52 protein-coding genes and 1 pseudogene (1 of these 53 only partly in view) are annotated in these 57,294 nt (G+C 67.1%); 21 read left to right on the top strand and 32 right to left on the bottom strand.

The window, feature by feature from the left end:
* The 12 genes from ASF52_RS13760 to ASF52_RS13710 all read right to left on the bottom strand — a co-directional run.
* A protein-coding gene (locus ASF52_RS13760; protein ID WP_156630148.1) for an ATP-binding protein crosses the window boundary here: on the bottom strand, positions 1-973 show its 5' portion. The gene continues 107 nt to the left of window position 1, outside the view; 973 of the gene's 1,080 nt are visible here — the first part of the coding sequence; its start codon is at positions 971-973; its stop codon lies beyond the left edge, outside the window.
* Between the two features lie 8 nt (positions 974-981).
* Positions 982-3,087, bottom strand: coding sequence for a DDE-type integrase/transposase/recombinase (locus tag ASF52_RS13755; RefSeq protein WP_082483815.1), 2,106 nt, complete (start codon positions 3,085-3,087; stop codon positions 982-984).
* The gene (locus ASF52_RS22675; protein WP_156630146.1) at positions 3,084-3,458 is read right to left on the bottom strand and encodes a hypothetical protein; all 375 of its coding nucleotides are present in this window, start codon (positions 3,456-3,458) and stop codon (positions 3,084-3,086) included. The genes ASF52_RS13755 and ASF52_RS22675 overlap by 4 nt, the downstream gene beginning before the upstream one ends.
* Positions 3,459-4,388: 930 nt before the next feature.
* The gene (locus ASF52_RS13750; RefSeq protein WP_244473812.1) at positions 4,389-5,216 is read right to left on the bottom strand and encodes a 3'-5' exonuclease; all 828 of its coding nucleotides are present in this window, start codon (positions 5,214-5,216) and stop codon (positions 4,389-4,391) included.
* A 246-nt stretch (positions 5,217-5,462) separates the two neighbouring features.
* Positions 5,463-7,571 (bottom strand): AAA family ATPase, encoded by a 2,109-nt coding sequence (locus tag ASF52_RS13745; RefSeq protein ID WP_162241029.1) that lies wholly within the window; start codon positions 7,569-7,571, stop codon positions 5,463-5,465.
* A gap of 62 nt (positions 7,572-7,633) precedes the next feature.
* Positions 7,634-8,056: a hypothetical protein gene (locus ASF52_RS13740; RefSeq protein ID WP_056172917.1), complete on the bottom strand. Its 423-nt coding sequence runs from the start codon at positions 8,054-8,056 to the stop codon at positions 7,634-7,636.
* Between the two features lie 164 nt (positions 8,057-8,220).
* Positions 8,221-9,078 (bottom strand): hypothetical protein, encoded by an 858-nt coding sequence (locus ASF52_RS13735; protein ID WP_056172914.1) that lies wholly within the window; start codon positions 9,076-9,078, stop codon positions 8,221-8,223.
* A gap of 176 nt (positions 9,079-9,254) precedes the next feature.
* Complete coding sequence (locus ASF52_RS13730) at positions 9,255-10,661, bottom strand: AAA family ATPase (RefSeq protein ID WP_244473811.1); 1,407 nt, start codon at positions 10,659-10,661, stop codon at positions 9,255-9,257.
* A gap of 463 nt (positions 10,662-11,124) precedes the next feature.
* Complete coding sequence (locus tag ASF52_RS13725) at positions 11,125-11,907, bottom strand: metallophosphoesterase (RefSeq protein WP_056172911.1); 783 nt, start codon at positions 11,905-11,907, stop codon at positions 11,125-11,127.
* A gap of 338 nt (positions 11,908-12,245) precedes the next feature.
* Positions 12,246-13,301 carry a hypothetical protein gene (locus tag ASF52_RS13720; protein WP_056172908.1) on the bottom strand — a complete coding sequence of 352 codons (1,056 nt, stop codon included), beginning with the start codon at positions 13,299-13,301 and terminating at the stop codon, positions 12,246-12,248.
* A gap of 310 nt (positions 13,302-13,611) precedes the next feature.
* A complete protein-coding gene (locus ASF52_RS13715) occupies positions 13,612-13,791 on the bottom strand; it encodes a hypothetical protein (protein ID WP_156630143.1) in 180 nt (59 codons plus the stop codon).
* A 151-nt stretch (positions 13,792-13,942) separates the two neighbouring features.
* Positions 13,943-14,743, bottom strand: a complete 801-nt coding sequence (locus tag ASF52_RS13710; protein WP_056172902.1) for a hypothetical protein — start codon at positions 14,741-14,743, stop codon at positions 13,943-13,945.
* 452 nt (positions 14,744-15,195) lie between these two features.
* Here ASF52_RS13710 and ASF52_RS13705 point away from each other — a divergent pair, with 452 nt between their 5' ends.
* Together ASF52_RS13705 and ASF52_RS13700 are read left to right on the top strand one after the other, a co-directional pair.
* Positions 15,196-15,996, top strand: coding sequence for a pentapeptide repeat-containing protein (locus tag ASF52_RS13705; protein WP_056172900.1), 801 nt, complete (start codon positions 15,196-15,198; stop codon positions 15,994-15,996).
* Between the two features lie 112 nt (positions 15,997-16,108).
* Positions 16,109-16,912 (top strand): TIGR02391 family protein, encoded by an 804-nt coding sequence (locus ASF52_RS13700; protein WP_056172897.1) that lies wholly within the window; start codon positions 16,109-16,111, stop codon positions 16,910-16,912.
* 35 nt (positions 16,913-16,947) lie between these two features.
* Here ASF52_RS13700 and ASF52_RS13695 read toward each other — a convergent pair whose 3' ends face one another.
* Positions 16,948-17,370: a MerR family transcriptional regulator gene (locus ASF52_RS13695; protein ID WP_056172894.1), complete on the bottom strand. Its 423-nt coding sequence runs from the start codon at positions 17,368-17,370 to the stop codon at positions 16,948-16,950.
* 239 nt (positions 17,371-17,609) lie between these two features.
* Between ASF52_RS13695 and ASF52_RS13690 the strand changes: the two genes are divergently transcribed.
* The 3 genes from ASF52_RS13690 (at position 17,610) to ASF52_RS13680 (ending at position 22,751) form a co-directional block, all read left to right on the top strand.
* Entirely contained in the window at positions 17,610-17,972 is a 363-nt protein-coding gene (locus ASF52_RS13690; RefSeq protein ID WP_244473810.1) for a hypothetical protein, read from the top strand.
* Positions 17,973-18,114: 142 nt separating this feature from the next.
* Positions 18,115-19,494 (top strand): efflux RND transporter periplasmic adaptor subunit, encoded by a 1,380-nt coding sequence (locus tag ASF52_RS13685; protein WP_056172891.1) that lies wholly within the window; start codon positions 18,115-18,117, stop codon positions 19,492-19,494.
* A gap of 11 nt (positions 19,495-19,505) precedes the next feature.
* Entirely contained in the window at positions 19,506-22,751 is a 3,246-nt protein-coding gene (locus tag ASF52_RS13680) for an efflux RND transporter permease subunit (RefSeq protein WP_056172889.1), read from the top strand.
* A gap of 222 nt (positions 22,752-22,973) precedes the next feature.
* Here ASF52_RS13680 and ASF52_RS13675 read toward each other — a convergent pair whose 3' ends face one another.
* On the bottom strand, positions 22,974-23,375 hold the full coding sequence (locus ASF52_RS13675) for a MerR family transcriptional regulator (protein WP_056172886.1): 402 nt from the start codon (positions 23,373-23,375) through the stop codon (positions 22,974-22,976).
* Positions 23,376-23,474: 99 nt separating this feature from the next.
* Here ASF52_RS13675 and ASF52_RS13670 point away from each other — a divergent pair, with 99 nt between their 5' ends.
* Together ASF52_RS13670 and lspA are read left to right on the top strand one after the other, a co-directional pair.
* Entirely contained in the window at positions 23,475-25,658 is a 2,184-nt protein-coding gene (locus ASF52_RS13670) for a heavy metal translocating P-type ATPase (RefSeq protein WP_056172884.1), read from the top strand.
* A gap of 4 nt (positions 25,659-25,662) precedes the next feature.
* Positions 25,663-26,190, top strand: a complete 528-nt coding sequence (gene lspA / locus ASF52_RS13665; protein ID WP_018044290.1) for a signal peptidase II — start codon at positions 25,663-25,665, stop codon at positions 26,188-26,190.
* A 147-nt stretch (positions 26,191-26,337) separates the two neighbouring features.
* Here lspA and ASF52_RS13660 read toward each other — a convergent pair whose 3' ends face one another.
* On the bottom strand, positions 26,338-27,084 hold the full coding sequence (locus tag ASF52_RS13660; protein ID WP_018044291.1) for a phosphatase PAP2 family protein: 747 nt from the start codon (positions 27,082-27,084) through the stop codon (positions 26,338-26,340).
* Between the two features lie 538 nt (positions 27,085-27,622).
* On the opposite strand from ASF52_RS13660, the gene ASF52_RS13655 reads away from it, so the two are divergent.
* Genes ASF52_RS13655 through ASF52_RS13635 form a run of 5 tightly spaced genes read left to right on the top strand, consistent with a single transcriptional unit; the run spans position 27,623 to position 30,590 of the window.
* Positions 27,623-28,006 (top strand): COG4315 family predicted lipoprotein, encoded by a 384-nt coding sequence (locus ASF52_RS13655; RefSeq protein WP_018044292.1) that lies wholly within the window; start codon positions 27,623-27,625, stop codon positions 28,004-28,006.
* Positions 28,007-28,019: 13 nt separating this feature from the next.
* Positions 28,020-28,529, top strand: a complete 510-nt coding sequence (locus tag ASF52_RS13650; protein ID WP_018044293.1) for an RNA polymerase sigma factor — start codon at positions 28,020-28,022, stop codon at positions 28,527-28,529.
* Positions 28,526-29,335: an anti-sigma factor family protein gene (locus tag ASF52_RS13645; RefSeq protein WP_018044294.1), complete on the top strand. Its 810-nt coding sequence runs from the start codon at positions 28,526-28,528 to the stop codon at positions 29,333-29,335. Before ASF52_RS13650 ends, ASF52_RS13645 begins: the two co-directional genes overlap by 4 nt.
* On the top strand, positions 29,332-30,222 hold the full coding sequence (locus ASF52_RS13640) for a LysR family transcriptional regulator (protein ID WP_018044295.1): 891 nt from the start codon (positions 29,332-29,334) through the stop codon (positions 30,220-30,222). Before ASF52_RS13645 ends, ASF52_RS13640 begins: the two co-directional genes overlap by 4 nt.
* Positions 30,219-30,590, top strand: a complete 372-nt coding sequence (locus ASF52_RS13635) for a YidH family protein (RefSeq protein ID WP_018044296.1) — start codon at positions 30,219-30,221, stop codon at positions 30,588-30,590. The genes ASF52_RS13640 and ASF52_RS13635 overlap by 4 nt, the downstream gene beginning before the upstream one ends.
* Positions 30,591-30,593: 3 nt before the next feature.
* Here the strand turns inward: ASF52_RS13635 and ASF52_RS13630 are convergent, their stop codons facing one another.
* The 6 genes from ASF52_RS13630 to ASF52_RS13610 all read right to left on the bottom strand — a co-directional run bounded on the left by ASF52_RS13630 (position 30,594) and on the right by ASF52_RS13610 (position 35,226).
* The gene (locus ASF52_RS13630; protein WP_018044297.1) at positions 30,594-31,679 is read right to left on the bottom strand and encodes a sulfite oxidase; all 1,086 of its coding nucleotides are present in this window, start codon (positions 31,677-31,679) and stop codon (positions 30,594-30,596) included.
* 79 nt (positions 31,680-31,758) lie between these two features.
* Complete coding sequence (locus ASF52_RS13625; protein WP_018044298.1) at positions 31,759-32,742, bottom strand: beta-propeller fold lactonase family protein; 984 nt, start codon at positions 32,740-32,742, stop codon at positions 31,759-31,761.
* 185 nt (positions 32,743-32,927) lie between these two features.
* Positions 32,928-33,266, bottom strand: a complete 339-nt coding sequence (locus tag ASF52_RS13620) for a c-type cytochrome (protein WP_018044299.1) — start codon at positions 33,264-33,266, stop codon at positions 32,928-32,930.
* 11 nt (positions 33,267-33,277) lie between these two features.
* A complete protein-coding gene (locus ASF52_RS13615) occupies positions 33,278-34,501 on the bottom strand; it encodes a molybdopterin-dependent oxidoreductase (protein ID WP_018044300.1) in 1,224 nt (407 codons plus the stop codon).
* 278 nt (positions 34,502-34,779) lie between these two features.
* The gene (locus ASF52_RS23515) at positions 34,780-34,914 is read right to left on the bottom strand and encodes a hypothetical protein (protein WP_018044301.1); all 135 of its coding nucleotides are present in this window, start codon (positions 34,912-34,914) and stop codon (positions 34,780-34,782) included.
* Between the two features lie 78 nt (positions 34,915-34,992).
* Positions 34,993-35,226 (bottom strand): hypothetical protein, encoded by a 234-nt coding sequence (locus ASF52_RS13610; RefSeq protein ID WP_018044302.1) that lies wholly within the window; start codon positions 35,224-35,226, stop codon positions 34,993-34,995.
* Positions 35,227-35,440: 214 nt separating this feature from the next.
* Between ASF52_RS13610 and ASF52_RS13605 the strand changes: the two genes are divergently transcribed.
* Positions 35,441-36,592 (top strand): TDT family transporter, encoded by a 1,152-nt coding sequence (locus ASF52_RS13605; RefSeq protein ID WP_018044303.1) that lies wholly within the window; start codon positions 35,441-35,443, stop codon positions 36,590-36,592.
* Between the two features lie 26 nt (positions 36,593-36,618).
* On the opposite strand, the gene ASF52_RS13600 is transcribed toward ASF52_RS13605, so the two are convergent.
* Positions 36,619-37,680: a YeiH family protein gene (locus ASF52_RS13600; RefSeq protein ID WP_018044304.1), complete on the bottom strand. Its 1,062-nt coding sequence runs from the start codon at positions 37,678-37,680 to the stop codon at positions 36,619-36,621.
* 183 nt (positions 37,681-37,863) lie between these two features.
* A complete protein-coding gene (locus tag ASF52_RS13595) occupies positions 37,864-38,502 on the bottom strand; it encodes a 2,3-bisphosphoglycerate-dependent phosphoglycerate mutase (protein WP_018044305.1) in 639 nt (212 codons plus the stop codon).
* Between the two features lie 339 nt (positions 38,503-38,841).
* Between ASF52_RS13595 and ASF52_RS13590 the strand changes: the two genes are divergently transcribed.
* The gene (locus ASF52_RS13590) at positions 38,842-39,252 is read left to right on the top strand and encodes a response regulator (protein WP_051074325.1); all 411 of its coding nucleotides are present in this window, start codon (positions 38,842-38,844) and stop codon (positions 39,250-39,252) included.
* A gap of 171 nt (positions 39,253-39,423) precedes the next feature.
* Here ASF52_RS13590 and ASF52_RS13585 read toward each other — a convergent pair whose 3' ends face one another.
* The 8 genes from ASF52_RS13585 to ASF52_RS13550 all read right to left on the bottom strand — a co-directional run bounded on the left by ASF52_RS13585 (position 39,424) and on the right by ASF52_RS13550 (position 48,277).
* Complete coding sequence (locus ASF52_RS13585; protein ID WP_018044307.1) at positions 39,424-42,591, bottom strand: efflux RND transporter permease subunit; 3,168 nt, start codon at positions 42,589-42,591, stop codon at positions 39,424-39,426.
* Positions 42,588-44,090, bottom strand: a complete 1,503-nt coding sequence (locus tag ASF52_RS13580) for an efflux RND transporter periplasmic adaptor subunit (RefSeq protein WP_018044308.1) — start codon at positions 44,088-44,090, stop codon at positions 42,588-42,590. The genes ASF52_RS13585 and ASF52_RS13580 overlap by 4 nt, the downstream gene beginning before the upstream one ends.
* Positions 44,087-44,482, bottom strand: a complete 396-nt coding sequence (locus ASF52_RS13575) for a FixH family protein (protein WP_018044309.1) — start codon at positions 44,480-44,482, stop codon at positions 44,087-44,089. Before ASF52_RS13575 ends, ASF52_RS13580 begins: the two co-directional genes overlap by 4 nt.
* 82 nt (positions 44,483-44,564) lie before the next feature.
* Positions 44,565-44,960, bottom strand: a complete 396-nt coding sequence (locus tag ASF52_RS13570; protein WP_018044310.1) for a hypothetical protein — start codon at positions 44,958-44,960, stop codon at positions 44,565-44,567.
* A gap of 44 nt (positions 44,961-45,004) precedes the next feature.
* Positions 45,005-46,168 carry an MFS transporter gene (locus ASF52_RS13565; RefSeq protein ID WP_056172881.1) on the bottom strand — a complete coding sequence of 388 codons (1,164 nt, stop codon included), beginning with the start codon at positions 46,166-46,168 and terminating at the stop codon, positions 45,005-45,007.
* A gap of 7 nt (positions 46,169-46,175) precedes the next feature.
* Positions 46,176-47,471, bottom strand: a complete 1,296-nt coding sequence (locus ASF52_RS13560; RefSeq protein WP_056172876.1) for an arsenic transporter — start codon at positions 47,469-47,471, stop codon at positions 46,176-46,178.
* Positions 47,472-47,504: 33 nt separating this feature from the next.
* Positions 47,505-47,930: an arsenate reductase (glutaredoxin) gene (gene arsC / locus ASF52_RS13555; RefSeq protein ID WP_056172874.1), complete on the bottom strand. Its 426-nt coding sequence runs from the start codon at positions 47,928-47,930 to the stop codon at positions 47,505-47,507.
* Positions 47,930-48,277, bottom strand: coding sequence for an ArsR/SmtB family transcription factor (locus ASF52_RS13550; RefSeq protein ID WP_056172871.1), 348 nt, complete (start codon positions 48,275-48,277; stop codon positions 47,930-47,932). Before ASF52_RS13550 ends, arsC begins: the two co-directional genes overlap by 1 nt.
* A 47-nt stretch (positions 48,278-48,324) precedes the next feature.
* Between ASF52_RS13550 and arsH the strand changes: the two genes are divergently transcribed.
* The gene (arsH, locus tag ASF52_RS13545; protein WP_056172868.1) at positions 48,325-49,077 is read left to right on the top strand and encodes an arsenical resistance protein ArsH; all 753 of its coding nucleotides are present in this window, start codon (positions 48,325-48,327) and stop codon (positions 49,075-49,077) included.
* Between the two features lie 380 nt (positions 49,078-49,457).
* On the top strand, positions 49,458-49,862 hold the full coding sequence (locus ASF52_RS22670; RefSeq protein ID WP_156630141.1) for a hypothetical protein: 405 nt from the start codon (positions 49,458-49,460) through the stop codon (positions 49,860-49,862).
* Between the two features lie 93 nt (positions 49,863-49,955).
* Here ASF52_RS22670 and ASF52_RS22100 read toward each other — a convergent pair whose 3' ends face one another.
* Entirely contained in the window at positions 49,956-51,416 is a 1,461-nt protein-coding gene (locus ASF52_RS22100) for a TniQ family protein (RefSeq protein WP_244473818.1), read from the bottom strand.
* A gap of 255 nt (positions 51,417-51,671) precedes the next feature.
* Between ASF52_RS22100 and ASF52_RS13535 the strand changes: the two are divergent.
* From ASF52_RS13535 to ASF52_RS13515, 5 genes and pseudogenes are all read left to right on the top strand, one after another.
* Positions 51,672-52,496 (top strand): annotated as a pseudogene (locus ASF52_RS13535) (phage terminase large subunit family protein); the annotation flags it as partial.
* Positions 52,497-52,523: 27 nt separating this feature from the next.
* Positions 52,524-53,675 carry a phage portal protein gene (locus tag ASF52_RS13530; RefSeq protein WP_056172863.1) on the top strand — a complete coding sequence of 384 codons (1,152 nt, stop codon included), beginning with the start codon at positions 52,524-52,526 and terminating at the stop codon, positions 53,673-53,675.
* Between the two features lie 299 nt (positions 53,676-53,974).
* Complete coding sequence (locus ASF52_RS13525) at positions 53,975-54,526, top strand: HK97 family phage prohead protease (RefSeq protein ID WP_056172860.1); 552 nt, start codon at positions 53,975-53,977, stop codon at positions 54,524-54,526.
* Positions 54,523-55,794, top strand: a complete 1,272-nt coding sequence (locus ASF52_RS13520) for a phage major capsid protein (RefSeq protein ID WP_056172857.1) — start codon at positions 54,523-54,525, stop codon at positions 55,792-55,794. Before ASF52_RS13525 ends, ASF52_RS13520 begins: the two co-directional genes overlap by 4 nt.
* A 201-nt stretch (positions 55,795-55,995) precedes the next feature.
* Positions 55,996-57,219 (top strand): cupin domain-containing protein, encoded by a 1,224-nt coding sequence (locus ASF52_RS13515; protein WP_056172855.1) that lies wholly within the window; start codon positions 55,996-55,998, stop codon positions 57,217-57,219.
* Positions 57,220-57,294 lie beyond the last annotated feature (75 nt).

The following is a 57,294-nucleotide window of genomic DNA, read 5'->3' as shown; positions in this document are numbered from 1 at the left end:
GCAAGGATGTAGGAGGTGTACAAAGCCTGCTCGCCACCTCGGGCATCTTCATCAAGAACGGATTTTCTCTATCGCCGAGACGCTTCCAGCGCTCGTAGGTTACCGATAGTGCCTCACTGATGTCGGGGTCGCCGGCCATGAATGCCATCTCAGCCGCGTCCTTCAGGAGACGACGGACCATCTGACCGTAGAAGCCGCCTGTCGCCAGTTGGAAACGTGGAGCCATTTCGGCCAGTCCGCTTTTCCGGCCAAAATGGATACCCGACAGCTCCTCGTCGTATTTATCTAGGAACGCTGCGAGTTCGTCCTTATCCGTGGGCCATGCGAACGGCTGCATTGCAAGTTTCCGCCCGCGGCCTTCGAATTGCTCCCAACGGTGGAAGAAACTCATTACTGAAGGTTCGCCGGCGATGATCCATTGGAAAGGCGCCTTGTTAATTTGTGTCTTAATATTCTCCGACGCGATTTTCTCTTTGTCCTCGTTCCGGCTTTGGTTTACCCTGACGAAGCTGTTCACAACATGCTGGAACTCGTCAATTTTGATGACCTTCAGCCCCCTCGCAATCCCGATCTTCGTGAAGCGATCAAGCAGCATGGGCTCCGAATCCCGTGCCGGGACGGCATAGCCGAGCACCTTTTCGAGCAGCCTGGCAGCAAGCGCCTTTGTGTGGCCTGGCGATGGTGCATCGATTGAGATCACCGGAAGCGGGTCAACGAGCGGCCCATAATCCTGTGTGAACTCCGATGCGAGGAGGTTACGCTCAAGCAGCCAGCTCTTGCCGGATCCGGACCGTCCCCCCACTACAAGACACGACCCCTCCCCCCGCCGGGCACGCCGCCGAAGCCATTCTAGTTCCCTCACGCCTTGATCAAAGTTCGTGGTGGGAACGTGGATGTGTCCAACCGCAACCATGAAAGCATCGAGCTCGGCTGCCTTACCGGCTTCGTTCCAGTCGATTTTCTGATCCGTCATGGAGCCCCTCACGCATACTTTGTCGAGCGCACGGCCACCGAAGCCGTGGCGATGGGCGAAGATTGAAGGACCGCCGTCGGCTTCTTAGGCGCCATCGTCGCTGCCGGCGGGACACCGGCTTGTTCCTCCGCAAGCCTGGCCGCCTTTCGGACCTGGGCCTCCTCCTTAGCCGCCCGCTCGGCGAACTTAGCCTCACCCTTAGTGAGCTTCTCGCCGGCGAGGTCGTTTTCTCGTGCGACCCGCATCAGCTCCTTACGAGCCTCGAACATAGTCTCGCGCCGCAGGCGCTCGCCCTCCGGAGTGCGTTCACGGCCGCGATTGCGGACACGCTCCCACATGTCGAGGTCAATGCCTTGAACGAGATCCTTGTCGTCGATCTCCGCCACGTGACGGATAACCTTCGTCTCTGTCTCCGTCTCCGTCTCTTCGATCACCTCCACCGTAAGCAGGTTCAGGGGGTCAATCATGACAGGGAACTTCCTCCCAGTTCCATATTTACGATGTAACCCGGCAAGCTCATCTGAATGCCAGAACAACCCGAGGTACTCGATGCCACTATCCTTGACTGGCTTGTGGAGGACCTTCCTTGTTAAAACCTCGATATCCTTCACGTCGGGTGGTATGCCGACGCCGAATTGAGCGAGCTCGTCCCAGACCTCGGCCGGCGTCCGCCAAAAGAGGCCCCTGTGGGGGCGGTGGTGATGGATGCCAGCCACCCACTTGTCGAACATGTTCTCGATCACAGGGAATGTAAGCGTGGCGTTACCCTCGGAGTCGTAGTCACCTCTATCGACGGTACTTGAAAAGGTTCTTCCCGGCTGCGCCGCGAAGTCCTGTTGTACTTCGCGGAAGAATCGCTCAACTCGTCCGCGCTCCCACGGGCGGTGGCGTCCCATATGCCTCACTTCAAAATTCAACGAGGCGGCGGCAACCTTCAGACTCAGACTGTGGAAGTCTTTGCCGTTGTCGACATGCACAACCTTGGGAAGGCCGAAGCATGGGTTGGCGACCGTAAGCTCTCCCAATTGCACGTCCGCCTTCTGTGACAGCATATTGCGGAGACAGCGCATCACTGAGACATAAGACGGTGGATCGAGTGAGAGAGACCGACCTACCACGCAGCGGGAGGCCTGGCATATTGCGACCGTGACCCAGACACGTCCGGCAATCCCCTTCTTCAGCTCGGGAGCATCATCCTCCGACTCAAGCGGGATGCCGGTCCGCTCCCGAACAGCGATGATGTCGAGGAGGGCATGGTCAATCTCCACGATTTCCATCAACTTCTTAGGCGACTTTCGCCTACGCTTCGGCGAAAACCTCTCTCGCGCGACTTTGGCGCCCTCTCGCAGATAGCATTTCTCAGCTTCATCGAATTCCTGGTCGATGATGCGGTAAAGCTGGGCCACAGTCGGCGCTACGTCGTTCGTGCCGAACTTTTTATTGTGCGCATCGATTAGGTCGAGCACGTGAGTATGAAGAGTGGGCACGCTGCAGGTGCTGTCCCGGACTAAGTAAAAGTCTCGCACGCAATCAAAAACGATCTTCATGACGGCAGGGACGTGCCTAGTCGGCTTACGACCTTTTAGATGGTCGAGTCGGACGAGCGCCGAGGGCTTCTTGCCAGACCTTTCCCAGCGTCGGAACCAGTCACGTAGGGTGGACCCTCCTGGGTTGTGCTCATCTCTGACACCCCAGCGACGGAGCACCATAGCGACGATCCGGGCGGCTTGGTCGTATTTTCTATCGGACCTTCCGAAGAGCCGTCGGCCCTTACGGTTGCCGGCCTTGAGCCTCAAGTCGGCAAGGCGGTCGAGAGCCCTGCAATACTGCCATCGACGGATCGCTTCGTCCTGCTGAGGATCAGGGAGTTCGTTTAGGTCATAGCGGATCCGCTCACGGACACCTTTCGGAAGGCCCGGATGGATCTGAGGCGGTATCTTAAAAGCGCGCTTGAAGAAGGCGTTTTGCAGTTCAGCCGCGCCGACCGTCCTAGTTTCGCCATCCACTGAGCTGCGAAATACGTAGCCCGCATCCTCGCGTGCCATGAACACGTAAGAGACGCCGTAGAGTTCGACGCGAACGTTCAGTTGCAAGTTTGGGAAGGGTATTTTCATGGACGAACCTCCCTACATTCGGATCGGGTGCCGCGTCGCGCGGCGGCCAGGAGCATGGCAATGGCGCGATGTGGCCGAGCTACGTGCCGTTCGGTCCAGACGACGAAGGGTATGCCGCGTGCCGCTAAATTCGCTTTGATGAGACGGTGACGTGTTCTGATCTTCGGCCGGCGGGCAATGTCGGCCGGCTTTATTTCAAGCAACACCCTTCCGTAGACGGTAATAACGCTGAAGTCGGCCGTGTACCGACGTATCCGCTCTCCATCGAACCATCGCTCGGCAGGCGGCTGCTCTAGGTAGGCTAGTATCTCACGCCTTTCTTCGAGTAACGCGGCGGCGTTCCGTTCGCCCAGCGACTCGAACTCGATCATTCGCCCGTTCTTTGAGGAAGGGAAAAGGCCGCGAACACCAACTCCCGACGGCGTCACCAACCTGCGTCCGCGGCGGGGACCGAGCAAAGACGCGATAGAGATGCGTCGCCTCGGGCTTTCCGGCTTATCAGTGCTGCTGAGATGCGGGTGTTCCATTGATTAACCCGCCTGCTGATAGCAATGAGGGCAAGAGTGGGAAGCACTCGGAGCCTGGGATATGACCGTAGGCTCACGCTGCTGGACAGCGAATGGGGTGCTGACGAGCAGCCTTCGCATATTGTAGGCAGCGAGCGTCTCTTCGTGGGATAGCCGAAGCATGGCCGGCGCGACATCATGGGATCTGAGAACCAAACCGGCCGCATCGAAGCTCACAACCGAGTAATCCTTCTCATCGAACCGAAGCGTTGCGTTCACGGGAATTAGTACAATTGGATGCATCGGCCATTCGGTCCTGACGGTAGAGTAAAGGGGCCCAACCCGCTCACCACCACGGCGATGGCAGGACAATCGAACGTGTACCGAGGATTAATCCAAAAGAGTTTAGATCTGGTGCGCTAAGCCGCTCGATAAGGGCATCAGGCGCTTACCCCCGGCGCTGGTTGGGCTCAGTGCTAACAAATAGCTTCCTTAAAAAGCAGCTCTCCTAAACATATGGTGCGGTCAAGGCAGGAAATCGCCGCTCAGACTTCATGATTTGGATTTCCTGAGAGAATTTGATTAAGTATTTAAATCTACTATCCCTTACAATATACAACCGGCAGCACGACAGGTATCTATGTAGCCTCAAGGACATCGACATCCTCGCTAGACTTTTCCGGAGACTGATTATTGAGACGCGGTATGCGTGAATGATATTTTTTCAGTTTATAAATTACGGAATTTCTAGTCTATCGGCCATTGGAATTGCAATCCAGGACTCTTTCAGTTGTCTTAATCGCAGGTAGCGTCCGTTCCGCTTTTGAGCATGCCGATAGTGTCGGCCATACACCTTCGCCGAGCAGTACTTCCAACGAAGGCAGGGCAATCCTTGGACGCGAGGGTCCAGGCGTCGAGGAACCGAGCAAAATGAGGTCGAACTAGCCCCTCCTTTGCTAAGTAGGATATCAGGTCGGAGACGGCGCGGTCATGGGCCTCTGCGCTAATACGGCCGGTGAGATAGCTCCAGCGGAAGTACAGTACGACCAGGTTCAGGGTGTCGGTTTCACAATAGTTGCGGACACGCCCAATTTCGCCGGCCTCCACCAACTCGGCCACGCGGGAACCGTGCTCACCGAGTTTTCCTGGCAGCCCGATAACGGCCGCCCCTTCGTCCAGCGTGAGCTTGGACGACGCGCCGAAGTCGGCCATGGACTGCATAACGTCGGCATGCCAATCGACGGCGTACCGATAACCGTAGCCGGCCCAGCGAGTGCCCCTACGGTACCAGGCGGGCGTGGCGATGCCGTGGCGCATGGAACGCAGGAGGAGCGTCGGGATGTCGAATCCCTGGCCGTTCCACGTCACGACCCTGAAACGACCAGCCTCGAAATGTTTCCAGAATGCGCGGAGCAAGCGCTCCTCGCTCCAGCCCGCCTCACCACCGCTGCGGCAGGAGCGAATATGGAATTCCTCGGTGCCATTAGATGGATCCCGATGGATACCGGCTTCGACAACGCTGATCGCCACGATCTTGTGCCACGCGGTCTTGGGGAATTTCTCTCCCCAATCGGCGGGCAGCAGCTCGGTGTCGACGACGGTTTCGATGTCGAGCGCCAGCAAGGCGTCATGCGGGGCGGCGTTGTCGCCGGGACGAGACTTAGGGCCGCAATCGCCGTTGTACCGCGGCTGCCCCCTCCGCTCGGGTACCCCCTGGTCGAACAACGTGGGACCGTCGGCGGAAAGTCGTAGGGACATCCCCTGCCTACTTCCCCCGGGGCTCCTGCCAACGCTCGCGATGCCTGCTGATGTCATGTGACGGCCTCCCGACGATACAGCTGATGCTTGTGACTTCGTTCCCGGGACGGTTCATCGCTCCGGCGGCAGGTGCTCCGTCCTTCGGCGGAGGGACACCTTGGAGGAGGCCGGCGCACCGTGGACGTCCCGGCTGGGCGGCCCGGCGAAGAGGGACCTGACCTGCGCGTTCTCAAGGTGGCCGTCGCGGAAGAGGGCCCTTGCGATGCGCTCCAGGGCGTTCCGCTCCGTCCGCATGAGGTCGAGCGCGCGTTCGTAGGCGGCGTTCAGCCGGTCCTGCACCGGGCGCAGCAGCCACGGCATGCGGCCGAGATCGATCTCGCCGTCGGATCCGAGGCTCACGAGGGGAAACTCGGCGGAAAAGCCGAGGCGAGCTTCCATCTGCACGGCGCAACGCGTCGCTTCGGCCAGGTCGCTAACCGCGCCGGCGGATACCTCGCCGAGCATCACTTCCTCGGCGGCCCTTCCCGCGAGGGCGATGACCAGGTAGCCGAGGAAATCGGCCTCGGTCTGGCTGAACGATGCCGCGTCGAGGCTGATCGTCGACAGCCCACCGGTGGCCTGGACGGATAGGATGATCTCGTCCTGCGCACCGCGCGCGATGGCCGCGACGGCATGCCCTCCCTCGTGGATAGACGCGCGCAGGCGCATCGCCTCGCCGAGGATGGGCGTGGCATCGGCAGCGGCGAGATCCGCTGCGGTCAGCGCCGAGCCCGGACGTCGCCGGGCGAGCCCACGGGCCCGCCGGACGAGCGCCTCGACATCGGCACCAGTCGATCCCCTGAGCCGAGCAGCGAAAGGACGAAGGTCGAAATCTTTCAGGTCCCCGCCGAGGTAGTGACGGAGGATGCCCTGAAGGTCCTCGGTGCCCGGCAGGTCGATCCGAATATGCCGGTCCAGCCGGCCGGCGCGCAGGATCGCGGGGTCGATGCGGCCCGGGTGGTTCGTGGCGCCGATGACGACGACCCCCTCCCGTGAGGCGGCCCCATCCAGGTGCTCAAGCAGCGCATTGACGACCTGGCTGCTGTAATCCCGATGATGTTCCGCGAAAGAATTCCTATCGCCGAAACTGTCGATCTCGTCGATAAGGGCGATGCAGGGAGTCCGGCGCGCCTTTTCGAAGTAGGCGCGCATCGCACCCAAGGTATGCCCGAGATGACCGTCCCGCTCCGCCTGCCACTGCCCCAGCGACCCGGCGAGCAAGGGCAGTCCGGTGCTCCTTGCAAGCGCCAGTGCGAATTGCGTTTTGCCGCATCCCGGCGGCCCGATGAGTAGCACGGCCGTCTCGCAGTCCTTGAACCTGATCTTATGATTTCTCCACAGCCGCAGGTCCTCGACAAGGGCTAGGCCGAACGCTTTGGCTTCGCCGAGCCCATGCATGTCCTCCAACCGCTGGCCCTCGCCGACGTTCGAGCGCCCGGAGCGTACCAGGGCCTCCAGCCGGTCCATCGCGCCGCCGGCCCCGCGGTTCGCGTGAACGGACAGGCGCAGGTCCGTCAGGTCGCAGGACGACGCCAGTACGCCGTCGAAGGTCCTGTCCGGGACCTGTCCGGTCACGGTCTCGACGACGAGGGCGAGGGCGGAAGGGTCGAGGGGACGGATGGCGATCCGATACTCCGTCGCGCGCACGAGGTCCCTCGGCAGGGTCCGCGCCGGATCCGTCGCGATGCCAATGACCGCCTGGCCGGACTGGATGGCCTCCCCGACGCCCTCGTTGCCCTTGTCAGGCCGATGAGCGCTCGCGGAACCGTCGCGCGCGAAGACGAGCGCCTCGCGGCGCTCCGGCCCGCCGTAGTCGGATCGCGACGTATCGCCGTTGCGGACCGAGCACGCCGCCCCGAGGGCGCAGATCCTGACGGCCTGCTCGATGGGCATGGTCCAGTCGCCGGAGGGGACGGCGATGGTGACGACCGGAGCGCTGCGCCGGAGCGCGCGCAGCAGCCCGTCCTCTGCATCAATGGCGCGCGCCAGCATCACGGCGGCGGCGACGAGGTCCGCATGGGGAGATTGTGGCGCAAAGGCCTCCTGGCGGCTCGGCACACCCAGCGTCTCGTCGAGATCGTCCTCGATGGGCATGGGCATGATTTCCCGCCCGTGGGTGGCGTCCCTCCGAAGCAGGTCGATGAAGGTGCGGGCGAGGCCGTCTGTCATGGTGCCGCTCACTGTGACCTCCTGCATGCGAGCCCCGTTCGGCGGGGCGCCGTGTCGTCACGTCTCCGCGCCTCTCAGTCGACGCGGGCCCCAGACGAGCCGGACCCGTGCATGGCGGCGTGGAACGCGGGGGCCGCTCTCCACCGCCGAGCGAGTTGGGTCGGGGCCGGGTCGGACGGGTCGAGCCGGCCGAGGGTTTCCAGCGCGTGGGCGATGATGACGCCCGCGGTCGCGTCGCCCCCGAATGCCCGCACGACGAGGTTCCCCAGGATCACGTCCGTCAGCCGGGTCCGCGAGGCGCGGCCGTGGAGATGGTCTATGGCGACGGCAGCGGCCGCGGCTGCGTCCCCGGTTCGCGCCGCCTTCCAGCGCCGCTCGTGGAGGATCTCGATGGTGGCGACCAGCTTGGCCAGACGCAGGACCTCGGCGGGCGAGATCCGCGCGGGGTCCTGGGTGCGCCAGAGCGTCAGGGGACAGGTGGTCTTCCGCCTCCGCACACGTGGTGAGCCGTGGCCTTGGCGGCAGATGGTCCCGTGGGGATCAACCGTGGTTTCAGGGGTTTTCATGGGGCCTCGCTCAGGTTGAAGGGGCCCGGCACTGGACCGAGCCGGGACGGGGATGCGCTTCGGGAAGGGTGCGCCGAGCTTCGACGGCTGGCTGCTTAGGCGACGATGACCCAAGCCGGATCGAAGTCCGACCCTCGGGGGTCGCCGCGGGGGTTGGCCACGACGCGCGTGCGCCCGAGCCTGTAGTCGGCCCGGGACGGTGCGTTCCCATGGACCCACAGGCACGGTGCGCCCCATTCCTGCATCACCGCTTCGAGATCGGAAGCGAGCGAGGCCGCTACCCAGCTATCGCAGAGCCAACCGGACCAGTCCTCGGGCAGCGAGCGGCGGGAGGGGGCATGGCAGGTTAGCACCACTGCCCTGTCGCCCGGCCTCACCCCTTCGACGAGGGCCTTCGGCGGCGCTGGATATCCCAAGGCCTGATAGGCAATGGTCGAAAGGGCATCCTCGACGTAGGCGCGCGAGCGTGCGTGGACGGCGAGTGCGTCGAGCGGCGACCAGGGTCGGCCTTGTCGCAGGAGGATGCGGTCGCAGTCGGGGGCGGCATGCTTCGCGCCGACGCGGGCGAGCCGACCGTGGAACGCGCCTTCCAGGGACCAGTTCGTCCACAGGGTTGCGCCGATCACGTGCACGCCGCGTCCGTCCGGACCCTCCAGCCGGATGGTCTCATCGGAGAGCAGCCGGATACCCAGCTCCCGGGCACGGTGACGTCCCCTTGCGAGGGCCTCGACTAGCGGCGTCCCCGACCAGTATTCGAGGTTTCCGGGCACCATGACGACGGGGCGGTTCCCTTGCCGCCCGCCGAGGGCCGCCGCTAGCCAGTGCAGCGACGCGTCCAGGCCGGCGGCGATGCCGCCGGGCACGAGGAGCGCATCGAACTCTGGCAGTGGGTCAGGCAGGACGAACCCGGGATCCAGGTCGATCCTAATGTCCGACAGGACCCACAACCTCATGCCGAGAGGATGCTCGACCTTGCCGGTCGCGTCGGGGAAGGCCGCAGCCTCGTGCGACCTTGATCCCGCGCTACCCCAGGATCTGGGAAGGCGTCGGGACGGGGAAGGGCTCCGCCTCTGCGACGGCACGCCCCGTGCGGGCGCGGGGACGTCTTGGTCAAGTTTGCCCAAGCGGTTCATTGAGGACGCCCCTCCAGTTCACGGTCCCTGACGCGGACGACGGCTTCGACGGCACGGCGGAGGCGGCGGACCGACCCACCCCGCCAACGGTGGCGGAGGGCCCGCAATTCTGTGGCATCGGGCGGCGGCAGGAACGCGGGGTCGAGGCCGCGTTCCCGCGCGATGTCGCCGAGCAAGGCGACGGACAGCGCCTCAACGTGCTCCGGACCGGGCGCGGGAAACGCCACGATGCGAAGCCGGTCTAGCAAGGGGCCCGGGAGTTTTCCCGTTTCGTTGGCCGTGCAGATGACCGAGGTCCAGGAGAGGTCGAGGTCGGTCTGCAGACATGGGTCGGGGAAGCGGCGGGCGTTCTCGGGTTCGAGTGTCTGGAGCATCGAATCCCAGATGCGGCCGTACTCGGCCCGGGTCGGGGCCTTGTCGATCTCATCGACCAGCACGAGGGGGTTTGCTTGAGAGTAGCGGGCGCACGCCATGAAGGCCCGGCACGGCTCCGCGCTCCACCATCGGCGTTCGGTGCCCCCGAAGGATGCCCCGCCATCGTTGGAGGCGTCCACGCGGTAGACCCCGACCCCGAGCTCCTCGCCGAGCCGACGGACGAAGCGCGACTTCCCCGACCCGGGCGGGCCTTCCAGGACCAGCGGAGGGATGCGGACGAATTCCTTCCCGACAAGTTCGCCGAGGATCGCGTCGACCGCCCGCGTGGCATGGCAGAACTCGCTGAGCAGGCGCTCGCGAACCTCGGGCAGGAACGGCGTCGGAACGAGGCGAAGGGCCTTGCCGATGGCATGCTCGAAGCCGCGCACGACCTCTCGGCCCTTACCAGCCCCCGTGGCGGGGCTCGCTGGACAGACGAGGACATGGCCGGGACAAACGGCGACATCGCCACCCTCGGTCTCCTTGGGAACGTCGGCGACGGGTCTCGGTGGCTGCGGCAGCTTCTTGCGGGCGGCGCCCTTGCCGGCCTTGTCCGCGGCATGCCGCTCCAATGGTTGGACCGCCTGCTGGCCCACGGCCCGCGCATGGGCAGCCAGGGTGTCGTCGGCCATGAAGTCGAGGGTCTGGCCCACGCTGATGGCCGACAAGCCGACCGCCAGCGTCCGCGCTTCGGCCTTGAGGTTCTGGAACGCCTGGCCGAGCGCAGCCCGCCACGCGGCCACGGCCGTGTCCACGACTTGCGGCCCCATCTCGGCGGGGGGGAATGGATCCGGCAGCCCGAGGTCGGTGAAGGTAACCCTATGGTCGTCCTGCGCGGTCGCCGTGACCAACGCCAGCTGGTGCAGCGCGGCGGCGACCTCCTCCAATCGCTCCAGGTCATTCCACACGGCCGCCGCCGACCGCGATGCGAGCGGCTGGACGAGGGCCGATCCGCCGAGCAAGAGGGATGCACCGACGATGTCGCGCATGTCAGGGTCGTTTGTCCTCGCGCAATACGTGTCCAGGGCCGCCAGGCCGCCCGAGAGAACCTTCCCCGGCTCGGTGGAGCCCGTCCCGAGGCGGGAGCGCCGAACGATGTCCCCGCACCGGGACAGCAGCCTGGAGCTGCGCGGCGCGGCGTCATGGATGAAGGAGACGGTGTAAGGGTTGGCGAGCCATGTCGCGACAAGGGCACCGAGCTCGGCATCGATGGCCCTCGCATCGGTAGCGAGCTCCCGCGGCAAGGCCCCGTACCGGACCGCCGGGTCGAGGCCTGCTCGGAGGACGCGGGGCAACCGCCTGAGAATGACCGCCCGTGCGGTCGGAGCCGGGATGTTCGACATCTGCCTCCAGGGGATCGGGATTGGTGCCGGGCGGCCGATATCGGACGCGTGTTCCAGCAGTGCCGCGCAGGCCGCAGGGTCGCGCGGCCAAGGCATCTCGCGGGCTTGTTCAGACCTCGACGACGAGGCCGGGGTCGAACGCTGCGTTCTCGCCGGGATACCCCTTCGGATTGCACAGCACGCGCGTCCCGCCGATCCGGAAATCCATGGACGTGTGGGTATGGCCGTGGACCCAGAGTGCCGGCTGAAACCTCTCGATGAGGGGGTCGAGCCGGGACGAGAAGCTGGGGTTCAGCGAGGCGCCGCGATATCGCGGCGCAATGCATCGGGCGCTCGGCGCGTGGTGGGTGACCACGACGCTAGGACAGGACCTGCCGTCGACGCCCACGGAACGTGCGAGCTCCCGTTCGAGATAGCGGCGGGAGCCGAGGTGGACGCCCAGCGCATCCTCGGGCCGGAACGGCCGCGGCTCGCCGCTCGTGGCGGTCGAGATCAGGCGGTGGTCGTTCATGCCCCGTCGTGCATCATCCATCGAAGCCGCGCGCCGATTGGGTCCGTCGAGTTCGTAATCGGTCCACAAGGTGCAGCCGGTGAAGGCCACACCTTCAACGACGGCAGTATCGTTCTCCAGGAAGTGGATGCCCGAATTTCTTGCGGCCCTGCGCCCCGAGGCGAGTTCCGCCTCAAAGCGGCGCCGGTAGAACTCATGGTTTCCTGCCACGAGGACGGCTTCCATGTGAGGACGGATCGCATCGCCGATCCAGGCGATGCTCTCGACGAGCCCTTCGCCGACGTCCCCGGCGATGACCGCGACGTTGGCGTCCGGGATCGCCGGGGGTAACCAGGGGCGGCCCACGTTGCGGTGAAGGTCGGAAAGGATCCAGATTCGCATGGTCGGGTGCCCTCGATCCGTGAGAAAGGGTTTCGGTACCCGCCGGGTCACGGGGCATGGCCCAGGCGCCCTTGGGGGGCAGCCGCTCGGGACCATTCCCAGAACGATCCGGGCGGCGACGCCGCTGCGATGACGAATGGGTGTGTGGAAGTCCCTGTGAGGGAACCATGATCCTGGGCCGCCGGCGCCTGAACCGCTGGGTTCCCTGGCTACGCTTCGACGGCGAAGGACATGGACGGACGGCGTTCGTGGCCGCCCCGAGGGGCGGTCCTACGACCGGCGAGATCCCGAACGGAGCTGCGCTCCCTGAGATCGGAGCCCCCTTGGATGGTGCCCTGTCAGTGTAGCCCGCTTCCGGCTTCGCGGCCGGCGGGTCGGCCGAGGGTGTAGGTGCGCGACAGCGTGCGGGCATACGAGACGCTGTCGGTCGCATAGAGCGCGGATGTTGAGACCCTCCGACCATCGACTATGTTGGGATGGCCGTAGACGCGGCCGGTCAGGATGCGCACCGGCGCCGCTTCCACCCTCCAGTCTTCAAGCCTAGGGCTGTCGTCGAGTTCAGACCGTGCGGGACCGGTTCCGTCGCGGATGGCATCCAGGGCATCTGCGAGATCGCGCAGGCGTTCTCCGGTGCGGCGCTCGTCCATCAACCGTACGATGCCGGTATCGACGCCGAGGGCGGCCGCGAGGCGGTCTGCGTCGATGGATGCCGCTTGCGGATCGGACGCCACGGCCCGGAGTGCCGCCAGGAGCCAAATTCCGGCGGACAGGGTCCTGGCGCTACGGCCACCTACGACCAGGTGGGATGCTTCCGAGTGGGTCAGTGGCGGCAGGGTCACCGGCAGGGTGCGCACGGGAACTTCCCCGGCGAGATCCGCGGCGAGATCCGCGGCGAGGCGCGCCATCGTCCTCCCGAAAGCGGTTCCGGCGGGTCCGCCTCCCCCGCGGCTGCACCCGAGCAGCCAGGCCGGGGCGATGCCTCCGACCGCCGGGTCGAGGGGTACAGCTCCTTCCGTGGACAGCACATGGCAGGCCGCATGCTCGTCGAGCGGAGCGGGGCCGACCGTGAGGACGGCCGCATCGAGACTCTTGCGCAAGGTCGTGTCGGCAAGCCAGGCGACCGGCAGGTCGAGCACAGCGCAGCGTCCATCCTCCCGCGCCTTCGCGATCTCGGTGATGACCGGGGCCGTGCACCCGTGGGCGCTTCCAGCAGTTCGCTCGATCACCCGGACGGGATCGGCGGTCACGATCCGGGGTGGTAGGCCTGCCTCGGCCGGGAGCGTGAACCGGATCAGGCTCACGGGTTGTGCGAGCGCGGCATGCGCATCGGTAAGGACCAGGGCCGCATGGGCCGCCTCGATCCGTCCGAAAGTACCGAAGAATGCGCTGATCAATTGAACCCTCCGCAAGCATGCGGACGCGCTCGCCGTCACGGGATATCCGTGATGGCGCGGCGTCGAACGATCAATCTTGAGAAAGCGAATAATACAACGAAACCGACCAAAATAGCAATAGACTTACGTATTCGGCAAGTCACTATTGAATCTATGGTTAACGGTGCATCCAACAAGTGCATCAATGCCTTTCCCTGACTTCGCGTTTGAGGAAGGAACGCGAAGGCCGGTGTCTCGCCCGGCCTGCGTCACGGGACCCGGGGTCGGTCTCACAGACGAGATCCCCTGCCGGGCAGAGTGAGGGCTCCGGTCACATCGACAGCCAGTCCTCCTCGTCCCGGATGGTGGCTGCCATGGACCTGGCGTGACCGAGGATGACTTCCTCGTCCGCCAAGTCGAAATCGCTGTCGAGGACCAGGGGGACCGGAAGCCTTTCCCAGTCGACGCCGATGTCGGCACCGACGTGGACGGCAGCCTTGGGCGAGGCCATGCTCCTGGAACGCTCCCTCGCCATCCGCGACTTGGTCCTGGGCAGGCCCCTTCGGGCGTCCCGGGGATGCGTCCGGCGCGTGGCGTCCGACCCTTGGGAGGGAAGGCGGGCGGAAGGGGTTTTGCGGCGAGCTTTCATGTCAACCTCCGGTTCAGGCGGGGCGGGAAGAGGCGCAACCCGCGGAATGGCGGGACGCTGCGGACATCGGTGCCGGAAGGGGTTGCCGGCTCTCCCTGAGCGTACGCCCGGCACCGCGGCGCGCGATGCGCCGCGACGGATCGAACAGGCGACGCCGGTTCGGGTTCTGGTCGCTCACGTCTGCGGTCCGTTCATCCAGATCCACGGCGAGGTCGAGCAGGTCGGACCGGAGCTCGATCTCGGCGGCCGTCGCGCCGGAGGTCATGGCCTGGACTACGCGCGCACGGTCGATCCGGGTGGCGTAGGGGTCGTCCGCCGCGATGCGCAGCGTGGCGGCGAAGCCGATTGCCCGCCAGTGCAGGGTGCCGCAGGTACAGCCGGCCCGAAGGCTGGCGGCATCCGCACGCCGCAACGTTCCGATCCGGATGGGCAGGGCGCGGGAGGCTTCCGGAAGCGCCCGGTTGCAAGAAGCGAGCATCCAGGGCGGAGACAAGGCATCCGTGGCCTGGGCGGCCTTCGAGGCCATGGCGCGCCGGGCTCCATCATGGGCCAGCGGCTCGGGGCCGAAGGAGACGACGGCCAGATCGAGCCGGCTCCGGATGGAGATGTCGCCGAGTAGCGCGAGGGGAAGCGCCAGCATCAGGTGGCTCTGGCTGGCGGCAGCCTCGTCCAGGTACGCGGGGACGGCATCGGCGATGTTGTGCCCGCCGGCGAGGATGCCGGAGTTAGGCATCCCCTCTCGATTGAGGGCACTATTGGCAAGTAGGGCGGCGTGGCAGGCCGAGCTGTCGTCGGCAAAGAACCCGATGTTCATCACGGAAACTCCGCAATCGGTTGGTGCCTCTCGGGCACATGCAAATAGTACCTTGGGAGAAGATCTGAATTCAAGAAAAATCTCTAGTCACTAGAGATTTGCGTCGAGCCAGGGTTAAGCAGTCCCTGGCCGCCTCGATGGGCGGTCCGATAAGCGAAGCGACTACGAGGGAGGCAGGTCAGAGGGAGCGTAACCCGCTGCATGATCCCGGTGTCACGATGGCGCCCGTACCGATAGCTGTCGTACCGAGGTCTGCCGCATCAGATCAGGATGCCGTTCCGGCATGAGGCGAGTTCTAACGCCGCTGAGACGGAGCGGCGACGCAGCCAGGCACGGACGAGCGGGACGAACCCGAGTACAACCTTCGACACAGAACAGAATTCCGCTCGGGCGATGCCATGGGGGAGGCGCAGGCTTCCCGTAGGCCTGGGCGGGATCGAACGGGAGACACCATGCGCCGCCTCGCCCCCCTTCTGCTTGCCTCAGTCCTGCTGCCGGCTCCCGCCCATGCCGAGCAGGACCTGCTGCTCGGTGCCGACATGGGCTCGGCCGCGATGACCCGAGCCGAGATGACCCGGACGGAAGTCGAGGCGATGATCGCCAGGGCCAACGGCAAGCCCATCGACCTGTCCGATAGGGCGCTCGCAGGCCTCGACCTCTCCGGCCTCAATCTTACGGGTGCGAACCTGCGCACCGCTCGCCTCAACAAGGCAAACCTGCGCGGCGCCGACCTGACCGGGGCGAACCTGGAACAGGCCTGGTTCATCAAGGCGGACCTCTCTGGCGCCAAGCTCGTCGGCGCGAAGATGTTCGGCATCACCGCCCGCGACGCGAACCTCAGCGAAGCCGACCTCAGCCGGTCCACGCCCATCGGCGACTTCAAGGGCGCCAACATGAGCGGGGCGACGCTCGTCGACCTTAAGGGCGGCGCCGATATCAAGAACCAGTCCATGGGCCTGATGCGCGCGGTGTTCGTCTCGGTGAACCTCAGGGGCGCCAACCTGAAGGGAGCGGACCTCGGGCGCTCGCGCCTAGAATACGCGGACCTCACGGACGCGGACCTGACCGACGTGGTACTGATGGGCTCGGACCTGTCAGGCGCCAACCTCACTGGAGCCACGGTCGCGGGCGCGGACTTCAAGAACGTGGATGTCAGCGGTGCGCGACTCGTGTCCCTCAAGGGTCAGGAGAGCGTGAAGGGCTGGACGGCACGCGTAAACGCAGACCGCGCGATCACGCAGGCTCCCGACTGACCCTGCCACCTGGGCGCCCGCGGAGCGGTGGATGCCCTCCAACCCCTTCGACAGGATCCTCGGAGCTTTCGTATTCTTTCCACGGGACCGGGGACACGGGGCGTAGCATCGAATGGAGAAACACTTTTCGCAGGGCGAGCTTGAGGCTCTCGCGGATGCCCTCGGCGATACCGGGGATGGGCTGACGGGCGGGGAGATCGAGCATCTCCTGCAAACCTGCGGCATCCCGGACCCGTCACCGGTACTCGCGAAGCGGCACCGACTCTACAATGCCTTCGGTGCGAGCCAGAACGCCCGACGCGAAAGGCTCGCAATCCTCGCCTTCATCCGAAAGGCGATGAAGCCAGGGCGTTACTTGCGCCAGCCTGAACGTTTCGAGCCTCTCCGCACAAGGCTGAACGCGGCGCTGGCCTTCTCGGCGCTGGCGGTCGACGAGAGTGGGAGCCTGGTCCCGTCCACGGAGGCGAAAACCCTCCCGGAAGCCCGCCGACGTGCCAATGAGCTCCGCGCGGACCTCCAATCGCGCGGCACCCATCCCGACGTCCTGGTGTTCTGCCGTGAGGAACTCCTGGCCGACAACTACTTTCATGCCGTGCTCGAAGCGGTAAAGAGCGTTGCAGCCAAGCTACGGGCGAGAACCGGCCTGACCGACGACGGCAGCACGCTCGTCGAACGGGCGCTGGGCGGCAGTCCGCCACTGCTGGCCGTCAACGCGTTGTCCTCCGAGAGCGAGCGTTCGGAGCAGAAGGGGTTCGCGAACCTCGTCAAGGGCGTCTTCGGGATGTTCAGGAACCCGACGGCCCATGCTCCCAAGGTTCACTGGGCCATGGCGAAGTCGGATGCCGAGGACCTCCTGACCCTCGTTTCGTTGATCCATCGCCGGCTGGATGGGGCAACGAACCCGCCGCGGGTCTAAAGCCCGCATCGGGTGGAGTGCATGTCGATCCCGGGTCAGAGGTCCTCGGACACGCCGGGCTCATGGTCGGCCAGAACCTCAATGACACGGCAGTGGCTGATGCGTCCCCGTTCGCATTGATCGACGGTGGCCTGCACCGCCTCCCGGAGGGCGGACAGGCGGGCGAGACGGTCATCGATGTCGGCAAGGTGGCGACGGGTGATGGCCTCGACCTCGGCGCACGGAAGATCCGGTTGGTCCGCGAGATCAAGCAGCGTACGGATGGCATCTACCTCGAAACCCAGAGCCCGGGCATTCCGGATGAACTTGAGGCGCCGGACCGTGGCGTCGTCGTAGCTGCGCCTGTTCGTGTCTGTTCGCGCGGCAGCCGGTAGCAGCCCGTTGCTTTCGTAATAGCGGATGGTCGGAATCTTCACGCCGGTCTTTTCGGAAAGCGCGCCGATGGCGAACGACTTCATTTCCCGCCCTCTCCTCTAGCCACTGGAGAAAATACGGCAATCCTGCTCGGTGGGGAACCCAGGCCATCGTCAATCCACGAGCGTCCGCGGGACGAAGCGCTTCGCGCTGCGCCCTCTCGACACGAACGGGGTGAAGCCCACCTGGCTGAATGGCAGCCCGCGCGCTTGCGGGATCAAGCCGCGTAGGACCCCTATGTCTTGGCATGTACGAACAGCATCGAATGGTTCATAAGGCGCCCATGAGCGCAGGTTCCCCGACCAGGGCCTATGAGGCGATGCGCGGCTGGTGGGTGACCACCGTCCGCGCGCTGTCGCTCGTACTCGCCCTGGCGCTCCTCGCTCCCGACGCCATCCACTCTGCCGAGCCGTACGGCGCCTCCGCTTCCGAACTCTCCGTTTCGGCGGCCCCGGACGGCACGTCCCCGGGCCGTCCGGATGGCTGTCCGGCCTGCCACGCGAGCTGCGGCTGCCACCAGGCCATCAGTCCCGATGGACCGTTCCGGGCTCCCGCCGCGGAAAAGGGGCGCCTCTCCTACGCGCCGCTGGACGTCGTGGTCGTGTCCGTCTCGCCGGACCGTTTGCCAAGGCCTCCCCGCGCCTGAGGTGACCTCGCCACCTCCGTGGCGCGGGTCAGCCGGCCATCTAATCAGGTGCCGGCTCCCTCATCGAGCGTGATCAGTATGGGACCGTCAGAAGCCGCGCGTGCGGCCGAACGGCATCCCAGGCAAGACGGCCTTTTCTCCCATGCGAACATTTCTGTCCTTGGCCTTCCTGGCCATCGGCATCGCCATCGGCGGTGCCTTCCCAGAGGTTTCTGAGGTCGTGCGAGGCGCCCTTGCGACCGCCGGCCTGTCGCCGACCCCCAAAGCCCCGCAAACGAACGCCGCGAGCGAGACGGCGTCGGAGGGCGTCGAGACCAAGCCCGGCGAGGACGACCATGGGCAGGTCGCCGGCAAGCCGCGGCACGCCAAGGGCGAGACCAAGCCCAATGCCGGTGCCCGGAAACATGCCGAGGGCGAGGCGCACGGCCACGACGAGGAGGGCGAGGACAGGATCAAGATGACGGCCGAGCAGGCCGCCGAACAGGACATCAGGCTTGCCAAGGTCGAGGGCGGCACGCTCTCGCGCCACCTCCTGGTGCCCGGCACCATTGCCCAGGACGCCGACCGGATCACCCGGGTGCCGGCTCGGGTCGCCGGGACCGTGGCGGAGATGCGCAAGCGCCTCGGCGAGGACGTCGCCAAGGGCGAGATCGTCGCCGTCCTCGACAGCCGCGAGGTCGCGGATGCCAAAAGCGACTTCCTCACGGCGACGGTTAAGGCGGACCTGGAAAAGACCAACTTCGACAGGCAGCAGGCCCTCTGGGACAAGAGGATCTCGGCGGAATCGGCCTTCCTGAACGCGAAGGCCGCCTACTCCGAGGCGACCTTGCGCGTCGACCTCTCCCGCCAGAAGCTGTCGGCCCTCGGACTGAACGCGACCGAGGTCGCCGCCGCGGCCAAGAAGGACGAGACCACCCCGAATTCATCGTCCTTGCGCCGCTTCGAGCTCAGGTCTCCCCTCGCCGGGCGGATCGTGGAGCGTAAGGTCGACGTCGGCACGAAGGTCGGCAGCGAGGGCGACCCAGCCGACGTCTATACCGTGGCCGACCTCTCCTCACTGTGGATCGAGCTCCCCGTCCCCACCACCGAGCTGTCCAAGGTCCGCGAGGGCGCCAGGGTGACCATCGTCGGCGGCCAGGATGCTCCCCGCCCCGAGGGCAAGGTCGTCTTCGTCAGCCCGATCCTCAACCCGGAGACGCGTTCGGCCCGGGTCATCGTCGCCCTGCCGAACAAGGACATGTCCTGGCGCCCGGGCACCTTCGTCACGACCGAGATCGAGATCGCCCAGGACAAGGTCGCGGTGCGGCTGCCGAAGTCCGCCATCCAGACCATCGGCGGCGAGAAGGTGGTGTTCGTGCGGACCGAGGAGGGCTTCTCGAAGCGGGAGGTGACCCTCGGCAAGGCGGACGACGATGCCTACGAGGTCCTCGCAGGCCTGGAGCCCGGCGACGAGGTCGCGGTGGCCAACTCCTTCGTCCTGAAGGCCGAGCTCGGCAAGGCCGAAGCCGACCACGACCACTGAGGGCGGCCGCCATGATCTCGAAGATCCTCGACTTCTCCGTCCATCAGCGTTGGCTCGTGGTGCTCCTGTCGCTGCTCGCGGCCGGGTTCGGCGTGTTCTCGCTGACGAAGCTTCCCATCGACGCGGTGCCGGACATCACCAACAACCAGGTGCAGATCAACACCACGGCGCCCTCGCTCTCGCCGAACGACATCGAGCGCATCATCACGTACCAGGTCGAGACCGCGCTCGCAGGCATCAAGGGCCTGGAATACACCCGCTCGCTATCCCGGAACGGGTTCTCCCAGGTCACCGCCGTCTTCTCCGAGGCGACGAACATCTACTTCGCCCGCCAGCAGGTCGCCGAGCGTCTTCAGGAGGCTGAGGCGGCGATGCCGTCCGGGGTCGAGCCGCGCATGGGGCCGATCTCGACCGGCCTGGGCGAGATCTACATGTGGTCGGTGCACTACGCGAAACCTGCTGAGCGCAAGGTCTCGAAGCCCGGTAAACCCGGTTGGCAGCCGGACGGCAGCTACCTCACACCCGAGGGCCAGAGGCTCTCGACGGAGCTCGAACGCACGGCCTACCTGCGCACGGTCCAGGACTGGATCATCCGCCCACAGGTGAGGACCGTCCCGGGCGTGGCCGGCGTCGACGGCATCGGCGGCTTCGAGAAGCAGTACCACGTCCAGCCCGATCCGATGAGGCTGACGGCCCTCGACCTGTCCTTCGCCGACATCGGCCGGGCGCTGGAGGCCAACAACGCCAACCAGGGCGCGCGCTACCTGGAAGACAACGGCGAGGGCTACGTCGTGCGCGCCGCCGGCCGCTTGGAGAGCATGGAGGACATCGGCTCCGTCGTCGTGACCACGCGCGGCGGCGTGCCGGTCCGCATCTCCGACGTCGCCGAGGTACGGATCGGGCGCGATCTGCGCACCGGGTCGGGCAGCGAGGACGGGCAGGAGGTCGTCATCGGCACCGCCCTGATGCTCATCGGCGAGAACAGCCGCACCGTCGCCGCCGCGGTCGACGCGCGCATGACCGGCATCCGGCGCACGCTCCCGCCCGGCGTCGAGGTCCAGACGGTCCTCAACCGCACGGTCCTGGTCGAGGCCACCATCCGGACGGTCGCCAAGAACCTGGCCGAGGGCGCCGCCCTCGTCGTGGTGATCCTGTTCCTGCTGCTCGGCAACATCCGCGCGGCCATCGTCACGGCCCTCGTCATCCCGGTGGCGATGCTGATGACCATGACCGGCATGGTCCAGGGGCGCATCAGCGCCAACCTGATGAGCCTTGGGGCCCTCGATTTCGGCCTCATCGTCGACGGGGCGGTCATCATCACCGAGAACGCCCTTCGCCACCTCGCCGAACGCCAAGGGGAACTCGGGCGAAAGCTCGACCTGGAGGAGCGCCTCGCCACCGTGCGGGTCTCGGCCGAGGAGATGATCAAGCCCTCCCTCTACGGGCAGGCCATCATCATCCTCGTCTACGTGCCGCTCCTCACCTTCACCGGGGTCGAGGGCAAGATGTTCGAGCCAATGGCACTCACCGTCATCATCGCCCTGGTCGCGGCCTTCGTCCTGTCGCTCACCTTCGTCCCGGCGATGATCTCCATCGTCATCACCGGCAAGGTCACCGAGACCGACAACCTTTTCGTCCGGGCGATCAAGGCCGCCTACCGCCCTGTCCTCGGGGCCGCCCTGCGCGTGCCCATGCTGTTCGTCGCGGTCGCCCTGGTGCTGCTCGTCGGAGCCGGCGTCCTGTTCAGGGGTCTGGGGCAAGAGTTCATCCCGCAGCTCGACGAGAAAAGCATCGCGTTGAACGCCCAGCGCATCCCGTCGACGTCCCTGTCGCAATCGCAGGCCATGCAGCTAAAGGTCGAGCAGGCCATCGGCCGGTTCCCCCAGGTCGCCTACGTCTTCTCGAAGACCGGCACCGCCGAGGTCGCCTCGGACCCGATGCCGCCGAGCTCGTCGGACACCTTCGTCATCCTGAAGCCGCAAGCCGAATGGCCGGACCCGGACCTGTCCAAGGCCGAGTTGCAGGAGAGCATCGAGAAGGCCCTCGGGGCGCTCGCGGGCAACGTCTACGAGTTCTCCCAGCCCATCCAGCTTCGCTTCAACGAGCTATTGGCCGGCACCCGCGGCGACCTCGCCGTGAAGGTCTTCGGCGATGATCTGGGCGCGATGACCGCGGCCGCGAACCAGATCGCCGCCATCCTGCGCGGGGTCGAGGGCGCCGACGACGTCAAGGTCGAGCAGACGGCCGGTCTGCCGTTTCTGGAGATCGGGATCAACAAGGCCGAGGCGGCCCGCCTGGGACTGAGCACGTCCGCGATCCAGGACGTCATCGGGGCGGCCATCGGGGGCCGCGAGGCGGGCGTCGTCTTCGAGGGCGACCGACGCTTCCCCATCGTCGTGCGCCTCAACGACAAGGTGCGCGAGGACCGCGAGGCCCTGGAGAACATCCCGGTGCCGTTGCCTCCCGGACCAAACGGGCGCGCCGCGTCGGTGCTCCTGAAGCAGGTCGCGAGCTTCTCGGTGACGGAGGGCCCGAACCAGATCTCGCGCGAGAACGGCCGGCGCCGCGTCGTGGTCACCGCCAACGTGCGGGGCCGTGACATCGGCTCGCTCGTGGCCGAGGCGCAGGACAAGGTGGCCTCTGGGGTGTCGCTCCCGGCCGGCTACTACGTGACCTGGGGCGGACAGTTCGAGAACCTGGCTTCCGCCCGCCAGCGCCTGATGGTGGTCGTACCGGTCTGCTTCTTCCTGATCTTCCTGCTGCTGTTCTCGGCCCTGAACTCGGCCCGGGACGCGCTCCTGGTGTTCAGCGCGGTTCCCTTGGCACTGACCGGGGGCATCGCCGCCCTGTGGCTGCGTGGCATGCCGTTCTCGGTGCCCGCGGCCGTCGGCTTCATCGCCCTGTCCGGGGTGGCGGTGCTCAACGGCCTGGTGATGCTGACCTACATCAAGCAGCTCATCGCCGAGGGACGGCCAAGGCGCGAGGCCATCATGGAGGGCGCCATGACCCGGCTCCGTCCTGTGGCGATGACCGCGCTGGTGGCATCCCTCGGGTTCGTACCGATGGCGCTGGCGACCGAGACCGGGGCAGAGATCCAGCGTCCCCTTGCGACGGTGGTCATCGGCGGGCTCATCTCGGCGACCCTGCTGACCCTCGTCGTCCTGCCGGCTCTCTACGCTAGGTTTGCCGATGCGGTCGCTCCCGAGAGGAAGGATCGGCCCATGCCGGTCCAACCGCATCTCCGCGCCGCCGAGTAGGAGGGTCGGCATGAGCAAGAAGGTCGCCCGAACCATCGCCGACTGGGGCGGCGGCGGCCCACGTCGCCGACGCCGCGTCAGGCCCCACGTCCGTCGCGCGGCCGGCCGGGCGTTCGCCCTGGCCCTCATCGCCATCCCGGCCTGCGTCTACCTTCTGTACTGCCTCTGCAACATCGGCGGGAGGACGCACTTCCACCTGATGCCGACGGGGCCGATCCATCCTCAGGACGGATCCCCGTGGGGAGACAAAGCCTCGATGATGCGGCAGTCGGCGACGGACCCGCAGCCGCACTGACCGATGACGTCGCGCAGCTCATGCGCCAACCGGGTCAGGTCGGCCAGCTTGCGCTCGACCTGCGCCAGGTGGGCGCGGGCGATGGTGTCGACCTCGGCGCAGGACCGGTCGCGGTCGTCGGCCATGGCGAGAAGCTCCCGGATCTGGTCGACCGTGAAGCCGAGGTCCCGTCCCCGCCGGATGAAGCTCAGGCGGCGCAGGTGCTCCGGACCGTAGAGACGGTAGTTGCCCGCCGACCTTTCCGGCGCCGGCAGGAGCTTCACCTTCTCGTACCACCGGATCGTCTCGACGCGGGTGTTCGTCGCCGCGGCCAAGTCGCCGATGGTCATGGGGGGTGCGTGCGCCATGGCCTTGACCCTGTAGTTGCTACAGGGTGCATGTAGGGCCTCAGACCCTTCGGCGCGAGGCCCGGGTCGACGGAGCTTGCCATGTCAGGGCCAGGAACATCGGGAGCGGTCCCCGCAGGCGCCGCGCTGCGCTACCGCGTGAAGGGCATGGATTGCCCGAGCTGCGCGACCAAGATCGAAACAGCGGTAACCCGCATGCCCGGCGTCCGCGACGTCCGCGTGAACTACACGGCCCAGGTCCTCGACCTCGTGCTCGACGAGGGCTCGACACCCAGGGCGGACCTGGAGAACCGGATCACGGGGCTCGGCTATGGCGTCGGGTCCCTGCCGACCGCGGCCGACCTCGCCCGCTCACAGGCAACGGGCATCGCGGCCTCGGCCATCGTCGAGGAGGAGGCGGAGTCCCCCGCCTGGCGCAGCCGCAAGGGGCTTTTGGCGCTGGGCATCGCCGTCCTGTTCGCAAGCGGATTTCTCCTGCAGACGGTTCGGCCCGGGCTGGCCGGGGAATACGCCTACTGGCCCGGCGCGCTCCTGGGTCTCGCCTTCTACGGACGCCGCGCCATCGCCGCCGCCCGCAACGGCTCGCCCTTCTCCATCGAGATGCTGATGTCGGTCGCCACCATCGGGGCGCTCGCCATCCATGCCGCCGAGGAAGCGGCGGTGGTGGTCCTCCTCTTCACCGTTGGCGAGATGCTCGAAGGCTTTGCGGCGGGCCGGTCCCGGGCCGGCATCAAGGCCCTCGTGGGCCTGGTGCCGAAGACGGCGCGCCTGGTCGAGGGGGACGGCGCCGTGCGTGAGGTGGCGGCCGCCTCCCTGGTGATCGGCCAAACCGTGCTGGTGCGCCCGGGTGACCGCGTCCCTGCGGACGGCGAGGTCACGGACGGCACGTCGAGCCTTGACGAGTCCCCGATCACGGGGGAATCGGTGCCCCGGCCAAAGGAGGTCGGGGACGCCGTCTATGCCGGCAGCGTCAATGCGGACGGGGCCCTGCAGGTCAGGGTCACCCGGATGCCGTCGGACAACACCGTCGCCCGCATTCTGCACATGGTGGAGGAGGCGCAGGCTTCGAAGTCGCCGACCGCCCGGTTCATCGACCGCTTCAGCGCCGTCTACACCCCGGTCGCCTTCGCGGTCGCCGCGCTGGCGGCGCTTGGCCCGCCGCTGCTGCTCGGCGCCGACTGGGGCACCTGGATCTATCGCGGACTGGCGTTGCTCCTCATCGCCTGCCCCTGCGCCCTCGTGCTCTCGACCCCGGCCGCCATCGCCTCGGGTCTTGCCGCCGGAGCGCGGCGGGGACTGCTGGTGAAGGGCGGCGCCGCCCTGGAGACCATCGGACGGGTGCGTACCGTCGCGTTCGACAAGACGGGGACGCTCACGGCAGGGCGTCCAAGGGTCACCGACGTCCTCCCATTTGCCCCGGACATGACGGATCGCACCCTGCTCGGGCTCGCGGCGACGGTGGAGGCCGGATCGAGCCACCCCATCGCTCGTGCGATCCTCGAACGTACGGAGGCCGACGCCATCCCCCTGCGCCCCGTACGCGATGCCCGTGCGGTTCCCGGCAAGGCCGTCCAGGCCACGGTCGCCGGTCGCACGGTCGCGGTGGCATCCCCGCGCCACGCCGCGACGCTGGCCAGCCTCTCGCCGGAAGCGGAAGCGACGGTGCAGGCCCTTGAGGAAGCCGGCAAGACCGCCGTCGTCGTGGTTCGGGACGGAGAGGCGCTCGGCGTCGTGGCGGTCCGGGACGAGCCCAGACAGGATGCGGCCGCCGGCGTCGCGGCCCTGCGCCGGCTTGGGGTCGAATGCGTGATGCTGACCGGCGACAACCGGCGCACCGGCGAGGCCATCGCCAAGGGCCTGGGACTATCGGTCCGGGCCGACCTGCTGCCGGCCGACAAGCTCGCCGAGATCGGCGCGTTGAAGGAGGTCGGCCCGGTCGCTATGGTCGGCGACGGCATCAACGACGCCCCCGCGCTCGCCTCCGCCAGCGTCGGCATTGCCATGGGCGGCGGCACAGACGCGGCACTGGAGACGGCTGACGCGGCCATCCTCAACGACCGGGTATCGGACGTGGCCGCCCTCGTGGCGCTGTCCCGGGCGACGCTCGGCAACATCCACCAAAACGTGGCCATCTCGCTGGGGCTCAAGGCCGTGTTCCTGGTGACGACGCTCGCAGGCATCACTGGGCTATGGCCGGCCATCCTGGCGGATACCGGGGCGACCGTCCTGGTGACGGCCAACGCCCTTCGCCTGCTCCGGGCTTGAGCCGATGCGTCTCATACGGGAAAGGGCCGGGTTCGGCGCCCTCGTCGTAATCGCTGTGACCGCGGCGGGCACCGACCTGTGGACCAAGGCGCTGGCGGTCGACAGGCTTTCCGACGAAACCGTGCACGCGGTACTGCCGATGCTCGACCTCAGGCTCGCGTTCAATCATGGCATCAGCTTCAGCCTGCTTCCGGCGCATGACGCGACGTCCTTGGTCGTCCTTCTTGCGCTTCAGGGAATGCTGACGGCCTACGTTGCCCGGTTGGCATTCCGCGCGACCGGAGCGTCGGAAGGAGTTGGTTTCGCCATCATGACCGGCGGTGCACTGGGAAACCTCATCGACCGATGGGTGGACGGCCGCGTCACGGACTTCCTCGACCTGCACCCGGCGGAGGTGCATTGGTTCACCTTCAACATGGCCGATATCTGGATCAGCCTCGGGGCCGCCTTGATAGCTTGGGAGGCAGTCGGCAAGCCGGGCGGGCCGAGACCACCAGCGCCGCTTGATCGGGCCGCCCTACGGGTCCCTTAACGGCGTCATTTCGGTCGTGCCCGTAATGGTCGAACGGCCTGGCCGCAGGCATGGACGATGCGGTCCTGCTAATTGAACGAATGCTGGGATGCGTCCGTCCCTTCAGTCAGGCGGAGGATGCGTTTAGGAAGAACGGCGCATGGGGTCCTATGCCTCGATGCCGGCCTCGCCCGCGACATGGTCGGGCTTCTCGACTTGACCGCGTCGCTGAAGCTGGAGGGCCACGACCCAGCACAGGACCGCCCAGGCCGACCCCACGCACCAGCCTGCCAGCACGTCGGTCGCGTAGTGGACCCCGACATAGACCCGGCTCAGCCCGACGACGACCGTGAGGAAGACGGCCAGCCCCATGAAGTACGCCTTCAGGCGAGCGCCCGCCGCCACGCGCGTCATGAGGGCGCCGAGTGTCAGGTAAGTCACGGCGGAGAGCATGGCGTGGCTGCTAGGGAAGCTGGCGGTGAACACCTGGATGCCGCCGGGGATCTCGGGTCGGGGCCGGTTGAAGAGGAGTTTCAGCCCGAAGCTGATGACCGTCCCGCCCAGGATCGATCCCACCACCAGGACCGCGGCCCCCTGCTTGCGGATCAGGAGCAGGTACCCTGCCACAGCCGCGATGAGGAAGCAGAGGACCACCATGCTGCCCAGGGAGGTCACGTCCCGGGCCATCTCGTGCAGCCAATCCGGTCCAATCGGACCAGCCGCGCCGGGTGGACGGAAGAAGTGGGCGACGCGGGTGTCGAACCCCATCGTGCCGCCCTCCATGACCTTGTCGGCCAGGAGACCAAACCCGAGGATGAGGGCGGCGACGCAAAACAGCGTCACGGGCAGACCGATCTCCCGCTTGCCGAGGCGCGCCATGATACCGGCACGGGCGGACGGAGAGGACTGGTTCATGCGCCCGAACTCCTGGATCGGTCCCTTGACGGTTGCTGGCTCGGGACACTCACCGCCTCATGCGGCAGAGCCGAAGAACCCGTTCGGATCCTCGCCCGTTCCCCCGCGGTGAGCGGCGAGCCAAGGAGAACCCGCACCTTTGTTGCCCGCAATGGTCGCATCCACGCCGAGATCCCTGTGGAGGAGGGCCTGAAACGTCGGATATCGACCCCGAGGCCTAGTGGTCGAAACCTGACGCTTGATACCGTCCGCTTCCGACCCAACTACGCCGTAAGAGCAAGCCAACGTATCTCTCGAAAGCAGACGTTGCAGTCGATCTCGCCGTGCGAGGGCATGATCTCGGATCTCCGCCTTTCAGAGTGGTGACGCCGCCGCATCATTCCTCTGACTGCTCCTGGGTGACGGCCGTATGCCGTGGTTGAGGACGAGTCGGCGGTCACGCTGACGTCACCAATCTTTTTCGTGTGTCAGTGGAATAGACGCGCCCGTTCGGCATCTCTCCCGATGCGGTCATGGTCGACCGCGGGAGACCTCACTCATGCACACCATGCTGATCCGCGCTGCCTTTGCGGCCTTCGCCTTCTCCGCCGCCGCCGCCCAGGCCGCTGCGCCTGCGATGACGGCCGAGACTGCCAAGGGGCCGGCGCTCGTCGATGCCAAGAGCATGACCCTCTACACCTTCGACAAGGACATGGGCGGCAAGTCGATGTGCAACGGCCCCTGCGCCGCCAACTGGCCGGCCCTGATGGCCGCCTCCGGCTCGGCTGCTAGTGGCGACTGGACGATGGTGACGCGGGACGACGGCACGATGCAGTGGGCCTACAAGGGCAAGCCGCTCTACACCTTCGCCAAGGATACGAAGCCCGGCGACATCACCGGCGACGGATTCCTCAACGGTGCATGGCACATCGCCAAGCCCTGATCGGTAAAGCCTCGTGGACGAGATCGCCGCCCTCATCGAACCGCAGATCCCAGCGTTGCGGCGCTACGCAGTCGCACTGTTGCGGGACCGCGAAGCGGCGGATGACCTCGTCCAGGACACGTTGGAGCGGGCGTTGTCCGGCTGGTCCGGACGTCGCCGCGACGGCGACCTGCGAGCCTGGCTGTTCACGATCGAGCGCAACCTGTTCCTCGGCACTGTTCGACGCCGGGGCCGGCGCGGCATCGATGTCGGCGCTGAGGCTTTGGAGCAGGTGCCCGATCCGGGTGCCGACCCCGAGGCCGTTATGGGGGCACGCGACGTGCTCACCGGACTCGACGCCCTGCCCGAGGAGCAGCGCTCAGTGCTACTGCTCGTCGCGGTCGAGGATCTGTCTTATGCGGAAGCGGCGCAGGTGCTCGGAGTACCGCTGGGCACGGTGATGTCGCGGTTAAGCCGAGCCCGGGAGCGGATGCGAAGTTTTCTGGAAACGGGCCGAACCGGCTTGTTGAGGAGGGTGAAATGAGCGGGGATCCACGCCCGGTCGGCGAGGACGACCTGCACGGCCTGATCGACGGTCGTCTCGAACCGGAGCGGCAGGCACTGGTCGAGGCATGGCTCAGGGGAAACCCCGCGCGGGCGGCCGAGGTCTCGGCGGATCGCGCCCTGCGCGAGCGCTTGCGTGCCCGCCTCGCGCCGATCGCCGAGGAGGCGATCCCGGCGCGGCTCCGGGTGGCCAACATCCGCTCGCGACATCGCCCGATAACCGGGCGCTGGCTTCCGGTCGCGGCTGCGGCCGTGCTCTGCCTCGCGGTTGGCGGTGCCGCCGGCTGGTTCGGCCATGCCGCGCGGCAGGTACCCACGGTCACGCTCGCGCGAACCGAGCCGGCGACCGACGACGCGGTGGCGGCCTTCCGCACCTACGTGGTCGAGGCGGTGCATCCAGTGGAGGTGCGCGCCGATGAGAAGCCACACCTCGTGACGTGGCTCTCGAAGCGCCTCGGCCGGGCGGTGACCACCCCCGACCTCACGGCCTACGGCTTCCGCCTGATGGGGGGCCGGCTGCTGCCGGCGGGTTCCGAATCCGCCGCGATGCTGATGTACGATGACGATCACGGCACCCGGCTGACGCTCTACAGCCGCGTAGGCGATGCGGATGGCCGCACGGTGTTCCGCTTCGCCCGCGAGGGCGACGTCGCCGCCTTCTCCTGGGTCGATGGCGGCATGTCCTACGTCGTCACCGGTCGCACCGACGAAGCGCGGCTTTTGACCGTCGCGCAGGCGGTTGACGCGCAGGTCCGTGGATTGCCGGTTCCGCCGCGGCAACCATGACCCTCGACCAACTCCGCATCTTCGTGGCGGTGGCCGAGCGGCAGCACGTAACCCGGGCTGCCGAGGCGCTGAACCTCGTGCAGTCGGCGGTCAGCACGGCGATCGCCAATATCGAGGGACGACACGCGACCAAGCTGTTCCATCGGGTCGGCCGCGGGATCGAGCTGACCGAGGCGGGACGCGTGTTCCTCGTCGAGGCCCGCGCGGTGCTCGCCCGGGCCGAGGCCGCCGAGCTGGTGCTCGCCGACCTCAGCGGCATGCGACGCGGGACGCTGGCCCTCTACGCCAGCCAGACCATCGCCAGCGACTGGCTGCCGCGCCACCTTGTCGCCTTCCGCCGGGCCTACCCTGAGATCGCCATCCGGCTGGCGGTGGGCAACACCACCGACGCTGCCGATGCGGTCCGCGCCGGGCAGGCCGAACTCGGCTTCGTCGAGGGGGCGCTGGACGACCCGACGCTCGCGAGCACCACCATTGCTCATGACCAGCTCGTCCTCGTGGTCGCCCCAGGCCATCCCTTCGCCGGAGCGACCGCCCTTGAACCCAAGGACCTCGCCGGGGCCGACTGGGTGCTGCGCGAGGGGGGATCGGGAACCCGCTCGGCCTTTGAGGCGGCGCTGGGTGCGGCCGGCCTCGCTGCGGCTCAACTCCAAGTCACACTCGAATTGCCCTCGAACGAGGCGGTCCGCGCCGCCGTCGAGGCCGGGGGCGGGGCCGCCGTGCTGTCCGAGACCGTGGTCGCCGCAGCGCTTCGAGCCGGGACCCTGGTACGGGCGGCGTTCGCCCTGCCGAGCCGGCCGTTCCGGGTACTGCGCCACAAGGAGCGCTACCGCAGCCGGGCCGCCGACGCGCTGCTCGATTTGATCGCAACGGCGGATGCCGAATGAGCGAGCCCGCGAAACCCGTTCCCCCCGACGACCCGCGGGTCAGGCTCGCCGAGGACCGCACGGTGCTGGCAGCCGAGCGCACCTTCGTGGCGTGGCTTCGCACCGGGCTCGCCTTCCTCGGCGTCGGCCTGGCCGCGCAGCGCTTCCTGCGAGAGGTGCTGGCGGTCTGGCCACTGAAGGTGCTGTCGCTCACGCTGATCGCCTGTGCGCTCGCCTCGTTCGCCGGCGCCGCATGGCGGGACCGAGCGATCCGGGCGCGACTCGCTCATGCCGAGATCCCGATGATGCCGCGCATCCTCACCGTCGGGGTTGCGGCCCTGCTCATCGCGATCTCGGGCCTCGCTGCCACCGCCCTGCTCTGGGCGTGACGGTCAGGCCACCGTTACCCGCACCCGGTGCCAGGCGGCGCTGAGGTAGCCCTTGTAGTTCCAGGTGTCGTCCGGCGCCGCAGGCTGGGTCTGGCCGGCGGAATCCCAGGCCCGTACCGCGAGTTCGTGCTCGCCGGTCGTCAGCTCGCGCTCGATCTCCCAGAACGTCCAGGCGTAGGGTGCGTCGGCGTCGCGGTCGATCCGGGCCTGCGCCCAGCTGCGACCGCCATCCGTCGAGACATCGACGCGGGCGACCGCGCGGTCACTGGCGATGGCGTAGCCGCGGATCGCGTGCCGGCCGGCCTTCAACGCCGCGCCGCGGGCGGGCTCGCAGATCGCGCTGTTGAGCGGCATCGCCTCGATGGTGATGCCGTGGGCGGGGTCCGCGGTCTCGGCGGTCACGTCGGGCGGAAACAGCTTGTAGTCGTCGGCCTGCATCGGGTTGTTGGAGGGGTGATCCTGCACCGTGATGCGGGCGAGCCATTTCGGGCTGCGGATGCCGGCAAAGCCCGGCACCACAACACGCAGCGGGTGACCGTGCTCGGGGGCGAGAAGCTCGCCGTTCATCGCGAAGGCGAGCAGCGTCTCGGGGGCGAGAGCCTTGGCGAGCGGGATCGAGGCGCCGAAGCGCGTGTCCGTATGGGCGATCCGGTCGTGGCTCTCGAAGGCGACGTGACGTGCGCCCCCCGCGTCGAGGCCGGCCGCGCGCAGCACCTCGGCGAGGCGCACGCCGGTCCATTCCGCGTTGCCGATGGCGCCGGGCGCCCACGGGTCGCCGGAGACCGGCGCCACCGCCAGCATGTCGGCCCGGCGGTTGCCGGCGCATTGCATCACCGCCGTGACGGTGACGGGCGCGAAGCGTTCCTTGAGATCGGCGAGCGAGAGGTCGAGCGACGTCGCGACCATCCCGTCGATGATCAGGCGGTAGCTGTCGGCGTCGAGGTCCGGGATGTCACCGTGGCTGCGGACGTAGAAGTCGGCCTGATCAGTCAGGAAGGCCGCGCGCAGGCGATCGAGCGGCGGCTCGGCGTTGTAGGGCGCCTTTCCGTGGACGATGAGGCGGTCCTTGCGCTGGAACAGGCCGAGCATGGGGTCTTTGTCCTGCGTTCGTGACGTGTCGACATCGGGAACGCGCCGGGAGCCGAGAAGGCACCCGGCGCGCGACGCCTCAGGGCTTCATGGTCGAGATGACCGCGTTCTTCGCCCGGTCCACCACGGCGACGCTAAGGTCGCGGTTGAGGACGTAGGCGTGGGCGTTGTCGGCCGAGAACGCGATCGCCTGGCGCGGCTCGTTCAGGCCGGTCACCGTGGCGACGACCTTGAGGGTGCCGGTGTCGATCACCGACAAGGAGTTGTCCTTGAGATTGCCCGAATAGACGAAGCGCCCGTCCGGGGTCAGCGCGGCGCCGTAGGGGTCCTTGCCCACCGCCACCTCGGACGTGACCTTACGGGCGGCGACATCGACCACGCCGATCGTGTTGCGGCCGCTGTTGGCGGCAAACAGCGTCTTACCGTCCTTGGTGATCGAGATGGCGCGCAGCTTGTCGAACCCGGCGATCTCGCCGGTGATCTTGTTGGTGGCGGTATCGACCAACGTGATCTTGTCGCCGAGGAAGTTCGTCACGAACACGGTCTTGCCGTCCGGCGACAACTTCACGCCCTGGCGCGGCTGCGCGAAGCCGGGGATCACAGCCTCGGCGAGCATGGTCCTGGTGTCGAACACGGTCAGCGTGCTCGCGGCCTCGTTATTGACGTAGAGCTTGGTCCCGTCGGCCGAGAGCACCGTGCCGAACGCGCCGGGGCCCGCGGCGAGAACGCCGGCTTCCTTGCCGGTGGCGGTCTCGTAGACCGTGATCCGGCCGGTGCCGCTGTCGGAGACGTAGAAGCGGGCGCCGTCCGGCGCGAACACGATGTTGCGCGGGGTCACGAAGCCGTCGAGGCGGCGCAGCACCGTGCCCTTGGCGACGTCGTAGACGATGACGGCGCTCTCTTCGCTGTTCGACACAGCGGCGACCGTACCGGCGGCGTTCAGCGCCAGCGCGTTGTTCTTGATCGCCCCGTCGAAACCGGCGGCGAACCCGGGCTGGCCCTGGGCGAGGAGCAAGGCGGCTCCGGCGACGAGGGCGCGCAGGCTGGTGCGGATATGGGTCATGAAGCGTGTCTCTCGGGCATGCGCGCTCGTTCGGCGGCCGGGGCCTGCCGTGAGGGCTGGTTCGAAATCGGAAATCCGTCGTGCAAGGCCGGGCCGGCCGTGCATCGCCCTGAGGAGACGCCGGAAGGCGCGGTCTATTCCCCGAGGCCGGCGAAAAAAGCGCGGCGGCCTCGGGAATCGGGGGTTCAGGGCGTCGGCTTCAACGCCGTGAGGTAATCGATGATGGTCTGCACGTCGGCCTGATCGACCGGTGCCTTGTAGACGTGAACCATCTTGTTCACGGTCTCGGTCCACTGCGCCTTGGTGAGCTTGGGCTGGGTCAGCACCATCCCGGCCGAGTGGCAGGCAAGGCAGTTGTTGTTGACGGCCTCGGCCCCCGGCCCGTCGGGGAAGATCCGGTCGGAGGTCGGCATCGCAATGGATTGCGAGGTGAAGCGCATCGGCTCGGGGGCCGGGGCGGCGAGCGCCACCAGAGGAGACAAGGCGAGCGCGGCGATGAGGGCCGCAGGGCGGATCGGGTTCATGGCTGGTCTCCTCAAGCGGCCTGGAAGGACACGGTCTCTATGCCGTTCTGCATGAAGCCGTTGGCGTTCCAGACCTGGTCCATGCCCTGGGCGACGCCGTTGGTATTGGTGCAGCGGACCTTAACCGCATGGGTGCCGGCGGCCAGCGCCGGCAGGCTGCCGTCGAAGCGGCGGAAGCTGTAGGGGCCCTCGTCCGCGCCGAGTTGCGCCGGAAACCACGTCGCCCCGCCGTCTCCGGAGAAGTCGACCGCCTTTACCCCGCAATCGCCGCCGAAAGCGATGCCGCGAAGGGCCACCGGCGTTCCGGCCGCCACCTTGGCGCCGTCGGTCAGGTTGGTGACGAAGGAGCGCGGCACCATCCTGTTGATCGGCACCGTCTTGAAGCCGGTCTGGCCGGGCTTGATGTTGGCGCCCGGCACGTCCGGGATGCGGTAGGCGGTCTTCATCCAGTACCCGTCGTCGGGCTTGTCCAGCACCTCGATGTCGGACAGCATCTTGACCCAGTAGGTCGAATACCAGCCCGGCACCACGAGGCGGAGCGGGAAACCGTTGAGCAGCGGGAGCTGCTCGCCGTTCATCGCGTAGGCGATCATCACCTCACCATTGTTGGCGTGGTCGAGATCGAGCGACTTCTTGAAGTCCGGCGCGTCGTCGACCACGGGCTCGTCGAGGCCGTTGAAGCGCACCTGCACGGCGCCGGACTTCACCCCAGCGCGTTCGAGCACGTCCTTGAGGCGTACCCCGGTCCAGCGGGCGTTGCCCATCGAGCCGTTGGCCCATTGCGCGCCGGGCACCCGCGGCTCGAACAGCCCGCGTGAATTGCCCGAGCACTGGTTCACCGCGGCGATCTCGAAGCGCGGCAGGCCGGCGATGGCGTCGAGCGAGAGCGAGAGTTCCTTATCGACGTGGCCGTGGACCTTAAGACGGAAGGTGCCGGCATCGACTTCGGTCGGGATCGAGGCCCAGTGCCAACGGACGTAGAAGCGGTCGTTAGGGGTGAACACGCCCTCGTCGAACACCGAGAACGGCGTCTCCAGCAGCGGCGGATGGGTGCGTTGAAGGATCATCTCGGCCTTGCCCGGAAAGGCGGTGGTCAGCGCCCGCTCGTCCGGGCCGCCGGGCAGCGGAAGCTTCACCGAGCCCGCGGCCCAGGCCGGCATGGCGGCGGCGAGGCTGCCGACCCCTAGGCCACCCAGGACGAGGCGGCGGTTCAACGGTTCGTGCAGATGGCGCATGATGTCTCCCTGGAATCGTTTGTTGGGCCGCGTCGGCCGGTCGCTGGATCTCGGTGTCGCCGTCGGCGGACGGCATTGGCGTCGGTCGGGACGGTTCGGTCTCGCCGCCGGAAACTCGGGTCGTCGATCCATGTCATCCCGGCAAAGAGGCGTCCTCTCCGTGAACGAGATGCTACAGCGAGATGATTATTCCACCCAATGATCGTTAGAGATCTGAACGATCTCCGATTGCGATCATCCGAAGATTTCCGATCTCCGATCAATGGCGGGCGGCCGGATCAGATGATCGTCAGCCAGGCGGTGCCGACGGCGGCGACAGTCAGGGCGACCGTCCAGAACAGGACCCAGCGCATATGACCGCTGGTCTCGCCCTGCCGGGCCTCGTCAGTGGTCTCGAAGGTGGGTCGGGTCATGATGGATCTCCCTGTCATTCGGGTGTTCGAAGGCTTCACGTGCCGCCGGACGGATGCCCGGCGGCCAAGGGGGCGCTGTCAGCGACCGATCAGTTCCCGCGCCGGGCCGCCGGTCTCCTGGCCGCGGCCACGGGCGTAGGCCGGGAGTGCCGGGTTCTTGGCGTTGGCGCCATCGGCGTCGCCGTAGATCGGTGCGGATGGGCTGGTGATGAAGCGGACCTGCGGAGCGCGGAGGCCCTGGGCCTGCGAGAGGCCCGTCATGCCGACGAGGGCGGAGGCGGCGAGGGCGACGGCAGCGATCGTACGGGTCATGGTCGATATCCTTCTGGTCGGGTCGTCACGTCGGTTCGTGATGACAAGAAGGTAGCGGCCGACAACCATTCATACTAATGGTTTGATTAGCTAGTTTTAATCGATTGTTTTGATGATTAAGCGCCGCTTGCGAGTTGATGTTTATCGCGGCGGCGCGCGATGCGGGGTCGTGCTAGAGCCGGTGCGTTGACCCTCCGAAGCCCAAGAGCGCCCCGTGTCCGAATCCAGTCTGCTGGCGATCAGCACAGGCCTAAAGCCGCTCTCGCGCCTCCAGCATCCGCGGGACGTGATCCGACAATTCACGCCGAACTGGTTCACCGTGGTGATGGGCACTGGCGTGGTCGCCTTGGCCCTCGACCGTCTGCCGGAGACGCATGCCCTGCTGGCCCCTGTGCCGCTCGGGCTCTGGCTCGCCTCCGTCGTGCTTTTCGCCACCTTCTGCCTAGTCTACGGCGCGCGCTGGATCTTCTACTTCGATGGCGCCCGACGGATCTTCGGACACTCGACGGTGTCGATGTTCTTCGGGGCGATCCCGATGGCACTGGCGACGCTGCTGAACGGGCTGCTGATATTCGGTCCGCCCTATCTCGGCGCAGAGACCGTCCGAATCGCACTGCCACTGTGGTGGTTCGACGTGGCGCTCGCTCTGATCTGTGCTGTCGCGATCCCCTACCTGATGTTCACCCGTCAGGAGCACCGCATCGACCAGATGACGGCCGTATGGCTGCTGCCAGTGGTGACAGCCGAGGTCGTCGCCGTCTCCGGTGGCCTGCTCGCTCCAGCCTTGAGCGGCGAGAGCCAACAACTCGCCGTCATCGTCACGAGCTTCGTGCTCTGGGGCGTCTCGGTCCCGCTGGCGCTGAGCATCCTGGCGATCCTGGTGCTGCGCATGGCGCTGCACAACTTGCCACCGCGTGAGATGGCCGCATCGAGCTGGCTCTCCCTCGGTCCGCTCGGAACCGGGGCGCTCGGCCTGCTCGTGCTGGGGCAGGCCGGTGGCCCGATCCTCGCGGCAGGCGGTTTTGCCGGCGCGCCCGAGATCCTCAGGATCACGGGCCTGATCGGCGCGCTGATCCTCTGGGGCTACGGCGCCTGGTGGTTTCTGCTCTCGCTCGCCGTCACCGTGCGCTACCTACGCGCCGGCGTTCCGTTCAACCTCGGCTGGTGGGGCTACATCTTCCCGCTCGGCGTCTATGCCCTGGCCACCCTGCGGATCGGCGAAGTGACGGCACTCAGCGGGTTCGCCTGGCTCGGAGCGGGCCTCGTCGGCCTGCTGACCCTACTCTGGCTGATCGTGTCCGTGCGCACGTTGCGCGGGGCCTATCGCGGGGAGCTCTTCGTCTCGCCCTGCCTCGCCGGGGCCTGACCGGGCCTCGGGCGCATCCGATCGGTTCAAGCGAGGCCCAGCACGCGGATCAGACCGAGGCTGACGGCGCCGAGTGCGACGAGCGAGGCGACCACCGCCAGGGTCACCCGCGCCCCGGCCTTGGCGACGCTGCGCACATCGACCCCGAGGCCGAGCGCCGCCATCGAGACCACGGTGAGCAGATTGGCGGTCTCCGACATCGGCGCGAGCGCGACCTGCGGAACCAGCCCGGCCGAGCGAAGGCCCGCGAGCGCCAGGAAGGCGAGGATGAACCACGGCACCAAGCGGTGGATCGCGAGGCCGGCGCGAGCAGGGCGGTCGCCAGCGGTGACGCCGGGGGCGGCCTCGTCGGTCTCCTCGCGCAGCCGGCTTGCGCCGAGCGAGAGCATCAGGACGACCGGGCCTAGCATCAGCACCCGGACGAGCTTCACCAGGGTTCCGACCTGGACGCTGAGCGCCGCGACCGGCGCGGTGGCGGCGAGGACTTGCGGAACAGCGTAGACGGTGAGGCCGGCGAGCACGCCGTACTGCATCGGCGACAGACCGAGCAGCGGCACCAGCAGCGGTAGGCCGAGCACCACCAGCACGCCCAGCACCGCGGTGAAGGCGATGGAGGCGGCGACGTCCTCGCCGTCGGCGCCGATCACCGGTGCCGTGGCCGCGATCGCCGAGTTGCCGCAGATCGAGTTCCCGCAGGCCACGAGGATCGCCATGCGCGGATGCAGCCCGAGCGCTCGGCCGATGCCGTAACTCGACAGGATCGCCACCGCGACGACGCCCGCAATGCCGAAGAGCAGGCCCGGTCCGGCGGCGAGGATCGTCGCGAGGCTGAGCGACGCCCCGAGCAGGACGACCGCGATCTCCAGCACGGTCTTGGCCCCGAAGGCGATGCCGGGAAAGAAACGCTGCGACGGGGTCCAGGCGGTGCGAATCGCGCTCCCGAGCAGGATCGCCAGTACCAGGGCTTCGAGCCAAGCGCGACCGAACAGATGCGCCTCGACGGCCTCGAAGCCGACCGCTGCGGCGGTGACCGCCACGCAGAGGCCCAGTCCCGGAAGGATGGCTCTCGTGCCGGCCAAGGCGTGCATCGATCGAGGGTGGGAGAAAAGTCTGGGCGCGGACATGGATGGCTCCGATGTGATGCCGGAGGATCCCAGGGCCCGTTCATTCACTCCAACGGAATGATTAGATGCTTGCCATCACTGAAATAGATGAAAGCAGGACCCCTTCAGAGTTTGCGGAGACCCATTGTGGAGGGCCGACAGGCGGATTCACCCGTCGATCCAGCGGGCCTTGATCGTCGTGTCCGCAGCAAGCTCATAGATCCTGACGGAGCCCGTCGCGAGTTCAAGGTGCTCGACCTCCGCGGGGCTCAGGTCTTCAAGCGCCATGACAAGCGCCCGCAGGCAATTGCCGTGGGCGACGACGAGCACGTCTCCGCCCATAACCGCCGGCTGGATGGTTCGGAGGTAGCATGGGACGATGCGGGCGACGGTATCGCGCAGGCTCTCACCGTTCGGCGGCGCCTCGGCGTAGGAGCGGCGCCAGGTCTCGATCCGCTCCGCCCCCCAGCGCGCATCGGCGGCGATCTTGTCGAGCCCGCTGAGGTCGCCGTAGTCTCGCTCGTCGAGCGCGGCGAAGCGTTGGGGGACCAATCCGGGTTGCCCGAGCGCATCGAGAATAAGCCGGCCGCTCACGATCGCCCGCGTCAGCGTCGAGGTGAAGGCTGCGGAAAAGCGCCAGCTGCGCTCGGCCAAACGCCGCCCGGCTGCCTCGGCTTCCATCCGGCCCTGCTCGGTCAAGGGCGAGTCCAGCAATCCCGTGAACAGGCCGGATCGGTTGGCTACGCTCTGGCCATGCCGGACCAGCACGAGATGTCGCGTGACCGGGGCTTTGCAATCGTGAATCACGCTGTCTCCCGAGGCAGAGCACTTTCGTGCCGGTCGCATCGCCTCTGATGATGTCGGCATCCGACTTCAACGAACTTCGACCATGCGATGGGTTGGACCGTTCATCCGGAGTCGGCGGGTCATCCTAGGTCCGCTTAAGAACGTCTCGCGACTGAAAGCAGCCAAGCTGCTTCCCACCCCAAGCTGACCTCGCGAATGGGTACCAAGCGTCAGATTTCAACCACTAGGGGCCCGCATCCACGGGACCTACGGAAACGGCGCTAGGCAACCATGCTCCGATGGCGCAAAAGAAACCTATGTTATGCGGCAACCTACCGGCCAGGCCGGCCTTTGGTATCCATGCCCCTGCCTGACCCCGCCGATGCCCCCCATGTCCTCGTGGTCGACGACGACGCCCTCATCCTGATGGATGTGTCCGACATCCTGGAGGATGCCGGTTTCGTGGTTCTTGAGGCGATGGACGTCGCCCAGGCGACGCGGGTGCTCGACGAGCACCATGGCAAGGTGCAGCTGCTGTTCACGGACGTGCAGATGCCCGGGCCGGACAACGGCTTCGACCTGGCGCGGCGGACGGCCGTGACGTGGCCCCACATCGCCATCGTGGTCGCCTCCGGCAATGTGCGACCTGAACCCGGGGACCTGCCCGATGGGGCGACGTTCATCGGGAAGCCGTTCAGCCCCTCCTTGGTCCGGCACCACGTGCGCGAGACGATGCCGTCGGAGAAGCACCCCGGGCCCCTTCGGAGGTAAGCCCGGGATCGGTTGGCCGGAGCCCCATGCCTCCTACCGGCTCTCCTCGATCATCGACCGGATGCGAGCGACCCTCGATGTCGGGTTAGGCGAGGTCTTCGAGAATGTCGGAGACCAACATGCCTAACCGTCGGCTCGTCGTCGACCACCAGCATGGTCTCGTCCTCGTTGTCATTCCGCGGCCAAGGGCATCGTGTGCCCCTCGACGGGTTCCGGCTGCATGTCGGATCTCGGCAGTCCCCATCCCTTCACCAGCCCGTATACCGCCGGGATCACGACGAGGGTCAGGACGGTCGACGACACCATGCCGCCGATCATCGGCACCGCGATGCGCTGCATGACCTCGGAGCCCGAGCCGGTGCTCCACAGGATGGGCAACAGCCCGGCTATGATGGCGACCACGGTCATCATCTTGGGCCGCACCCGCTCGACCGCGCCGACCATGATCGCCCGCCTCAGGTCATTTCGCGATAGGGCGCGCCCATCCCGCTCGCACTCCGTCCGGATCTCGGCCAGCGCATGGTCGAGGTAGACCAGCATGATCACCCCGGTCTCGGCGGCGACCCCGGCGAGCGCGATGAAGCCCACGGCCACGGCGACCGATAGGTTGAAGCCCAACCACCACATCAGCCAGACGCCGCCCACCAGTGCGAAGGGCAGCGACAGCATCACGATGAGGGTTTCAGTCAGCCGGCGAAAGTTGAGGTAGAGCAGCAGGAACACGGTCAGGAGGGTCAGGGGCACCACGATCTTGAGCCGGGCCGTGGCGCGGTCGAGGTACTCGACCTGCCCGCTCCACTGGAGGGTGGTCCCGGGTGGCAGGCTCACCTCGCCGGTAACAGCCGCCCGTGCATCGGCCACGTAGCCGCCAAGGTCCCGTCCCGAGACATCGACGTAGATGAAGACCGCGAGTTGCCCGTTCTCGGTCCGGATCTGGGTCGGCCCCCGGGTCAGTGCCACCTTGGCGACTTCGCCCAAGGGGACCGTGCCTCCGCCCGCGATGGGCACCTGCACCTCGGTCGCGATGGATTGTGGGCTCGACCGGAAGGCGCGCGGGTAGCGCACGTTGACGGTGTAGCGCTCGCGGCCCTCGACCGTGTTGGTGACGCTCTCGCCGCCGAGCGCCATGGCGATCACGTCCTGCACGTCCCCGACCGATAGGCCGTAGCGGCCCAGAACCTCCCGGTCGGGCGTGATGTCGAGGAAGTACCCGCCCTGGACGCGCTCGGCATAGGCGCTCGACGTGCCCGGCACCGCCTTCACCACCGCCTCGACCCGGCGGGCGACCTTCTCCATCTCGGCGAGGTCGGTTCCGAGCACCTTGATGCCGACGGGGGTCCGGATGCCGGTGGCGAGCATGTCGATGCGGGCGCGGATCGGCTGGGTCCAGGCATTGGAGACACCGGGGAACTGGAGCGCGGCATCCATCTCGGCTTTGAGGCTCGCCAGCGTCACGCCCGGGCGCCACTCCGCCTTCGGCTTCAGGTTGACGATGGTCTCGAACATCTCGGAGGGCGCCGGGTCCGTCGCGGTCGCGGCCCGTCCGGCCTTGCCGTAGACGGACAGGACTTCCGGGAAGCTCTTCAGGATGGTGTCCTGTCTCCCTAAAAGCTCGCCGGCCTTGGTCACCGAGATGCCCGGCAGGGTGGTCGGCATGTACATCAGGGTGCCCTCGTCGAGATCGGGCATGAACTCGGACCCGAGTTGCAGGGCCGGCCAGACCGAGGCGCCGAGAACGCCCAGCGCGATCAGGATGGTCAGCACCCGCGCCCGCAGGACCCCTGCGATGATGGGACGGTAGAACCAGATCAGGAGCCGGTTCACCGGGTTGCGGTGCTCGGGCACGATGCGGCCGCGCACGAACAGCACCATCAGCGCCGGAACCAGCGTCACCGACAGCACCGCCGCCGCCGCCATCGCGAACGTCTTGGTGAAGGCCAGCGGCCCGAACAGACGCCCTTCCTGGCTTTCCAGGGTGAAGATGGGCAGGAAGCTGACCGTGATGATGAGGAGCGAGAAGAACAGCGAGGGACCGACCTCGGAGGCGGCCTCTATCAGGACCTGGACCCGGGGCTTGCCAGGGTCCGCCCGCTCCAGGTGCTTGTGGGCGTTCTCGATCATGACGATGGCGGCGTCGATCATGGCGCCGACCGCGATGGCGATGCCGCCCAGGCTCATGATGTTGGCGCCCAAGCCCAGCGCCTTCATGCCCGCGAACGCCATTAGGATGCCGACCGGCAGCATCAGGATCGCGACCAGCGCACTGCGGACGTGGAGCAGGAACACGACGCAGACGAGGGCGACGATGGCGCTCTCCTCGATCAGGGTCCCCTTGAGCGTCTCGATGGCCGCCTCGATGAGGTGCGACCGGTCGTAGACAGGCAGGATCTCGGTGCCCTTGGGCAGGCTCGCGGCGACCTCGGCGAGGCGCGCCTTGGCACTCGCGATAACGTCGAGGGCGTTGGCCCCGAAGCGCTGGAGGATGATGCCGCCGGCGACCTCGCCCTCCCCGTTCATCTCGGTGATGCCGCGGCGCTCGTCGGGACCGAGCTCGACCCGGGCGACGTCCTTCACCCGCAGGGGCGTGCCCGCCTCTGTCTTCAGGACGATGCTCTCGATGTCGGCGATGCTCTTGAGGTACCCGCGGCCACGGACGACGAACTCGAACTCGGAGAGCTCGACGGTGCGGCCGCCTACGTCGGCGTTGCTCGCCCGGATCGCGTCCCGGAGCTTCGCCAGGGTGATGCCCTGCGCCCGCAACCGGCTCGGGTCGACGACCACGTTGTACTGTTTGACGAAGCCGCCGACGCCTGCGACCTCGGCCACGCCTTCGGCACGAGAGGCCCCGAAGCGCACGACCCAGTCCTGGAGCGAGCGGAGCTCGGCCAGCGTGCGCTCTTTGGCGACCACGACGTACTGGTAGACCCAGCCGACCCCGGTCGCGTCCGGTCCCAGCGTCGGGGTCACCCCCGCCGGCAGGCGCTTGGCCACGGTGTTTAGGTATTCGAGCACCCGGCTCCGGGCCCAGTATGGGTCGGTGCCGTCCTCGAAGATGACGTAGACGAACGAGACCCCGAAGAACGAGAAGCCGCGCACGACCTTCGACCGGGGCACCGTCAGCATGGCGGTAGTCAGCGGGTAGGTGACCTGGTCCTCGATGACCTGTGGCGCCTGCCCGGGGTACTCGGTGTAGACGATGGTCTGGACGTCCGAGAGGTCCGGGATCGCGTCGAGCGGCAGGGTCCTCAGGGCGTAGAGCCCGGCCCCCACCGCGAACACCGTCCCGATCAACACCAGAACCAGATTCCGGGCCGACCAGCCGATGAGCCGGGCGATCATGGCGCCCTCCCATCGGCCGCCGCCTGCGGACCTGGTTCTACCTTCGGCTCGGAGAGACCCTGCAGCGCCGCCTTGAGGTTGCTCTCGGCGTCGATGAGGAAGTTGGCGGCGGTCACCACCCGGTCGCCTGCCGCGATGCCCTCCCGGACTTCGACGTAGCCGTCGCCGCGGGCACCGAGCTTGACCGGGCGCGGCTCGAAGCGGCCCTCGCCCTTGTCGAGCAGGACGACCTGCCTGGTTCCGGTGTCGATGACGGCGTCGTCGGGGACGGCGACCACGGGCTTGGCGTTCCCGGTCGCGATCTCGACGTCGCCGTACATCCCGGGCCGCAGGTCGCCGTTGAGGTTCGGCAACTCGATGCGCAGGCGGGCCGTCCGGGTCCCCATGGCGAGGTGCGGATAGATCCGCGTCACCGTGCCAGTGAAGGTCCGGTCGGGAAACGTCCGGGCACGCACGGTCGCCGTTTGGCCCTCCGCCACGGACGCCAGGTCGCGTTCGGTCACGTCGACGAGCACCCATACCCGGGTATGGTCGACGAGCTTGAACAGGGTGTCGCCGGACTTGGCGCGCATGCCGTCGGAGACGTTGCGCTCGACCACGACGCCGTCGCGTGGCGCCGACCACGTGATGGTCGCCGGCACTTTTCGGGATCGCTCGATCTCGTCGATGGCCTCGGGCGGGATGCCGAGGTTCTCCAGTCGGCGCCGGGCGCCCTCGTAGCCGATGCCGGTGAGGTACTGCGCGGCGGCCGCGTTCATCTCGGGCGAGAACAGGCGCATGAGCGGCTGGCCCTTGTGGACGTGGTCGCCGGTGGTGACGGCCTCGACCTTCTCAATGAAGGCGTCGGTGCGCATCGCGATGACCGAGATCCGGCGCTCGTCCTCCTCGATGGTTCCAGGAGCCCGCACCGGCATGGATAGGACGCGCCGTGCAGCGACCTCCGTCCGGACGCCGGTTCGCTGGACCTTGCCGGGCGAGAGGGTCACGGTGCCGTCGTCGGTGTCCTCGCCCTCGTAGACGGGGAGGTAGTCCATCCCCATCGAGTCCTTTTTCGGAATCGGCGAAGTGTCCGGAAGGCCCATCGGGTTGCGGTAGAAGCGCACCTTGCGGGCGCTCGCGGGCGTCTTGGCCTGAGCCATGGCCATGTCGCCGTGGCCGGCGTCAGGCATGGCTTCCGCCTCTTCGGGTTCGTCGAAGCGCACGTCCTCGCTGGCGTGGACGGCGCGGTAGTCGCGACCGTCCGCCGTCTGTTTGGGTTCGGAGGCGTAGTCCGGCTTCCCGTCCGGGTCTCGGTAGTAGACCACCGAACCCGTCGCCTTGATCGGAGCCTGCGCGGGCATCGGGGAGGCCGGCCGTGCACCCGGCAGCCAATGGGCGAACCCGGTCCGCGCCTGCTGGACGAGCGCCGGCACGGGGCTGCCCTCATGCCCCGCGCCATAGCCCAGCCCCCCCGCCGCGAGCGCGGCGAGGGTCCCGGCCAGCCATGCCGTCCGGCTCACTTGGTGGCCTTGAACACCAGCTTGTTCTCGACGGTGCCGGTCTCGCCTTGGACCTTGGCCCCGAGCGAGAGGCGCCAGCCGCCGGCCATCGTCAGCTTCGCCTTGAACCGGTAGAGGCCCGGCTCCGGCGAGGGCAGTTGCTCGATCTTGGAGGTCATCTCCTCCATGCTGTCGGGCGCCATATCGATGCGCTTGGCGAAGATGACGGCGTTCGGCACGGGCTTGGACGTGCGCTTGTCGACGAGGCGGACGTCGAGGATGGCCTCGCCCTGCTTGGCTTCGTCCTTCACCAGCTGGAACTCGTAGTCCTTGGTGTCGGCCCGGGCCGCGGCGGTGAGGGCGAGGCCGAGCAGCGCAACCGTGAGGGCGCGCGAAAACGATGTCTTGGTCACGATGTGGGGTCTCCTGAACGCGATGGATGGCCACGCGCGGACGCGCGTCACCGTGCCGGCGCAGGCGCCGACGGCATCGGGTTCAGGCTCGGGGAGGCTCGGAGGGTGGCCCTTGCGAGACGCTGTCGAAGGAGGCGGTGACGGCCCACGCAGTCCCCTCGACGACGGCGACGCGTCCCGGCAACCCTAAGGCGCCGGGCAGGCCGGTGGCGACCTTCGCCAGGCAGAGTGCCATCAGGGGGCAGCCCTTCGAGCAGTCGGGCATGTCCGGCCGCTCCTTGGGGCAGCACGGCATCTCGTCCATGGCCATCCCGGCCATGTCGTCCATGGCCTCGTCGGGCATCGCCATGGCGTGGCCCTGAGCGGCCATCGGCGCATGCATGCCCGCGGCGGCCGCGGATGCGGTCACCGGCGCAAGGGCGAGGCTGAGGACCGCAAGGAGCGGAAGCAGCCGCCGAAGGGCGAGCCAGAAGGTCACGGACGGACGATGCCACATCGCGGAGCGGTGAGGAAGGGAGGTGACTACCGGACGCGCCAGAGGGATACGGCGAGCGCGACGTTCGCGAGGGCGAGCACGGTCAAGAGGGCGTAGGTCGCATCGGCGCCCGCCTGCGTCAGCACGACCGCCCCGAGGGAGGGCGCAAGCGCCTGCGCCACCAGCCCCGGACGGGCGAGCCGGCCAACGAGCGGGGCGTAGCGCTCGGGACCGAACAGCGCGAGGGGCACCGTCCCGCGGGCGATGGAATAGATCCCGTTGCCGGCGCCGTAGAGGACCAGCGACAGCCCCACCACGGGCAGACCAGCCGCCAGCATCGCGACCCCGATGGCGACGAGGACCATCGCCGCGGTGAGGGTCCATAGAGGGTGATGCCGGCCCTTCCCGGCCATCTCGACGATGCGCGCCCCCACCTGTGACGGGCCGATCAGCGCGCCGTATGCGACGGCCGAGGTCAGCGCCACGCCACGGGCCTGGAGAAGGGTAATGAGGTGCACCGAGACCATGGCCATTACGGTGCCGCCGAGGGTCAGGACCCCCGCCATGAGGAGGAAGGCACGCCGCTCGCGTGCATCGAGCCGGACGGCCGAGACCGGGCCCTCGGAACGTGCTGGCCCGTGGGCAGGGGGGTGCGGGATGACGAGCAGGACGAGGGGAAGCGTGACCGCCAGGTGCAGCCCGGCATAGGCGAGGCAGGTGCCGCGCCAGCCTACCCGTTCGATCAGGAAGGCCGAGAGCGGCCAGCACACCGTGCTGGCGAAGCCGCCCCACAGGGTCAGGGTCGTGATGGCGGGTCTTGCCTCGGCGCCGTAGAGCCGACCAAGCGTGGCAAAGGCCGGATCGTACAGGCCGGTGCCCATGCCGAGCCCGACGAGGAGCCAGCCCACCAGGTAGGTCGGCAGGTTCGGCGCGAGGCCGAGGACGCCGAGGCCCAAGGCAAGGACCACGGCCGCGAAGGCCAGAACGGGCCTACCGCCGTGCTCCCCGATGAACGCTCCGACCCGTGGCGAGACCAAGCCCGCGACGAGGAGGCCGAGGGACAGGCCGCCGATGACCCAACCCAGGGGCCATCCCGTGTCCTTCGACATCGGGGTGGCCAGCACCGACAACAGGTAGAACGAGGAGCCCCAGGTCAGGATCTGGACGACGCCTAGGGCCGAGATCACGGGCCAGCGGCGCACCGGGGTCATCGGTCCGCTACCGGGCCCCAAGAACGGGTAGCCACACTGCAAGGGCAGCCAGGGTGACGAGCAGCACCGGAGGGGTGATCACGAGGCCGACCCGCATGTACTGACCCCAGGTGATGCGCTGGCCCTTGATGTCGAGGACGTGCAGCCAGAGCAGGGTCGCCAAACTCCCGATGGGCGTGAACTTCGGGCCGAGGTCGCAGCCGATGACGTTGGCATAGACCATGAGCTCCCGGGTCAGTGGCGAGAGGTCCGGGGCCTGCTGGATTGAGAGCGCGCCCACCAGCACGCTCGGCATGTTGTTCATCACCGAGGACAGGATCGCGGCGGCGACCCCCGTGCCGATGGTGGCCACTAACGGACCGAAGCCCGAGAGCCAGACGAGGCCCTGCGCCAGGTAGTCGGTCAGGCCGGCGTTCTTCAGCCCGTAGACGACGAGGTACATGCCGAGGCTGAACAGCACGATCTGCCAGGGCGCGCCGGCGAGGACCTTACGGATGGTGATGACGCGGCTCCGGTTGGCAAGCGCCAGCAGGACCACGGCGCCGGCGCAGGTCACGACCGAGACCGGCACGCCGAACGGTGCCGTCACGAAGTAGGCGATCAGCAGCAGCCCAAGGAGCGGGAAGGCCGCCTTGAAGACCAGCGGGTCCTTGATCGCGTGGCGCGGCGCTTCGAGCTCGGCCACCGGGTACGTGGCCGGCAAGTCGTGCCGGTAGAACAGCCAAAGCACCACCAGGGTCGCGGCCAGCGAGACGAGGTTCACCGGCACCATCACGGCAGCGTAGCGGCTGAAGGTGATGTCGAAGAAGTTTGCGCTGACGATGTTGACGAGATTGGAGATGACCAGGGGCAGGCTGGTCGAATCTGCGACGAACCCGCAGGCGACGATGAAGGCCAGCGCGGCAGCCGGCTTGAAGTCGAGGCGCAGCAGGATGGCCAGCACGATGGGGGTGAGCAGCAGGGCCGCGCCGTCATTGGCGAACACCGCCGCGATGGCGGCCCCGAGCAGGATCACCAGCGGGAACAGCAGGCGCCCCTGTCCGCCGCCCCAGCGAGCGATGTGGAGCGCCGCCCAGTGGAAGAAGCCGGCCTCGTCGAGCAGCAGCGATATGATGATCAGCGCCACGAAGGTGAAGGTGGCGTCCCAGACGATGTGCCAGACCACCGGGATGTCGCCCACGTGGATGACCCCGGTGGCGAGCGCCACGGCGGCCCCGATGAGGGCGCTCCACCCGATGCCGAACCCCTTCGGCTGCCAAATGACGAAGACGAGGGTGACCACGAAGATGGCGAGCGCGAGCATCGGGACCGTTTCTTGTTCTTGACGGGTGGCGGTTCAGGCGGTGGCGACGCGGCGCCCGTGCTCGTCGACGACGCGCTCGCCATCCTCCTTCACGAACTCGCCCCGCTGGGCCGGGAGGAGGTCGAGGACCGCCTCGGAGGGGCGGCACAGGGCAACACCTAGAGGGGTGACGACCAAGGGGCGGTTCAGCAGGATTGGATGTTCGGCAATGGCATCCAGAAGCTGATCGTCCGTCAGGCTCTCGTCCGAAAGGCCGAGCTCCGCGTAGGGCGTACCCTTCTCACGGAGCAGATCACGGACCTTCACGCCCGCCCGCTCGGCAAGCTGGCGCACCAGGATCCGGTTTGGGGGCGTCTTCAGGTACTCGACCACGTGCGGCTCGATGCCGGCGTTGCGGATGAGGGCCAGGGTGTTGCGGGACGTGCCGCAATCCGGGTTGTGGTAGATCACGACGTCCATCAGGCGGTCTCCGTGCAACATGCGGCGAGGGCAGCGACAGCCGGGGCGCAGACCTCGGGGCGTCCCTGGCAGCAGTCGCGCATCAGGAACTGGATGAGCTCGGACAGGTCCGGGTAGGCGGCGCTGTAGATGATCGAGCGCCCCTCCCGCCGGGACGTGACCAGCCCGGAATGCGAGAGCTCCTTCAGGTGGAACGACAGGTTGGTGCCCGACACGCCGACCGCCTCGGCCAGCATGCCGGCCGCCATGCCGTCAGGACCGGCGGTGACGAGCTGGCGCACGATGCGTAGGCGGTGCACCTGGCCAAGGGCCGCGAAAGCGGCGACGGCTTGCCGTTCGTCCATCATGATGTCAATATCTCAAACATCGTTGAAACATAGAGGAACGAAGCGTCTTGGACAAGCCCCACCAGCTCTTCGCCGATGGCCTGCCGAACCTCAGCGAGGGGCACTTCACAGTCCCGACGCCCGCCGCCCTGCAAATGGAAGCGCCGTTCACCCACGCCCCACGCTTCCTGATCCTATACGGCTCGCTCCGAGAGCGTTCTTTCAGCCGCTTCCTGGCCTACGAGGCGGCCCGCCTGCTGGAGGCGATGGGGGGCGAGGTGCGGATCTACGACGCGCACGGCCTGCCATTGCCGGACGACACGACTGCCGACCACCCCAAGGTTCAGGAGCTCAGGGAGTTCTCGATTTGGTCGGAGGGGCATGTCTGGGTCAGTCCCGAGCGCCACGGCAACATGACCGGGGTCATCAAGAGCCAGATCGACTGGCTGCCTCTGTCAGAGGGCTCTGTGCGTCCGACGCAAGGTCGAACCCTGGCCGTGATGCAGGTTTCGGGCGGCTCGCAGTCATTCAACGCCGTCAACAATCTGCGCATCCTTGGGCGCTGGATGCGGATGATCACCATCCCCAACCAGTCCTCGGTGCCCATGGCCTACAAGGAGTTCGATGACAGCGGTCGGATGAAGCCGGGTCCACTCTACGACCGGGTGGTGGATGTCTGTGAGGAGCTGGTCAAGTTCACCCTGCTCACTCGCGGGCGGGCCGACTATCTCGTGGACCGCTATTCCGAACGGAAGGAGCGCGAGCCTGAGCGCCTGAAGGCCGTGGCAGCCGACATCAAATTCGTGAGGCGGACTTCCTAATCTGCCGGGATACAGCCAGGCTCGCGGTTCCGTGACATGTGAACCTCCCACTAAGCTGGCCCCAGTGATAAACAGACCTACATACCATAGAACCTCGACACCTAGGCACTACGTGAGCATAGAGCGCAGGAAATCAGACCGATTTATTATCAAAAATTGAGGGCATATATTGGGATCACTGGATTTTGATAAGCTTTAACGAGGACGCGTCACTGCCCACTACTCAAGTATTTAGTGTCTCGCCTTCGGCCTTCTAATCTCGACCGGTAACGGGTTTCGCTCGACCTGACCCACACCTCGCTCCATTGGCGACACGTCCATCAATTGACCCTCAATCCTTCGCTACTTATGATACAATTCAGACACCGCGGCAAAGGTCTATGATGAAAAATATTCGTATTAGCACCTCACCTCCGAGTAATCATGAATTTGATGCAGATCATGAAAGCAGTTATTATTGCGACCTTCATCAAGCAGAAACGTGGCTCGAACTTGAAATAATCTCCTCAAACAAATCTATTGAAATATTCCCGGGGTTAGATAAAGTTGAGGCAGTATTTATTACTACGCAATATCTTTTCGATGAAAGACACAAGGAAATCGGCGATATTTTCCAATACATGAGTGAAGATGAGGAGCTTATGTATTATGGGATTGATCACGCTGGAAATGGGAGAATTGAACCTGCCGTAAATGAGGCAGCATGGCATATCGCGAACGCAGGCGAGCCCCTTCCAGACAATCATCGACTAACTCGAATCTCCACTACAAAACGAGCGTGGTAAAAATTATTATTGATTTTTGCTAACATAAAAACATATATATCCAATAATACTACGTCGTTGTACCCTCTATTATACCGAAATTGATGTAATAAATTAATAATCTATTGTCAGTGCTATTAAGTCTGAGATTTCCTCTCGGGAGAACACAAGACTACCTAAACCGGCACTGTTCGCCAACCTAGCGACAGGAGAGATCCTTTGTTGTTTGAGAGATGTAAGTAGCGCATTTAGTAGCGCACCCTTGTCGATCAGCTTATCATATGGAAGTCCGGTCTTCCAAAAATCCTGCATCGGCATCATGCTCCGCGAGAGCTTCGTGATGAATGGTGCATTGGATACGGCTGCGCTTTCGAGTGCGACGACATCTTGAAGCTTTACGTAAGGTCGCTCAGAATAAGACCACCTCGCTCTTGGAAGCACGCCGTCAGGGATCTCGATCAGCATCGCAAAGATGTTTGGCCGAATTCCGAGCCTACGTCTCGCCTCGGAATAAAGCAGGCATGCTTCGAATTCTTTCCGGATGCGGCCGACATCGTGATTATGCAACGCGGTCGGTAGTGCCCTTGCTTCGGGGTCGACCAATTCCCGATAAAGTTTGATCAGGATGTGCCGATCTATTCCAATTTCGCGCTGAGTTTGATGCTTATCGGCGAAGTCAACGTTTTCGTAGCCTGCGCCCAGAAGCTTCGTGGTCGCAGTGACGGGAAGATGCGTTCGCGCAAAGCGGCGGACGAGAGCTAGCAAGGGTCCGTGGCCAAGATCGTCGTTCCCTTTAAGCAACGAGTGTAGCGGATCGAGGAAGGTGTTTATTTGGTCTCGCCCTTTGTCGAACGGCGCTCTTACAGCCATCGCGCTCTCGATTGCCAAGTCGTCCTGCAAGGCGAAGCCGAAGCCGATGCTAGCCAGGGTGGCCATCGGCTTCTCTTCAGGTCTTTGAAGGCCGGCGAGGGCCAGAACGGCTGGGGCCAGAGACACGAAACGCAGGGGGTCGAGCAGTGGAACCGGTGGATGCGGGCGGCCAAGGAGGCGTGAAATATAATATTTGTCCCATTCCCATAGCCGTTCATCTGCCGCTTGGGTTTCCGAGATCAAGTCCTTTCCGCACAAGCAGATGCCTCGTCCGCTATCGATAATAGTGCAGCCGCAGTCGGTGCAGCCGTCAACGAGCGCATTCCCATGTTTTGGGCAACGTTCGATCACCCGAAGGTCCCACCAGCTACGTCGATGGATACCGGTGTTGGAATGTGAAACGAACCTGTCTTCCTCCACGCACCGAGGACACGCACGGATGCTGGACTGCCACTCCTGGTTCCTGAAGGCGGTGGAGCGGAAGGTGGTGAGTTCGCCCCTGCGTTCAAACGTTGCTGCCGCAAGCTGTTGTTGGTCAACGCCGGCGAGTTCGGCAATGGTCGGTGTCATCTTTCCCGCCTTGATCGCAGACCAATTGAGACCGAGTTCCGCCGCGAACTTGCTCGGCCTCGGCTGTCCCATCGCCGTTCCCAAGCGCCGGAACAGGTCGTAGGCCGGCTCGTCAGCGAGGTGCCTAACGCGCACTGGCAAAGATGCTGCCGAGGACAAGTCAGAAATGCCTGTTTACAAACAGCTCCTATAGGTAATAATTATAGTTAATATTCTGTTTCGCATGGACGAAGCAATTTTTGCGGCATGTTTATTTCGAAATGCGTACCCCATGCGGCAGCTTATTTGCGGATTTGCGGTGTTTTCTTTTTATAGACTGAAAATATTGCTTCTTTAAAACAAGCACTTAGCGAAAATTGTGCGGCAGGCTTTTACAGCCCTTACAGCTACGCCGACGCCACCTGGGACATGATCCAGTTCGGCCTGCGCCTCGGCCACGCCCCGCGCGGCCTCGTCACCACCACGCCGCGCCCGATCCCGCTCCTGCGCCGGCTCCTCGCCGACCCGACCACGGTGGTGAGCCGATCCCGCACGGCCGACAACGCCGACAACTTGGCGCCGAGCTTCCTCGACGCGGTGGTGGGGCGCTACGCCGGCACCCGACTCGGGCGCCAGGAGCTGGACGGAGAGCTCATCGAGGACCGTGCCGACGCCCTGTGGACCCGCGCGGCCCTCGAACACACCCGCGTCGCCCGCGCCCCGGAGGATCTGCGCCGCATCGTCGTGGCGGTGGATCCGCCGGCCACCTCGAAGGCCGGGGCCGATGCCTGCGGCATCGTGGCGACGGGTCTCGCGCCCTCCGGTCACGCCTACGTGCTCGCCGACGCGACCCTCGCCCGGGCGACGCCCGAGGCCTGGGCCGCCGCGGCGCTGGCCCTCTACCATCGCCTCGATGCCGACAGTCTCGTGGTCGAGGTCAACCAGGGCGGCGAGATGGTGACGGCCGTCCTTGGGCAGGTGGACGCGTCCGTGCCGGTGATCCCCGTACGGGCCACCCGCGGAAAATACCTCCGGGCCGAGCCGGTCTCGGTGCTCTACGCCCAAGGACGGGTCCACCATGTCGGCGCCCTTCCGGCGCTGGAGGACGAGCTCTGCGATTTCGGGCCCGACGGCCTGTCCTCCGGCGCCTCGCCCGACCGCCTCGACGCCCTCGTGTGGGCGCTGACCCACCTCATGCTGCGGGGCTCGGCCGAGCCGCGCATCCGGCGGCTGTGATCCGCCGCCGTTCAGGGGATTTCCATCATGCCCAACCTCTTCACCCGCCTCGCGCGGGCAGCCTTTCCCGTGCCCGAAACGAAGGCCGCGCCCCTCGCGGTGCAGTTCTACGGCGAGGGCCGGGCGGTGTGGACGCCGCGCGAGGGGAGCGCCCTCGCCCGCGAGGGCTTCCAGCGCAACGCCGTGGTCCACCGAGCCGTGCGACTCGTCGCCGAGGCCGCCGCGTCCCTGCCCCTGGTGCTGGCCGATGCGGGACACGAGCACCCGCTCCTGCAGCTGCTCGCCCGCCCGAACCCGCGCGAGGGCGGGGCGCGGCTCCTCGAATCGGTCTACGGGCACCTCATGGTCTCGGGCAACGCCTACCTGGCGGTCGAGAGTCTGGACGGCACCCCGCGCGAGTTCCACGTCCTGCGCCCGGACCGGATGCGGGTGGTGCCGGGGCCGGACGGCTGGCCCGTGGCCTACGCCTACACGGTGGGGGGCCGCACCCTGCGGTACGACCTCGACCAGGCGGGCGTCGCGCCCATCCTCCACCTCACCCTGTTCCATCCGGGGGACGACCATTACGGCCTCGCCCCCATGGAGGCGGCGGCCACCGCGCTCGACATCCACAACGCCGCCAGCGCCTGGAACAAGGCCCTCCTCGACAACGCCGCCCGGCCCTCGGGCGCCCTCGTCTTCGCCGCGCAGACCGGCGGCACCTTGAGCGAGGCGCAATTCACCCGCCTGAAGGCCGAACTCGAAGCCAACTACCAGGGCGCCGGCAATGCCGGGCGCCCTCTGCTGCTGGAGGGCGGCCTCGACTGGAAGCCCCTGGCCCTCTCGCCGAAGGACATGGATTTCGTCGAGGCGAAGAGTGGTGCGGCCCGCGAGATCGCCCTGGCCTTCGGCGTCCCGCCCCTGTTGCTGGGTCTGCCCGGCGACAACACCCACGCCAATTACGCCGAGGCCAACCGCGCCTTCTACCGCCAGACGGTGATCCCGCTGGTGCGCCGCACGGCCGAATCCCTCGCCCACTGGCTGGAGCCCGCCTTCGGCCCCGCCCGCCTGGAACCCGACCTCTACGCCATCGAGGCCCTCGCGCCCGAACGCGAGTCGTTGTGGCGCCGGGTCGGGGACGCAGAGTTCCTGAGCGACACGGAGAAGCGCGCGGCGGTGGGTTACGGCGCGGCGGGGTGAGCTCGCCCCGACCCTCTCCCTTTGCGGGGGAGGGCGATTGCATTGGGCGTGCGGGGGGCTTCGAAAGTCCCGCCACGCTTTGTCATTCCGGGGCCGCGCAGCGGAACCCGGGCCCCAGAAACACCGGTTTCGCAAATCTTGGCGCTGTCGGCGGCTCTGGATTGCACGCCTCCGGCGCGGCCCTCCGGGTCCGGGTTCGCTCAGCGCGCGATCCGGAATGACACCGGCGCGCCCATGCGATCGCCTTGCTCTGCGGGGGGATGCCCCCAAAAGCCGCTTATCCCGATTGGAGCCCCCCCATGGACGGCCATTTCACCGGCTATGCCAGCCTGTTCGGCGTGCCCGATCTCGGGCGCGACGTGGTGGCGCCGGGCGCGTTCGCCGCGAGCCTCCGCGCCCGGGGGAACTCGGGCGTGCGCATGCTGTGGCAGCACGATCCAGCCGAGCCCGTCGGGCGCTGGCTGTCGCTCACGGAAGATGCGCGCGGCCTGCGCGTCGCGGGGCAACTGAACCTCGCCGTGCAGCGCGCGCGCGAACTCGACGCCCTCCTGCGCGAGGGCGCCCTCGACGGGCTCTCCATCGGGTTCCGCACCGTCAGGGCGAGCCCGGACCGCGGCGGCCTGCGCCGGCTCCACAGCCTCGACCTGTGGGAGATTTCCCTCGTCACCTTCCCGCTCCAGCCCGGCGCGCGCATCGCGGCGAAATCCGCCCCCTCGGAATCCCTGCCCTCGGAATCCCTCCCCTTGGCGCAGGCGCTCCACGCCTTCGCCCGGCGCGTCGCCCCGCCGCGCGCCCATCCGTCCACCCGGCCCGTCGCCGCTCCCTCCCCCCGCGCCAAGAGGTTCGCATGACCGTCCATCACCCCCTCGAAACCAAATCGTTTCCCCTGGAGGACAAGGCCGCCGGCGGCGATCCGGCCGTGGCCCATGCCATGACCGATCTGCAGGGCGCCTTCGCGGCGTTCCGCGAAACCAACGACACCCGGCTGGCCGAGATCGAGGGCCGGCTCGGGACGGACGTGCTGACGGAAGAAAAACTCGCCCGCATCGACGCGGCCCTGGACACCGCCCGCACCCGCCTCGACCGCCTCACCCTCGACGGGCGCCGGGCGCCCCTCGGCGCCGGCAACCCACCCCGGGACGCCGCGGCCACGGAGCACAAGGCGGCCTTCGACCTCTACGTCCGGGCCGGCGAGAGCGGCGGCCTCAAGCGCCTGGAGGAAAAAGCCCTGTCGGCGGGCTCCGGCCCGGATGGCGGCTACCTCGTGCCCGAGACCATCGAGCGCGACGTGCTCACCCGGCTGGCCCGCCTCTCGCCGATCCGGGCGCTCGCCACGGTCCGCACGATCTCGGGCGGGCAGTACAAGCGCGCCGTCTCGGTGACGGAGGCGGTGTCGGGCTGGGTCGCCGAGGCCGCGCCCCGGCCGCAGACCGACGCGCCGACCCTGTCGGAGCTGAGCTTCCCCGCCATGGAGCTCTACGCCATGCCGGCGGCGACCCAGACGCTGCTCGACGACGCCATCGTCGACATCGACGCCTGGCTCGCCGACGAGGTCGAGACGGCGTTCGCCGAGCAGGAGGGCACCGCGTTCGTGACCGGCAACGGGATCAGCCGCCCGCGCGGCTTCCTCAGCCACGACACCGTGGCGAATTCCGCCTGGGTCCCGGGCAAGCTCGGGCTCATTGCCACGGGCGCGGCCGGGGCGTTCCCGGCCGCCAACCCGGCCGACGTGCTGTTCGACCTGATCTACGCCCTGCGCGCCGGCTACCGCCAGAACGCCGGCTTCGTCATGAACCGGCGCCTGCAGAGCACGATCCGAAAGATGAAGGACGCCGACGGCAACTACCTTTGGCAGCCGCCCCAGGGGGCCGACCGAAGCGCGACCCTGCTGGGCTTCCCGGTGACGGAGGCCGAGGCCATGCCGGATGCGGGGGCCGGCAGCCTGTCCCTGGCCTTCGGCGATTTCCGCCGCGGCTATCTCGTGGTCGACCGAGCCGGCCTGCGGGTGCTGCGCGACCCCTACTCGGCCAAGCCCTACGTGCTGTTCTACACCACGAAGCGCGTCGGCGGCGGCGTGCAGGACTTCGATGCGATCAAGCTGTTGAAGTTCGCGGCCTGACACCGGCCCCCGGGCCTTCGGGCCCGGGGGATCCAGTCTTAAGGAAGCGGAAACGCTAGCGCGCGATCGTCGGACGAAGATGTGGATACACTCCGCAGAGGAAGCCAATTCAAGCATAGCGCGGTGCTAACCCCGTCCCCGGGCGCTCCCTCCGGTCGGGGACGGGTCGTTGCGGCGGCGCCCTCGCCCGAGGGGAGCGCCATGGACCAAACCAACCGCCGCCTGTTTCTCGGCGCCCTCGCGGCGGGCGGCAGCCTGGCCGCCGGCCGGGCGCTGGCGGCGGAGAGCGGCCCTCTCCAGACCGGCCCTGCGCGGGACGGTCATGCGGCGGGGGCCGACGTCGCCCCGGATTCCACCTTCCTGCGCACGATCCCGCGCAAGCCGGGGCCTGCCCCGGTGTTCACGGCCTCCCTCGACGGCGGCCCGGTCAAGGCGACCTCGGGCGGCTGGGCGCGGGAGATCACCACCCACCAGCTGCCCCTCGCCACCGGGATCGCGGGGGCCCACATCTTCCTGAATGCGGGCGGGATGCGCGAGATGCACTGGCACGCCTCCGCCGAGTGGGGCTACATCGTCGCCGGCCACTGCCAGGCGACGGTGATCGATGCCGCCGGGGAGATGGAGGTCGTCAACTTCGCGCCCGGCGACACCTGGTACTTTCCGGGCGGCCACGCCCACGCGATCCAGACCCTCGGGTCCGAGCCGTGCCACGCCATCCTGGCCTTCGACGACGGCCTGTTCGGCGAACACGGCACCTTCGGGCTGACCGACTGGATGAGCCGGATCGACCCCGCGATCCTGCGCGGCGCACTCGGGGTGCCGGAGGCGACTCTGGCGGCCCTGCCGGCCGGCGAGACCTACATCATCCAGGGACCCGTCGTGCCCCGCGACGGCGCAACGGCGCGGGCCGAGCGTCCGCTGCCGCCGGAGCGCACCCATCGCTTTGCCCTGGCGGGTGCCGTAGCGGTAGCCGAGGGGGCCGGCTCCACGATGCGGATGGCGCCCGCCGGCGCCTTCCCGGTCTCGGCGGGGATGACCGGCTTCCTGGTGCGCCTCGCGGCCTGCGCGGTGCACGCGCCCCACTGGCATACCCGCGCGAACGAGTGGCACTACGTCGTGCGGGGGCGGACGCGCGTGACCCTGTTCGGCCAGGACAAGCACATGGCCGTGGCCGAACTCGGCCCGGGCGACTGCGCGTACCTGCCCCGGTCCTGCGGGCATTCGGTGGAGAGCATCGGCACCGAGACGGCCGAGATCGTCGGCGTGCACGACAGCGGCGTCACTGACGAGACCTTGCTGGCGACCTGGCTGGCCCGGGTGCCGCGCGGGATGCTCGCCGCCAACCTGGGCGTCGACGAGCAGATGGTCGCCGGTTTCCCGCCGGCGGCCCGGACCTTCAGCCGGCCAGGGACGAACCGTCCGTAAGGCATCGGCCCGCGAGGAAGCCGGCGCCCAGGCGGGGTTCGTGAAAGCGGCCCCGGTTCCGCATCGAAACCCGGC

Origin of the sequence: Methylobacterium sp. Leaf112 (assembly GCF_001423295.1) — a bacterium.
Classification (GTDB): Bacteria; Pseudomonadota; Alphaproteobacteria; order Rhizobiales; family Beijerinckiaceae; genus Methylobacterium.
This window is presented reverse-complemented; position numbering and strand designations above follow the sequence as displayed.

Coding starts and splice junctions, on each gene's coding strand:
- ASF52_RS13755 (WP_082483815.1), bottom strand. CDS start 3,087: ATGAAAATACCCTTCCCAAACTTGCAACTGAACGTTCGCGTCGAACTC.
- ASF52_RS22675 (WP_156630146.1), bottom strand. CDS start 3,458: ATGATCGAGTTCGAGTCGCTGGGCGAACGGAACGCCGCCGCGTTACTC.
- ASF52_RS13735 (WP_056172914.1), bottom strand. CDS start 9,078: ATGAGGTTGTGGGTCCTGTCGGACATTAGGATCGACCTGGATCCCGGG.
- ASF52_RS13730 (WP_244473811.1), bottom strand. CDS start 10,661: ATGCGCGACATCGTCGGTGCATCCCTCTTGCTCGGCGGATCGGCCCTC.
- ASF52_RS13725 (WP_056172911.1), bottom strand. CDS start 11,907: ATGCGAATCTGGATCCTTTCCGACCTTCACCGCAACGTGGGCCGCCCC.
- ASF52_RS13715 (WP_156630143.1), bottom strand. CDS start 13,791: ATGGCCTCGCCCAAGGCTGCCGTCCACGTCGGTGCCGACATCGGCGTC.
- ASF52_RS13710 (WP_056172902.1), bottom strand. CDS start 14,743: ATGAACATCGGGTTCTTTGCCGACGACAGCTCGGCCTGCCACGCCGCC.
- ASF52_RS13705 (WP_056172900.1), top strand. CDS start 15,196: ATGCGCCGCCTCGCCCCCCTTCTGCTTGCCTCAGTCCTGCTGCCGGCT.
- ASF52_RS13700 (WP_056172897.1), top strand. CDS start 16,109: ATGGAGAAACACTTTTCGCAGGGCGAGCTTGAGGCTCTCGCGGATGCC.
- ASF52_RS13695 (WP_056172894.1), bottom strand. CDS start 17,370: ATGAAGTCGTTCGCCATCGGCGCGCTTTCCGAAAAGACCGGCGTGAAG.
- ASF52_RS13690 (WP_244473810.1), top strand. CDS start 17,610: ATGAGCGCAGGTTCCCCGACCAGGGCCTATGAGGCGATGCGCGGCTGG.
- ASF52_RS13685 (WP_056172891.1), top strand. CDS start 18,115: ATGCGAACATTTCTGTCCTTGGCCTTCCTGGCCATCGGCATCGCCATC.
- ASF52_RS13680 (WP_056172889.1), top strand. CDS start 19,506: ATGATCTCGAAGATCCTCGACTTCTCCGTCCATCAGCGTTGGCTCGTG.
- ASF52_RS13675 (WP_056172886.1), bottom strand. CDS start 23,375: ATGACCATCGGCGACTTGGCCGCGGCGACGAACACCCGCGTCGAGACG.
- ASF52_RS13670 (WP_056172884.1), top strand. CDS start 23,475: ATGTCAGGGCCAGGAACATCGGGAGCGGTCCCCGCAGGCGCCGCGCTG.
- lspA (WP_018044290.1), top strand. CDS start 25,663: ATGCGTCTCATACGGGAAAGGGCCGGGTTCGGCGCCCTCGTCGTAATC.
- ASF52_RS13660 (WP_018044291.1), bottom strand. CDS start 27,084: ATGAACCAGTCCTCTCCGTCCGCCCGTGCCGGTATCATGGCGCGCCTC.
- ASF52_RS13655 (WP_018044292.1), top strand. CDS start 27,623: ATGCACACCATGCTGATCCGCGCTGCCTTTGCGGCCTTCGCCTTCTCC.
- ASF52_RS13645 (WP_018044294.1), top strand. CDS start 28,526: ATGAGCGGGGATCCACGCCCGGTCGGCGAGGACGACCTGCACGGCCTG.
- ASF52_RS13640 (WP_018044295.1), top strand. CDS start 29,332: ATGACCCTCGACCAACTCCGCATCTTCGTGGCGGTGGCCGAGCGGCAG.
- ASF52_RS13635 (WP_018044296.1), top strand. CDS start 30,219: ATGAGCGAGCCCGCGAAACCCGTTCCCCCCGACGACCCGCGGGTCAGG.
- ASF52_RS13630 (WP_018044297.1), bottom strand. CDS start 31,679: ATGCTCGGCCTGTTCCAGCGCAAGGACCGCCTCATCGTCCACGGAAAG.
- ASF52_RS13625 (WP_018044298.1), bottom strand. CDS start 32,742: ATGACCCATATCCGCACCAGCCTGCGCGCCCTCGTCGCCGGAGCCGCC.
- ASF52_RS13620 (WP_018044299.1), bottom strand. CDS start 33,266: ATGAACCCGATCCGCCCTGCGGCCCTCATCGCCGCGCTCGCCTTGTCT.
- ASF52_RS13615 (WP_018044300.1), bottom strand. CDS start 34,501: ATGCGCCATCTGCACGAACCGTTGAACCGCCGCCTCGTCCTGGGTGGC.
- ASF52_RS23515 (WP_018044301.1), bottom strand. CDS start 34,914: ATGACCCGACCCACCTTCGAGACCACTGACGAGGCCCGGCAGGGCGAG.
- ASF52_RS13610 (WP_018044302.1), bottom strand. CDS start 35,226: ATGACCCGTACGATCGCTGCCGTCGCCCTCGCCGCCTCCGCCCTCGTC.
- ASF52_RS13600 (WP_018044304.1), bottom strand. CDS start 37,680: ATGCACGCCTTGGCCGGCACGAGAGCCATCCTTCCGGGACTGGGCCTC.
- ASF52_RS13590 (WP_051074325.1), top strand. CDS start 38,842: ATGCCCCTGCCTGACCCCGCCGATGCCCCCCATGTCCTCGTGGTCGAC.
- ASF52_RS13585 (WP_018044307.1), bottom strand. CDS start 42,591: ATGATCGCCCGGCTCATCGGCTGGTCGGCCCGGAATCTGGTTCTGGTG.
- ASF52_RS13565 (WP_056172881.1), bottom strand. CDS start 46,168: ATGACCCCGGTGCGCCGCTGGCCCGTGATCTCGGCCCTAGGCGTCGTC.
- ASF52_RS13560 (WP_056172876.1), bottom strand. CDS start 47,471: ATGCTCGCGCTCGCCATCTTCGTGGTCACCCTCGTCTTCGTCATTTGG.
- arsC (WP_056172874.1), bottom strand. CDS start 47,930: ATGGACGTCGTGATCTACCACAACCCGGATTGCGGCACGTCCCGCAAC.
- ASF52_RS13550 (WP_056172871.1), bottom strand. CDS start 48,277: ATGATGGACGAACGGCAAGCCGTCGCCGCTTTCGCGGCCCTTGGCCAG.
- ASF52_RS22670 (WP_156630141.1), top strand. CDS start 49,458: ATGATGAAAAATATTCGTATTAGCACCTCACCTCCGAGTAATCATGAA.
- ASF52_RS13530 (WP_056172863.1), top strand. CDS start 52,524: ATGCCCAACCTCTTCACCCGCCTCGCGCGGGCAGCCTTTCCCGTGCCC.
- ASF52_RS13525 (WP_056172860.1), top strand. CDS start 53,975: ATGGACGGCCATTTCACCGGCTATGCCAGCCTGTTCGGCGTGCCCGAT.
- ASF52_RS13520 (WP_056172857.1), top strand. CDS start 54,523: ATGACCGTCCATCACCCCCTCGAAACCAAATCGTTTCCCCTGGAGGAC.
- ASF52_RS13515 (WP_056172855.1), top strand. CDS start 55,996: ATGGACCAAACCAACCGCCGCCTGTTTCTCGGCGCCCTCGCGGCGGGC.